Source organism: Hydrogenophaga sp. Root209 (genome assembly GCF_001428625.1).
In the GTDB taxonomy this organism is placed as follows: Bacteria; Pseudomonadota; Gammaproteobacteria; order Burkholderiales; family Burkholderiaceae_C; genus Hydrogenophaga.
Genome location: NZ_LMIE01000029.1, coordinates 601,333 through 658,162, shown reverse-complemented (window position 1 = coordinate 658,162; position 56,830 = coordinate 601,333). Strand labels below are relative to the sequence as shown.

The window sequence follows — 56,830 nt, the reverse complement described above, 5'->3', positions numbered from 1 at the left end:
GCCGGGCAGACAGGTAGAGCGTGCCGAGCCGTTTGCCTGCGCGCTCGATGGGGTAGGCGACCTCAAGTATCGAACCCCGGAAACGGGGTTCGAACGTGGGTGCGTCGACCGTCCTTCTGGCGTTCAGCAAGGTATTTGCTGCCGCGTAGGACGCGAACAGGCGACCGTTCACATCGTACAGAGCGGCCGACAGGATGCGCGGCTGCGCTTTCAGCAGAAAGAGGCTCGCGCGCGCAGCTTCCTGGTCATCGAATTCGAGCGCGGTGGTCGAAGCGCCGGCGACGAGGTCGGCGTGTGTTCGCAGGTCGGCCACCCAGGCCTTGCGGTTGGAGACCAGCTCATACAGAAGCCAGGTCGCCGCGCCCAGCAGCACCACGACAAGGGTCGTGAGCATCGCGGCCCGCATGAGCTGTTCGCGCAGCGAGGATGATCTCCGTTGGCCTCTTCGCCTCGGAGGGAGGGCAGGCGTCTGCGGCTCGGTAGGGGTCGCCGGTCCTGGGTTGGTCGTGGGGTGCGATTTGTGTTGAGCGAGCATTTGATTTCAACTCATTGACTCGATTGCACGAATGGAGCTTGACGTCAAACGTCCCTGACCAGAAACGCGATAGTAGTGAGGTTTGGAGGCGATCCGCAAGAGCCGAACAGCATTGCTGGATGCGGTGAGACCTGACCATGTCCAGGACAAGGCAAGTGGAGCACGGGTGCCGTTGCTGGCCGCCCCCCGGATGCGCGATGCGCAGGCGACGGACGGAAGCTTGCGGGGGTGGGCGCGATAGGCCCGTATCGGGTGCGCCGGATATCTCGCCTGTGCTGTCGGCTAACGCGCCGGCTCGACCGCAGCCTTGAGCTTGCGTGCGGTCTGAAGGTGGTCGCGCACCGTGGGCAGGTGCCTGTCGGCGAAGGCCTTCACGTCAGGATCTCGAGCCTCGCGGGCCGCTTCTTCGAACAGTTGAACCGTCATCTCATTCGATGGGTGGGCACGCTGCATCGGGCAAGCAGCATTCCCGACCGAGGCCCGCGTGTCATTTCATGCGGTAGCGGTACACGCCGTCCTCACCCGTTTCGCGCACGGCTTCGCCGCGCACCAGCAGGTGGTTGAGGTGGGCCACGCCTTCGCCGGTGGCCATGCCCAGCAGCTCGCCGTTGGCGTCGATCGAACGGGCGAACAGGGCGCCGAACACGTCGACCGTGCGCTTGGGCGACTCGGCCAGGGTGCGCCGCAGGCGTTGCAGGCCGCGCTCGTGGCCATGGGCCAGGCGGTCCAGGCGCGCGTGCAGGCCGCGGAAGGGCTCACCGTGCGCCGGCAGCACCAGCAGGTGGTCGCCCAGCGTGGCGCGCAGGTGCTCGATGCTGGCGATCCAGTCGCCCAGCGGGTCGGCGTCGGGCTCGGTGGGGAAGACGCTCACGTTTGACGAGATGCGCGGCAGCACCTGGTCGCCCGAGACCAGCACGCCCAGGTCGTCGTTCAGCAGGCATGCGTGTTCGGGCGAATGGCCACGCCCGACGATCACGCGCCAGTCGTGCGCGCCGATGCGCACCGTCTCGCCGTCGGTGAGGCGGCGAAAGCTGTCGGGCAGCGCGTGCATGTACTTGCCGTAGCCGCCGAAGCGGGTGCGGTAGATGTCCAGTGACTCCTCGTTCCAGCCCATCTGGCGGTAGAAGCCGATGGCCTCCTCGGGCGCCTCGCGGCCGGTGTCGGCAACCAGGGTGCGGCAGGTGAGGTATTCGAGCCGTGTCATCCACAACCGGCACTGGAACTTGCGCGTGAGCCAGCCCGCCATGCCCACGTGGTCGGGGTGCATGTGGGTGCAGAAGATGCGCGTGATGCGCGCGCCCTGGGGCGTGGCGGCCAGCGGGCCGTCGGGTGAGATCAGCTGGCGCCAGGCGGCCAGCGCCTCGGGTGTCTTGGTGCCGGTGTCGATGACAGCCCAGCCCGGGCCCTGTTCGTCCTCGTCGGCCACGGCCCAGAGGTTGATGTGATTGAGCGCGAACGGCAGGGGCATGCGCAGCCACAGCACGCCGGGCGCGACTTCGCGCACCTCGCCCGGCGCGGGCGGTTCACCGCAGGGGTATTGCAGCGCGTAGGGCGTATCGGGTGCGGCGGCCGGATCGTCCGGTCGGCCGTCGGAAGTGGGGGTGTTGGTCATGCGGGGATTGTTCCAGATGGGTGTGCCGATCGGCTCACGCCTGTGCGACAGGGCGAACCCGGGCCAGTGGGAGCAGGGCGCACGTGCGATCATTGCGGGCATCACGATGTGTGATGGGAATGCCGGAGAGCGCCGCTTGGAACTTCGACAACTGCGTTATTTCGTTCGGGTGGTGGAGCTGGGCTCCATGGGACGGGCCGCGCTTGACCTGAACATGGTGCAGTCTGCGCTGAGCCAGCAGATCAGCCGGCTGGAGGGCGAGCTCTGCACCCGACTGCTGCAGCGCACGCCGCGCGGCGTGGTGCCCACCGAAGCCGGGGCCGCGTTTTTCCGCGAGGCCCAGCTCACGTTGCGCCACGCCGCGCAGGCGGTGCGCGCCGCACAGCAGGCCCGCCTCTCGGGCACGGTGAGCGTGGGCCTGGCGCCCACCACCGCAGCCATGCTGGGCCTGCCACTCATGCAGGCCATGCAAGCGCGATACCCGGACGTGCGACTGCACATGGTGGAGAGCATGTCGGGCCACCTCGCATCCTTGCTCAACGCACGCGAACTCGACCTTGCCGTGTTGTTCGACGCGCGCCTGCAGACCCATCCCGACGCACCCGGCAGCCGAATGTGGCAGGTGCAACCCTTGTTGTCGGAAGACCTGTTTCTGATTGGTCAGCGTCAGGACGCCCGGCCCCGCTCACCCGGCATGACGCTGGCCGAACTGGGTGACGAGCCGCTGATCTTGCCGACCGGGCCGCACGGCCTGCGCAGCACGCTGGACACCGCCTTCGCCCGCGCCGGCGTGGTGCCCAATGTGGCGCTCGAAGTGGATTCGCTGGCCATGCTGATGGCCGCGGTGGACGCCGGCCTGGGGGCCACCCTGCAACCGCGCGCCGCCGTGGGCCGCTTCCCCGACGCCGAGCAGCGCTTTGTGCTGGTGCACATCGACGACGCGCAGGTCAGCCGCGTCAACCTGCTGTGCAGCCTGTCGGAAGACGAGCTCTCGCCCGGGGCGCTGGCCACGCGGGTGGTGATCCGGGACACGGTGAAGCTGCTGGTGGACGGCGGGCACTGGCCCGGCACGCGGCTTTGGCATCACGAATCGTGATGGCCTCATGACCCAACCGGGGTTCACCCGCGGGGGTTGAATCTCTACAGTGCTCCCCACGGCCGGGCGTTTCCGGCGCGTGGCAAGGAGCGAATGTGGAACCCGATGTGTTGGTGATCGGCGGTGGCAATGCCGCCTTGTGCGCTGCCCTGATGGCGCGCGAGGCCGGCGCCAGCGTGCTGCTGCTCGAAGCCGCGCCGCGCGCCTGGCGCGGAGGCAACTCGGGCCACACGCGCAACCTGCGCTGCATGCACGACGCTCCGCAGGACGTGCTCATCGACGCCTACCCGGAAGAAGAGTTCTGGCAGGACCTGCTCAAGGTCACCGGCGGCAAGACCAATGAAGACCTGGCGCGCCTGACCATCCGCGCTTCGTCCAACTGCCGCGACTGGATGCGCAGCCACGGCGTGCACTTCCAGCCACCGCTCTCGGGCGCGCTGCATGTGGCACGCACCAACGCCTTCTTCATGGGCGGTGGCAAGGCCCTGGTGAACGCCTACTACCGCAGCGCCGAAAAACTGGGCGTGCAGATCCGCTACGAAACCCCGGTGGAGCGCATCGACATCGAGCACGGGCAATTCGTGGCGGCGCACACCCGGGCCGGTGAGCGCATCAGCGCGCGCACCTGCGTGCTGGCCGCCGGTGGTTTCGAGTCCGACCGCGCGTGGCTGCGCGAAGCCTGGGGTCAGAACGAGCGCGGTGAGTGGCCAGCCGACAACTTCCTGATCCGCGGCACCGCCTACAACCAGGGCGTGCTGCTGCGCCACCTGCTCGACGACCACGGCGCCGATCGCATCGGCGACCCGACCCAGGCCCACATGGTCGCCATCGATGCGCGCGCGCCGCTGTACGACGGCGGCATCTGCACGCGCATTGACTGCGTTTCGCTTGGCGTGGTGGTGAACCAGGAGGCCCGGCGCTTCTACGACGAAGGCGAAGACTTCTGGCCCAAGCGCTACGCCATCTGGGGCCGCCTCGTGGCGCAGCAGCCGCAGCAGATCGGCTATTCGATCATCGACGCCAAAGCCATCGGCCGCTTCATGCCGCCGGTGTTTCCCGGCGTGAAAGCCGACACCCTGCCCGAGCTCGCGCGCCAGCTCGGCCTGAACGAACACACCTTCATGCAGACCCTCAACGACTACAACGCCGCCTGCCGTGTCGGCACCTTCGACCACACCGCGCTCGACGACTGCCACACCGAGGGCCTGGCACCTGCCAAGACCCACTGGGCCCGGCCCATCGACACCGCGCCCTTCTACGGTTACGCGCTGCGCCCCGGCGTGACCTTCACCTACCTCGGCCTGCGCACCGACGACACCGCCGCCGTGCGTTTCAACGACCAGCCCAGCAGCAACCTGTTTGTGGCCGGCGAGATGATGGCCGGTAACGTGCTCGGCCAGGGCTACACCGCCGGCGTGGGCATGTCGATCGGCACCGCCTTCGGGCGCATCGCCGGCACCCAGGCGGCGCTGGCTGCCCGCGCCGTGCGCACCGCAGCCGAAGGAGCACAACATGCACGCGCTTGAAGCCCTCACGCGCGACGCGCGCGCGCTCGCCCACGGCGAGATCGTGCTCTCAGCGCCCGAAGCCGAGGTGGCGCGCCAGATGCAGATCTGCAACGCCTGCCGCTACTGCGAAGGCTTCTGCGCCGTGTTTCCGGCCATGACGCGCCGGCTCGAATTCGGCAAGGCCGACATCCACTTCCTGGCCAACCTGTGCCACAACTGCGGCGCCTGCCTGCACGCCTGCCAGTACGCGCCACCGCACGAGTTTGCGGTCAACGTGCCGCAGGCCATGGCCACCGTGCGGGGGCAGACCTACGCCGACTACGCCTGGCCACCCGCGCTGGGAAAGCTCTACCAACGCAACGGCCTCACGCTGTCGGTCGCGCTCGCCGCCGGCCTCGCGCTGTTCCTGCTGCTCGCGGTGGCCATGAAGGGCAGCCTGTGGCCCACCGACCTGGCCGGCAACTTCTACAACCTGTTCCCGCACAACCTGCTGGTGAGCATGTTCGCGCCGGTGTTCCTGTTCGTGGTGTTCGCGCTCGGCATGGGTGTGACCCGCTTCTGGCGCGACGTGACCCCCGCCACCAGCGGCGCACCGCTGAACCTGCCTGCCGCCACCGAAGCCACACACGACGCGCTGCGCCTGAAGTACCTCGACGGTGGCCATGGCGAGGGCTGCCACAACGAGGACGACGCCTACACACTCTCACGCCGCCGCTTCCACCACTTCACCTTCTACGGCTTCATGTTGTGCTTCGCCGCCACCAGCGTGGCCACGGTCTACCACTACGTCTTCGGCTGGGTCGCGCCCTACGAGCTGCCCAGTCTGCCCAAGCTGCTCGGCGTGGTGGGCGGCGTGAGTCTGCTCATCGGCACCGCCGGCCTGGGGTGGCTCAACCTGCGCCGCCATCCGCTGCACGGCAACGTGGCGCAAAAGCCCATGGACCTGGGTTTCATCGCGCTGCTGTTCCTCACGAGCGCCACGGGCCTGGCGCTGTGGCTGGGGCGCGGCACACCGACCCTCGCGGTGCTGCTGTGCCTGCACCTCGGCGCGGTCATGGCCCTCTTTGCCACGCTGCCCTACGGCAAGTTTGCGCACGGGGTGTTTCGCACGGCTTCGCTGCTGCGGCATGCGGTGGAAAAGCGCTTGCCCAATCCCATTGGATTGAGTGCTGACTGACCTTCGACAGAACAAATCATTGACCCAGAAAGAGAACCACGATGAACAAACGACAACTGCTGCGCGCCACCGTGCTCGCCACCTCCACCCTGATGCTCGCAGGCACCTTGCAGGCGCAAGACTTTCCGCCCAGGAAGCCGGTCACGCTGGTGGTGGGTTTCGCCGCTGGCGGCGCTGCGGATGCAGCGGCGCGCCTGATCGCAAAGAAGCTGGCGGCGAACATCGGCCAGTCGGTGGTGATTGACAACAGGGGCGGCGCGGGCGGCAACATCGCGCACCAGTTCGTCGCCAACGCGGCGGCCGACGGATCGGTTCTGTTGTTTGGCTCCATCGGACCCCTGACCATCGCCCCGCACATCATGAAAGTGCCCTACGACCCTTTCAAAGACCTGGCCGCCATCTCGGGGGGTGTGAACTTCCCCAATGTGCTGGTGGCGCACAAGGCGCTGGGGGTGAAGAACCTGGCCGAGTTCGTGGCGCTTGAAAAGAAGAAGCCCGGCAGCCTGGACTTTGCGTCCACGGGAGCCGGTTCGGCGTCCCATCTGGCCGGTGAACTTTTCAACCAGCGCGCGGGCATCGACATGGTGCATGTGCCCTACAAGGGCGGAGCGCCTGCGCTGCAGGATCTGCTCGGCGAGCGCATCGCTTCCTACTTCTCTGCGCCGCCGACCGCTCTGCCCCACATCGAAGCCGGCAAGCTCGTCCCGCTGGCCACCACCGGCCTGACCCGCCCGGCCTATCTGCCCAACATTCCCACCGTCGCCGAATCGGGGTATCCGGGTTTTGAAGCCCTGAACTGGTACGCCTTCGTGGCGCCGGGCAAGACGCCGGAACCGCTGCTTGAGCGCTGGAATCAGGAGATCGTCAAGGTGCTCAACAACGCCGAAGTGAAGGCCGCCCTCAACCAGCACGGCCTCACCCCCCAGCCCACGACACGCGCCGAGCTCAACACCTTCATGAAGAAGGAAGACGCCAAGTGGAGCGCCATCGTGCGCGAGCGGAAGATCACCGCGAACTGACCTACGCGTCACCGCCGCGAACCTTGCGGTCGACATCCGCAATAGGCCGTTCGCCGCGCTTCACAGGAGGACGTTTGCCTCCTTGCTTTTCTTGGGGTGGAGGCGAGTGTGTGGTTCGCGGTTTCTGGCCTTGCGAATCATCGCCTTCTCGTTTGACGGGTGCGTCTGCCATAGCGTTCTCCTGATGCCACAAATGGATCGAAGAGCGTTGCGGGCCCGCACCGACGAGCGTCCGAGCATTGATTTTTTGTACGCAGATGGTCAGTCAAAACAGCTTGGCAGGGGATGGCACATGAGCAGGGCGGAAAGAGGCCGGATCAAGGTCTTCATCGTTGATGACAACGAGGACGCGGCGAACCTGCTGGGCGAGGCAATGCAGTATTACGACCATCAAACCGTGGTGGCATTCGATAGCGCAGAGGCGCTCAACGCGATAGGCACGGTGTAGCCTGAGGTCGCGGTTCTCGATCTTGGAATGCCCGGAATGTCGGACGTCGAGCTGGCTCGACGTCTGCGCGAAACGCGTGCAAGCGGCGACTTGTTGTTGATCGCCCTCACTGGCTGGGGACAGCAAGAGGCCAGAGAAGCATCAAAGGCGGCCGGCTTTGATTTTCACTTCGTCAAACCGGCTGATCCGGGCACGCTGAATGCGTTGATCGATGAGGGAGCCTTTCGCCGTCGCGTGGCGGGGCGCTCTGACAACGACCAGCGATCTCCGGCGCGGGCAACGCGACTCACTCCTGTTTTGAGGCGGTTCGCGGCGCGATGCCGGGGTTTCGTCGCAGCGGGATGTCTCTTTGCGATCGCGCCGTGCACAGTGCGACCTCGGTCTTCCTCTTCAACCCATCTCCTTGCGCAAACCCCATGCTGCTGCAACTCGTTGCGAACCATCCCGATGCCTTGGTCCCGATCCTGCGCAACACACCGATATGGGTGTGGGGCCTGCTCGCTGCTCTGCTCGCGCTGGGCATCAGCCAGCTGCGCGAGCGCACAGCCAGTCTGGCACGTGTGTCGCTGCTGCCCTTGGTGATGACCATCCTCTCGGTGTCGGGCACATTCTCGGCCTTGGGCGCAACGCCTCACCGGGCCCTGTCCATGTCGGCTTGGCTGCTTGCCGCAGCCCTCGCCTTCGCCCTGTTCGCGCGCGGCCGCAACGCCGCGAAATACGACCCGACGCGGGGCTTGTATCGCCTGCCGGGGAGCTCCGTCCCCTGTTGCTGATCGTGGGGATATTTCTGGTGAAGTATGTGGTCGGGGTGGATCTCGCCATGGAGCCGCAACTGGTCCAGGAAACACCGTACGTGTTGTGCGTCGCTGCGCTGTACGGCGCATTCACCGGCGTCTTCGTTGGTCGCGCCTCACGCCTGTGGCGCCTTCCGCTGCGTCCTGCCGCGGCCAGCACCCAGGCTCCCGGCACCAACGGGATTTGAATCAACCCTCGCCCAAGCGCTCCATCTTGGCGCCCAGCGTCTTTTCAGAGAAACGCATGGCCTCGGCGCGAGTGCCGTTGAAACTCAAGTGGGGCTCAAACTGTGCCATCGTGTTGACTCCTTGTCGGTTTGAAGCGGTTGTATTCAGAGCAAACGGCGTGCCGCCTGGCCCCAGTGGCTGCGGCACTGGCGAATCGAGTCACGATACTGCACAGTCGCAGGGTGCGAAAGACTTCCACAGACCACATCGGCGCTCACGCTGTGCTGGCCGATGCCAGGGACACAGCCCAGGCAGTGCTCTCGCGTATCCGCGACGCGCAGAACACCACCTGGGAACTCGTGTGCGTGATCGACAGCAACGAACGCTTGCTCGGAACGCTGACGCCCGCCGAATTGCTGGCGCTGCCTGACACCACCGAGCTGGGCCGGGTGGCCCGACGCGAACGTGTCTGCGTACTGCCCGGCACTGACCAGGAAAAGATGGCGTCGATCGCCTTGCACCATGGTGTCGCCGCTTTGCCGGTGGTCGACGAGACAGGCCGCCTGATCGGCGTGGTCGGCCCGACGAGGCTGATGAACATCCTGCGGCGAGAACACGTCGAAGATCTGCACCGCCTGGCCGGTATCACGAGCGAGTCGGATCACGCTCGCGAGGCCATGGAGGAGCCGCCAATGCGCAGGCTTCGCCATCGGCTGCCCTGGCTCGTTGTGGGGTTGGGAGGCAGCATGGTCGCGACCGTCGTCGTCGCACACTTCGAATCGGCGCTCACGGCCAAGCCCGCGTTGGCGTTCTTTGTGCCGGGGCTGGTCTATCTGGCCGATGCCATCGGTACGCAGAGCGAGGCCGTGGCAGTGCGCGGCCTTTCGCTCAGTCATGTCAGCCTGGCAAGACTTCTGGGCGGGGAATTGCGAACCGGCGCGCTGATCGGCCTCGTTCTTGCGCTGCTCGCGTTCCCGATGGTATGGCTGGCTTTCGACGAGTTGCGCCTTGCCGCCGCCGTGGCACTGGCCCTGGCGGGCGCCAGCATGGTGGCATCGGTCCTGGGGTTGCTGCTGCCATGGCTGCTGGCCCGTGTCGGGACCGATCCCGCCTACGGCAGCGGACCGCTGGCCACCATCGTGCAGGACGTTCTCAGCTTGCTCATCTACTTCGCCTGCGTCTCGGCGCTCGTTCTGTGAGCGCGGCCTCCTCGAATGCTCCAAGGCTTGACCCAGGTCAACGCGCCATGGACCGCGCGGGCTCAGCATAAGGCCTCTTGCGTATCCACCGTCATGCGCCAACCGCTGTACAGGAGCCTCACATGAAGTACCACGCCTCATTGCGCCAGGGCTTGCTGGCTCTGCCGCTGGGCCTGGCCGTCCTGACCGCATGGGCCGGTGACGATTGCGATGCGCCGCTCAATCGCTGGCAGACGCGCGATGCTGTGCGGCAAATGGCCGCCGCACAGGGCTGGCAGATCCAGCGGCTGAAGATCGACGACGGCTGCTATGAGATTCGTGGCACGGATGTCCAAGGGCGCACCTTCAAAGCCAAGATCGACCCGGAAACCCTGAAGGTGCTGAAGGTGAAGCACGAGGACCACAAGCGTGCACGGGAACGCGATCGTGATGAGGAGGGTGTCGCGCCATCGTCTTCGTTGACCCCAGGCACGGCGCCGCTCGGACAGATCAAGTAATCCCCATTTCTACAGGAGCATCGCCATGTCCAAACCTCTTCTGACCCTGGTGGCCACCGCCTGTGCGCTGGCCCTTCCCGCCTTGGCGCACAGCCGCCCGCTCACGCTGACCGCACAGCTCAAGAGCTACGGCGGCGACGGCGCCTACCTGGCGGCGTACCTGACCGATGCCAAAGGCGCGTATGTGCGCACGCTGTGGGTGGCCGGCGGCAAGGCGAAGTACCACAAGCATTTGTCTGACTGGAGCCGCCTCTCCGCCGGTGACGCCAAGCGCCTGGACGGCGTCACCGGCGCCAGCGTGGGCGCGGGGCGCACCCTCAAGGTCACGGCCGATCTGGCGGATGCGTTGATTGACGCGGGATACGAAATCCGCATCGACGCTGCTGTGGAAGACATGCGCGACAGCCCGTCCGAGGTCCGCATCCCGCTGACCAAGGCCAACGTGGGTAAGCCGCAGACCGGCAAGCAGTACATCCAGTCGGCGACCTTCCAGCTCCAGTGATGGGGCTCGCATGAGCTGGAAAGCAGTCCACCGCTGGCTGGGCCTGACCGCGGGCACCCTGGCCGTGGTACTGGGCGTCACCGGCGCCATCCTGGCCATCGATCCGGTGCAGCAGGCGTGGCAGGCACCCGCCGCACCGGGCGATTTGCCCGTGGCCACGCTGGTGGAGCAGGTGTCGCGCACCGTGCCGGGTGTGGAGGAAATTCGCCACCTGCCCTCGGGTGCCATCGTCGTGTTCGGCTTTTCCGGCGACCAACCCCAGGCGTCTTACGTGGATCCGGCCGATGGCCGGGTGCTGGGTGCGTGGCAACCCTCGGCCATGCCGCGCTGGGTGAAGAACCTGCACCGCTCGCTGCTGTTGGGCGACGCCGGGCGCTGGGGTGCAGCGGGCATCGCGCTGGCCATGGGCGCGTTGTGCGTCTCTGCCCTGGTGTTGCTGCTGCAGCGCATGGGTGGCTGGCGGCGGCTGGTTGCGCGGGTGCGGGGATCGCTGGCGCAGCGCATCCACGTGGTCACGGGCCGTGTGGTGCTGGCTGTCCTGTGCCTGACATCGCTCACGGCGCTGACCATGAGCGCCTCGACACTGGGACTGGTGGCGCTGGACACCAGGACCGAGCCTGAGGTGATTTCGGAGGTCACAGGCAAGCCTGCCTTGCGCGGCGCCCAGCTTGCCGCGCTGCAGGGTCTTGCCATGCAGGATTTGCGCAAGCTGAACATACCCAGCAACACCGACCCGGAAGACACCTGGAAGGTCGTCACTGCCCAGGGTCAAGGCTGGATCGATCGGTACTCGGGCCAGATGCTGGCCTGGCAGGACACAACGTTTGCCCAGCGCGTCTACGACCTGGCCGTGGTGCTGCACACGGGCGAAGCGGCCTGGCCCTGGGCCGTGGTGCTCGGGCTCGTGGGCGCCAGTGTGCTGCTGTTCTGGCTGTCGGGCGTTGTCATCTGGTGGCAGGCACGCCGCCAGGCGCCCCACATCACGGGCAACGCCCCGTTGGCCCAGGCCGACGTGCTCATCTTCGTTGCCAGCGAAGGCGGCAGCACCTGGGGTTTCGCCCAGACACTGCAGGACGCGCTGAGCCAGGGCGGCCACCGCGTTCACAGCACGGCGCTGGAGAACTTTCGAACCACGGCCGCCACGCGGCAGGTGTTTGTGCTCGCGGCAACCTACGGCGACGGACAGGCACCGGCCCACGCCAGCCACGCCTTGCAGCACATCGGCAAGCTCCCCGTCAGCGCTGTGCCGGTGACGGTGGTGGGCTTTGGCGACCGGCAGTACCCCGCCTTCTGCGCCTTTGCAAAGGCACTGGATCAGACGCTGCGCACACAGGGCTGGCCCGCGCTGCTGCCGCTGGAGTGCATCCACCAACAATCGGGCCAGCAGTTCGCGGGCTGGGGCATTGCCCTGGCCAAGACGCTTGGCGAACCCCTCGTGCTGGAGCATGTGCCGCGCGTGCCCCAAACCGCAGCGCTCACGCTCACAGAGCGCCGGGACTATCCAGGTACCACCGGGCAAGCCACGGCGATCCTGCGCTTTGCGTGGCCCGTGCCAGGTCTGGGCGACCGCCTGCGCGGCCACGGCCTGGCGCGGTTTGAAGCGGGTGATCTCGTGGGCATCGTGCCGCCGGGCTCGGCCGTGCCGCGCTACTACTCGCTGGCCTCGGGCTGGGAAGACGGGTTTCTGGAAATCTGCGTGCGCCAGATGCCCGGCGGCCTGTGCTCCACGCACTTGTTGGGCTTGCAGATGGGCCACAGCATCACCGCCTTTGTCCGGCCCAACCCCGGCTTTGCACTGCCACGAACGCGGCGGCCGGTGCTGCTGATCGGCGCGGGCACAGGCGTGGCGCCGCTGGCCGGCTTCATCCGCCGCAATGACAGACGCAGCCCCATGCACCTGTACTTTGGTGGGCGTGACCCGGCCCGGGATTTCTACTTCGGTCCCGACATTCAGCGCTGGCTCATCGAGGGGCGCCTCTCGACTTTGCAGACCGTCTTCTCCCGCGTGCCCAACGGCGGCGGATACGTGCAGGACGCCCTGCGCCGCGACGCCCGGCAACTGCGCGAATGGGTGACGCAGGGCGCCATCGTGCGTGTCTGCGGAAGCCGCGCCATGGCGCAGGGCGTGGCCGAGACGCTGGACGAGGTGCTGGCGCCCCTGACGTTGAGCGTATCGACGCTGAAAGCAAAGGAGCGCTATGCCGAAGATGTCTTCTGAGCCCGCTGTGCCCTGCAAGCGCACCACGCTGCACGGCCCGACCATGGGCACGCGCTGGTCTGCCAGTGTCGACGCCGACAACACCCTGGACATGGCGGCCCTGCACCAGGACCTCGCCGCTGCGGTGGAGCAGGTAGACGAGCAGATGTCGCCCTGGAAACCGGACAGCGACCTCATGCGCCTGAACCGCGCGCCCGTGGACGACTGGCTGGAGCTGCCCGCTGAAATTCTGAAGGTGCTGGGCTGTGCGCTCGATGTCCACCGCCTGAGCGCAGGCACGTTCGATCCGTGTGTTGGGGCGCTGGTGAATGCCTGGGGGTTTGGCGCGGTGCGCGATGCGCCGGACGCGCAAGCGATCCGGGCCGCTCGCCAGTCCATGCCGCGCGCAGCACACGGGTGCCTGGAGCTGGATGGGCCCAAAGGGCGTGCCCGCAAGCGTGCGCCCTTGCAACTCGACCTGTGCGGCATTGCCAAGGGCTACGCGGTGGATCGCATGGAAACCGTGCTGCGACAGCACGGTGTGCGCCATGCGCTGGCTGCCCTGGATGGCGAGCTGCGCGCCGTGGGCGGCCAGGCCTGCGGCGTGCCCTGGGCTGTGGCGCTCGAACGCCCCGAGGATGGGCGCCGCGCGGTGTATGGGGTCATCGAACTGGAGGATCTGGCCGTGGCCACCTCGGGCGACTACCGGCGCTACGTCAAGGTAGGCGATGCACGCATCGCACACACCATGGACGCGCGCCGCGGTGCCCCGGTGAACAACGCCGTGGCATCGGTCACCGTGCTGGCGCCAACCTGCATGCAGGCGGACGCCTGGGCCACGGCCTTGCTGGTGGCAGGCTCCGATGAAGGTCTGGCCATGGCGCAGCGCATGGGGTTGGATGTGCTGTTCCTGCTTCGCCGTGCTGAAGGTTTGGTGGAGGTGGGGCTGGGTCGTTTCGGCAGGATCGCAGAGGGATCAAACCTTGCGTGCCACACGAGCTGAAACAGTGCCTGATCTTCGGCGGGCCCACTTGATGCCTTCGAACCACAGCACGCTCAGCAAGCCCAGAGCGCAGGCGGCGGCCAGCTCGTGGGCCGGCAGAGGCGCGAATCGCAGCACCCCGACAGCCCAGGGGACGTAGAGCGCAGCCAGCAACAGCGCGCTGGCCAGACCCAGCACCCCCCACAGCGTCCAGTTCGGCGTGCGCAGCGTTGCCCACAGCGAGCGGGTGGCCGAACGGTTGGAGAGGATCAGGGTCAGGTTGCCCACGACCAGGGTGGCAAACGCAAAGGCCCGGGCCTCGGGCTCGGGGATGCGCGCACTGGCCCATGCGAATGCGGCCATGACGACGGCCAGCACGCCCAGACCCTGAACCAGCGCCAGGCCCAGGGTGGCGCCGCCAAACAGGTGCGCGGCGGCGTCACGCGGGGGGCGCTGCATCACGTCGCTTTCCGCAGGCTCGTTCTCGAAAGCGATCGAGCACGCCGGGTCGATGATGAGTTCGAGCAAGGCGATGTGCATCGGGAACAGCAAGGCCGGCCAACCCAACATCACCGGCAGCATCGCCATGCCGGCGATGGGAACGTGAACCGCGAGGATGTATGACATGGCCTTGCGCAGGTTGTCGAAGATCCTGCGACCCAGACGCACCGCGGCGACGATGGCTGCGAAGTTGTCGTCGATCAGCACCAGCGAAGCCGACTCGCGGGCCACGTCGGTGCCGCGCCTGCCCATGGCCACACCCACGTGCGCCGCGCGCAGAGCCGGGGCGTCGTTCACGCCGTCACCCGTCATCGCCACGATCTCGCCCCGGGCCTTCAGCGCCTGGACAATGCGCAGTTTCTGCTCGGGAGCGATTCGGGCACAGACGGTGACGGTGGCCATGCGTTCGCGCAGTTCTTCGTCGCCCAGCGCTGCGATCTCGTCGCCGGTCAATACATCACCGTCGCGCTCGGCAAGTCCGGCCTGATGGGCGATCGCTCGCGCCGTGGCCGGGTAGTCGCCCGTGATCATGACCACACGGATACCGGCGGCACGGCATTCGGCCACGGCGGCAGGCACTTCTGCGCGCACCGGGTCGGCCAGGCCGAGCAGCCCGACGAACTCGAAATCGAAACCGTGCTCGTCTGCCGGCCAGTCCTGCCCCGCGATCGATCCGCGCGCGACCGCCAGCACGCGCAGTCCCTGGGCCGCCAACTCCTCGACCGCGCTACCGACGCGGGACCTCTGCGCATCGTCGAGATGGCACAGGTCCATCACCGCCTCGGGCGCGCCCTTGGCCGCCACGGTCTGAACACCGTCAGCTGGCGCTGCCCACACATGCGACATCGCTCGCAGTGCGGGACTGAGCGCATAGGTATGCACCAGACGCCAGTCGTGGTGCAGGTGTTCGGTGTCGGCGAGGAAGCGCTCGCCGAGTTGGTGGAAGGCCTTCTCCATCGGGTCGAAGGGGTCGACCACGCTGGCCAGGATCACCAGCTCCACCAGGGCGTGAAAGGCCTCGGGCAACGGGCCTTCGGTCGACTTGTCTTTGGTCAGCGAATCCAGCGCGAGGCTCTCGGTGAGATCGACACCGCCGGCAACCAGGTGCGTCACCGTCATGCGGTTCTCGGTCAGCGTGCCCGTCTTGTCGCTGCACAGCACCGTGGTGGCGCCCAGCGTCTCGATGGCGTTGATGCGCCGGGTGAGCACGCCTTCCCTGGACAGTCGGCGAGCGCCGAGCGCCGGAAACACCGTCAGCACCACCGGGTATTCCTCGGGCAGCAGAGCCATGGCCAGGGCGATGCCAGCCAGCAGCGCCTGCAGCCAGTCGCCCTTGATCAGCCCGTGAACCAGCACCAGCAACAGGCTGAGCGCCAGCGCCAGCAAGGCCAGGTTGCGCACGAGCCGGGTGGTCTGCTTCTGCAGTGGAGAACGTTCGTTCTCCACTGTGCCCAACGAGGTACCGATGCGGCCGATCTCGCTTCGCGCGCCTGTGGCTGTCACACGCGCCAGCGCGTTGCCCTGCACGATCAGCGTGCCCGCGTAGACCACAGGCAGATCGTCGCCGCCAGGTACGACGCGCGCGGTGTTGGAAGGCTTCTGCGCGACAGCCAGTTCATCGGGCTGCGCCACCCGTTTGCCCACCGGAACAGCCTCGCCCGTCAGCAGCGATTCATCGGCCCGCACGCCGTCGGCAGAAACCAGCAGGGCATCGGCCGGCACACGGTCACCCTCGCTCAGCTTGAGCAGGTCGCCGCGCACCACATCGCGCCCGGCGATGCGTTGAGGTTGGCCGTCTCGGATGACCAGCGCGCGCGGACTCGTGAGGTCGCGCAGAGCTTCGATGGCGCGCTCTGTCTTGCCCTCCTGGTACAGGGTGAGCCCCAGGGTGACGACCACGAACCCGAAGAGCGTCAAAGCCTCCTGCAGGTCACCGAAGACGAGGTAGAGGGTTCCCGCCCCAAGCAGCAAAAGGAACATCGGCTCGCGCACGGTTGCCACGGCGATCGACAGCAAGGAGCGGCGCTGGCCGCCGGGCAGGGCGTTGGGGCCGTCTTCGGCCAGGCGGTGGGCGGCCTGGTCTGCTGAGAGACCCGATTCGGTGTCGGCCGCAGGGGCGGGCACCTCGGTTTCGGGTGCCGCACCGGGCTCGGCCAGATCAGCTTGGTTTGCAGGCATGTTGAGGCCAGATCGTCGGCCACCTCCTTGGCTGCAAGCTTACGAGTGTCCGCGGCCCCGCTCAGGCGGATTGCGCGTCCAGCTGCAGGCGCAGCGCAGCCACTTCTGCGCGCAGCGCGGTGTTGTCTGCCTGCAGCTCAGCCACCTTCAGGCGCAGGGCCGCGAGTTCATCGGAGGGTGAAGACGTGGGTGCTTCGTCGCCTGCTTCGGGTGGTTTGCGGCGCGATTCGCGCGCGCGTTTGGCCGCCAGCTTGAGTTCGTCCTTGCCGGCCAGGGCGGCGGCCTTCTGCTCGTCCACCGGCAGGCCGGCCACGGCGGCCGCGGCGTTGAGTGAAATGGTGCCGGCCTTGAGCGCCTCCACCAGCTCGGGCGTGGCCTGCTTCTGGATCTTCTCGATCTGCACCACCTGGCTGCTGCTCAACCGCGCGGCCTTGGCAATGTCTTCGCGGCTGTGCAGCGGCTTGGGCGCCGGCGCCACCGGGTTGTCCGGCGGCGGGAGTGGGCTTGTCTCATCGGCCGCCACGTCGTCGGGCGCCGGGGCCGAGGCCAGAAAGCGCGAGCGCCGCTCGGCCATGATTTCGCGCTTGCGCAAAGCCAGCACGCCGCGCTGGAAGTCCGAGACGCTGCGCCGCCCCAGGTGCTGGTCGATCATCCACAGGTGCACGTCTTCCATCGACTGGAAGTGGGTGTTCTGCACCGTCTGAAACGGCAGGCCGTGTTGCTGGCAGATGCCGTAGCGGTTGTGTCCGTCGATCAGCACGTCACCCCACAGCACCAGCGCGTCGCGGCAGCCCTCGCTCAGGATGCTGCGCTCCAGCGCCTCGAATTCGTCCGGCGTCAGGGGGTCTATGTAGGCTTTGAGGTCCGGGTTGACGGTGATGTGCATGGGTCGGGGTTCGGGGGAGGGAAGGGGGCGCGAATTGTAGATGGACCGCGATGGGCCACCGGGGGCGCAGCGCCATGGCGGGTGGGCGTGTGGAGCCGAACTGCTTTGCAAATGAGAATCGTTCGTATATGATCCGAGGTTCTCAGCCAGCCAGCATCCGGGCACAGCACCCGCGGTCGTGACGCCAGCCTTGTCCTCCAACCCTTGGATCCAGGTGCCGTCGTGACCCTCACCCGCTTTGCCGTTCCCCGCTTCGCCGTTCCCGTTTCTCCGTTTGCCTTCAGCCCGCTCGCCGTGGCCTGCGCCGTCCTCATGGCCGGGCCCGCACAGGCGCAAGGTGCGGCCGATGCCGTTACCACCACCGTCGCACAAGCCGGCCACACCAGCGCCTTGCGCGAGGTCGTGATCAGTGGCGCGCGCAGCGAGCGCGTGCTGGACGAAGTGCCCGCCGCCATCGACGTGCTCGATGGTGAAGACCTGGACCCGGCTCGGGTGCAGAACATCCGCGATCTGGTGCAGGAACTGCCCAACGTGAGTGTGAAGCGCGCACCGGTGCGTTTCGGCGGTGTCACCGGCAACGTCGGGCGCGACGGCAACGCGGGTTTCAACATCCGCGGGCTGGAGGGCAACCGCGTGCTGCTCACCATCGACGGCATCCGCGTGCCGCGCGAACTCAGCAGCGGCGTCTTCGGCCCGGCGGCCTTCGGTCGCGATTACTACGACCTCGGCCTGATCTCGCGCGTGGAAATCTTGCGCGGCGCGAGCTCGGCCCTGTATGGCTCAGATGGCCTGGCCGGCATGGTCGCGATGCTCACCACCGAGCCCAAGGATCTGCTCAAGCCGGGGCAGACGCTGGGCGGGCGCGTCGGTCTGAGCTACGACGGGCAGGACGACACGCGCCGCCTCGGGCTCACCCTGGCCGGTGTGGCCAGCGACAGCCTGCAGTGGCTGGGCAGCGTGCAGATGGGGCGCAGCGAGGCACTGGACAACCAGGGCAGCAACTTCGCGCTCAACAGCACCCGCACTGCGCCCAATCCGCAGAAGGACAAGAACACCTCGCTCATGGGCAAGCTGGTGTTCACGCCGGGCGGCGGCCAGCGCCACGTGTTCACCGCCGAGCACGTGGACAAGAGCAGCGAGGTCGAGGCCTACACCGGTCGCGCGCCCGTCGTCTCGGCGCCCACCCATGTGGGCGACCTGGACGGCACCTCCGACATGACGCGCACCCGGGTGAGCTGGGACGGCCGTTTCCCGGTGGTCTCGGCCTGGGCCGACGACATCCGCGCCATGGTGGGGCTGCAGTCCTCCGAATCCCGGGAGACCACGCACGAGTTCCGTCCGCTTCAGCCCGCGGCCACCCGCAACCGGGTGCGCGACGTGACCTACAGCGAGCGCATCGTGCAAGCCGTGTTGCAGGCCGAAAAACTGCGTCCGCTGGGGGGCGACTGGTCGCAAAAGCTGGTGTACGGCGTTGACCTCTCGCGCGCCAGCCTGGACAACCTGGTCACCGGCGTCAACGGCCCGGTGTATGAGTCCTACCCGCTGCAGCGCTTCCCCGAAACGGTGGAGACCACCTCGGCGCTGTTCGTGCAGAGCGAGTTCGCCAGCGGCCGCTGGAGCGTGATCCCGGCCTTGCGCTACGACCGCGTGTCGCTGGACGCGCGCACCAGCGCGCTCTATCCGCTGCAGCCGGCCTCGCTGTCCAGCGATGCGGTCACACCCAAGCTGGGCGTGATCTTTCGCGGCAGCGATCAATGGAGCCTGTTCGGCAACCTGGCCGCGGGCTTCAAGTCGCCCAACCCGCTGCAGCTGAACAACTTCTTCCAGAACCCGTTCGGCAACTACGAGACCATCCCCAACCCCAACCTGCGCCCGGAGAAGAGCCGCACGCTGGAGCTGGGCACGCGCGGCCTGGTGGGTGGTTTTGACTGGGAGGCGGTGGCCTTCACCGGGCGCTACAAGGACTTCATCGAAGACCTGGTGACGGTGCAGACCACGCCGAGGATTCAGTTCCAGTCGGTCAACCGCCAGGCGGTCACCCTGCGCGGTTTTGAACTCAAGGGCTCGGCCCGCCTCACCGCCAGCACCACGCTGCGCGCGGCCTACGGGCAGACCACGGGTACCGACACGGCGCGTGGGCTGCCGTTGAACTCGGTCAACCCCGCCAAGCTGGTGCTGGGCGTGGATCACCGCATGGGCGACTGGTCGGTGGGTGCTTCGCTGGCGCACAGCGCGAAGAAGGCGGCCAGCGACATCGACACCACGGGCACCGCCAACCAGTTCGCCACGCCGGCCCACACCACGCTGGATCTGCGCGCGAGCTGGCAGATCAGCCCGGCCACGCGCCTGAGCGCCGCGGTCCACAACCTGACCGACCGCAAGTACTGGGAGTGGACCAACGTACGCGGCATCGCCGCCAGCGACATCGCGCTCGACAGCTACACCGCACCCGGTCGCAGCTTGTCGGTGGCACTGGTCACGACCTTCTGACACCCCTTCCCCACCTCACGAGGACACCACCATGAGCATCCAGGACATCCGAACCGCATTTCAGACCGCACGCAGCAGGGGGTTGCGCGCCCGGGAGGCGGCCGAAGCCATCGGCGTGAGCGAGGGCGCTGCCATCGCCGCGCACCAGGGCGCTGTCAACGCGCCCCTGCACGCCGCCGCGCTCAAGCCCGACTGGCTGGGCCTCCTGCAGTCGCTCGAAGCGTGTGGGCCGCTGATGGCGCTCACGCGCAACGAGACCGTGGTGCACGAGAAGACCGGCGTGTACCAGAAGGTCTCGGCCAGTGGCCACGTGGGCCTGGCGCTGGGCGAACACATCGACCTGCGCCTGTTCTTCCACCAGTGGCATGCGGGCTTCGCGGTCACCGAGGCGCTGAAGTCTGGCCCGGGCACCGCACCGCCCAGCCTGCAGTTCTTCGATCGCCACGGCGTGGCGGTGCACAAGATCTTCGTGCGCGAGCAGACCGATCTGGCCGCCTGGCTGCAGGTCATTGCGCAGCACACCGGCACGCAGCCCGCGCGCGATTTCGTGCCGCGCACCGCGCCCGCCGTGGCCGCGCCCCAGCCGGCGCCCGATGCGGCCGCGTTCGCCGCCGCGTGGGGCGCGATGACCGACACGCATCAGTTCTTTCCGCTGCTCAAACAGTTCGGTATCGAGCGCCAGCAAGGTTTTCACCTGGTTGAAGGGCGCTACACGCACCGCGTGCAGACCGGCGCGGTGCGCGGCCTGCTCATGGAGGCCGCCTTCGACGGCACACCCATCATGGTGTTCGTCGGCAGCCCGGGCTGCATCCAGATCCACACCGGAGCGGTCCTGCGCATCGAGCCCATGGAAACGCAAGGCAAGACCTGGCTCAACGTGCTCGACCCCGGCTTCAACCTGCACCTGCGCGAAGACCTGATCCAGGACGTGTGGGTGGTCGAGAAGCCCACCAGCGACGGTGTGGTGACCTCGGTGGAAGCCTTCGATGCCCAGGGCGAACTCATGGCCATGTTTTTCGGTGCGCGCAAGCCCGGCCAGAGCGAACTCGCCGCGTGGCGCCACATCGTGAGCCACCTGCAGGCCACGGGCCAGCCGCACGATCCGGTGGCCGCATGACACCCGCCTCCACCAACCGCACCCGACACCATGAAACCCTTGCCGCCACTCTCTCCATCCGCGAACACCTCGCGCAGACGCGCGCTGCGCGCCTTCTCGAGCGCCGCGCTGGCTGGCTCGGCAGCGGCAACCGCTGGATGGCCGTCGCTGTTGATGGCTGCGCCTGCGGCTGCGAACCGCCCGGGCAGCACCGATCCCGTCGCTGAGCGCACAGCGCTGCCCCGCCTGGTCACCGTGGGTGGCGGCATCACCGAGGTGGTCTACGCGCTGGGCGCGCAAGACCAGCTGGTGGGCACCGACACCACCAGTCTCTACCCCGTTGCGGCGCAGGCCACGCCCAAGGTGGGCTACATGCGCCAGCTCTCGGCCGAAGGCCTGCTCGCGCTGCGGCCCGACGCGCTGATCGCCGGCACCGACGCTGGCCCGCCGGTGGTGATCGACCAACTGCGCAGCGCCGGCGTGCGCGTGGAGCTGGTGAACGCGGACCACAGCTGGGACGAGGTGCGGCGCAAGGTGCTGGCGGTGGGCCGCGCCTCGGGCCGCGAGGCGGCGGCACGCGAGTTGCAGGCGCGACTTGACGCGCGCTGGCAGGTGGTGACGGCGCGTGTGCAGGCCGCGAAGAGTCCCGGGCCACGCGTGTTGTTCGTGCTCTCGCACAGTGGCAGCCCGATGGTCGCTGGTGAGCAGACCGCTGCGGATGCGCTGATCCGTTTCATCGGTGCGCGCAACCCGCTCGCAGGTTTCAAGGGCTACCGGCCCATGACGGCCGAGGCCATGGCCCAGGCCGCGCCCGACATCATCCTGACCACCACACAAGGCATCGAGGCCATTGGCGGCGAGGCGAAGTTCTGGCAACGGCCCGAACTCGCGCTCACGCCCGCCCACGCCCGACGCGCGATGGTGCACCTGGACGCTCTGGAGCTGCTGGGCTTCGGCCCGCGACTGCCCGATGTGGTGGAGCGCCTGCACGAACGCATGGTGAGGGCATGAGCGCAGCGCCGGGCCGTTCCCAAGCAAGCTCGCACCGCAGTGCGCAGCACGGAGGTTTCCAATGAGCGCAGTCGTCAACCTGCGCACACCCGATCTGCAGCGCGCGTGGGCCGACTACACGCAGGTGCTGGGCTTCGAGGGCCAGCAGCATGTGCCGGGCGTGTTCGCGCGCCTGACCCACGGTTCTCTTTGCGTGCAGCTCTGGGCCTTTGGTGCAAGGCCCGGGCGCTGGGAGCACCCAACGCCCGGTGAAACCGCGTTTGCACCCGGACACCACCGGGTCGAGGTGGTCGGCCTTCATGACTTGCACGCCAGCCTGCGCAGCGCCTTGCTGCGGCCCTGCCGCACGCGCCTGGCCGGTCGCACGCTGCTGCACGCGCAGCGCCTGGGCTCCGACACTCCGCAATGGATGGACTGGTGTGCCTGGGAGAGCACCTTGCTCGACATCGACGGCCATGTGCTGCACCTGATCGACCGGGCACCGTGGCGCCCCGGCGCACCAGCCCGCCACCCGCCCGGCACGGAGGTGACCGAATGAACGCGTCAACGACCGCGGTGACCGCAGGGCGGCAGCGCACCCCGCGCTGCCTCAGTGGCCCGGGCCTGCTGGCCGTGCTCGGCCTGCTGCTGCTCGCCACCCTGCTGTGGGCCGCAGGGCAGGGCGCCTACAGCCTGCCACTGAGCGCCTTGCCCGGCGTGTTGTTCGGCGTTGACGGCGCAGAGCGCGGCGCCGAACTGGTGTTCTTCAACATCCGCCTGCCGCGCCTGGTGCTGGGCCTGGCCGCGGGCGCCGGGCTGGGTCTGGCCGGCGCGCTCATGCAGGGTCTGTTTCGCAACCCGCTGGCCGACCCCGGGCTCATCGGCGTGAGCAGCGGCGCGGCGCTGGCCGCTGGCGTGAGCATCGTCATGGGCAGTCTGTGGTTTCCCGATCTGCCGCGCGCACTGGGCAGCTGGACGCTGGTGCTCATGGCCTTTGCCGGTGGCCTGTCGGTCACGGTGCTGATCTACCTGCTCTCGCGCGGCGAGGGCGGCACGCGGGTGGGGCTGATGCTGCTGGCCGGCATCGCGGTCAACGCGCTGGCCGGCGCCGGCCTGGGGCTGCTCAGCTTCCTCGCGACGGACGAGCAATTGCGCAATCTACAGTTCTGGCTGCTCGGCAGCCTGGGCGGCGCGCGCTGGAGCGCTGTCGCGCTGGTGGGCGCCATCACGCTGATCGCCGGTGGCGCCGGTCTGGGACTGGCGCGCGCGCTCAATGCACTCGCGCTGGGCGAGGCGCAGGCGGTGCTGCTGGGCGTGCCGGTGGAGCGTGTGAAGCTGATCGCCATCATGGTCACGGCGCTGGTGGTGGGTGCCGTCACGGCCACCACCGGCATCATCGGTTTCGTGGGCCTGGTGGCGCCGCACATGGTGCGCCTGCTGGGTGGGCCCGACCACCGCTGGGTGCTGCCCGGATCGGCGCTGCTGGGCGCGGTGCTGGTGCTGTTGGCCGATGCGGTCGCGCGCACCGTGCTGCAGCCGGCCGAGCTGCCGCTGGGCGTGATCACGGCCATGGTCGGCGTGCCCTTTTTCCTGCTGTTGCTGCGCGGCGCGCACGGGAGGCGGCTGTGAACGCGCGCCTGCTCGACGCGGACTGGCGCAGCGCCTGCGACGGGCTGCCTGCCGGGGAACGCCCGCTGTGGCTGGACGACGACTCGCACGACACCCCCACCGGGCATGGCGGCACCGCGGGTCTGTGGGCCAGTGGCGTGGGCGTGCATGCGGACACGAGCATCCTGCTCGAAGGCGTGCACCTGCGGCTCGCGGCGGGTGAGGTGGGCGCGATTCTTGGCCCCAACGGCGCGGGCAAGTCGACCCTGTTGTCGGTGCTGGCTGGCTTGCGTGCGCCCGACGTGGGTGCGGTCTGGATCAACGGACAACTCGTGAATCCGGCCCAGGCGCACCGCATGGCGCGTCAGCGCGCCGTGCTGCCGCAGGAGAGCGCCGTGGCGTTCGACTTTCGCGTGCACGAGGTGGTGGCGCTGGGCCGTTATCCGCACCGCCAGCAGCCTTCGCGTGACGAGGCGGGGATTGTGGAGGGGGCAATGCAGAACACCGGCGTGGCGATGCTGGCCGAGCGCACTGTCGCCAGCCTCAGCGGTGGCGAGCGAGCGCGTGTGCAGCTCGCGCGTGTCATGGCGCAGATCTGGGACACGGATGCCGACGGCGCGCCGCGCTGGCTGATGCTGGACGAACCCACGGCAGCACTCGACCTGCACCACCAGCACGAAACGCTGCGCACCGTGCAGCGCTGGGCGCGCGAACGGGGCGTGGGCGTGGTGGCGGTGCTGCACGACCTCAACCTGGCGCTGCGCTACGCCGACCGCGTCTGGGTGCTGGATGGCGGCGTGCTGCAGGCCAGCGGGCACCCGGCACGTGTGCTGACGCCCGCGCTGGTGCGGCAGGTGTGGCGGGTGCGGGCGGCCACGGTGCGCGCGCCCGATGGACTGGCGCAACTGCTCATCTCGGGCAGCGACGCGCCCTGAAGCCGGCCGCGCTCGGGCGCGGCTTTTGCCGAGTCACCCAGGTTGCAACCCGGGCAGACTTTTGCGGATCCGTGAGCTGGGCGCTGTCCGCCGCCTGCCTGGAGGCGTACATTAGGGTGGCAACGTTCTCCACGGGCGCGTCGGATGTCGGATGCCCGAGGTTGCCGCCTGAGAATGGTCACCCAGCTATGCTGGACAACCAGTACCAGTTGACTCACACCAAAGAGCACGCATGCCCGAAGCTGCCTCAGACCCTGCCTCCAACGAGCTGGTCTTCCAACCGTCTGTCCCCGCCTGGGCAGGGGCTTCCTACCTCCCATTCGATGCCATCTTCATGGCCGCACCGCTGCCGGCGTCGGTGTCCCTCTGGCACGACGGCCGGCTGCTCGCGGTCAACGATGCCTGGCTGAAGATCACCGGCTTGTCGCGGGAAGAGGCCATCGGGCGCACGACGGTCGAGTTGGGGCACTGGCGGGACGCAGCCGAGCGCGACCGGTATCTGCACGACCTGCCCGGCCCGGACGAAGCGCAGGTGCTGCACCTCAAGGGGGGACTGGCGCACCGGGTGCGCATGCACGCCACCGCGCTGGAAGCCGGGTCCGACAAACTGTTGCTGGTCTATTTCACCGAAACCACGCGCGAGCAGGAGGCCGAGGCGGCCCTGGCCCAGTCGAACGAAGCCCTGAAACAGGCCAACGTGGAATTGCAGCAGCGAGTGGAATTGCACGTCGCCATCGAAAAGCTGGCCCGGGTGGGGCACTGGACGGATGCCGTGGACCATGGGCATGTGCAATGGTCGCCTGGCCTGTATGACATCACGGGTGTGCCTTACCAGCACCCGGTCCCCAAGGAAGTGGGGCGCGGTGGCATTCATCCTGACGACATGCCTGCCTGGCTCGAAGCCCGGGCCGCGCTGGACAGCCGCGAGGTTGCATTCCGCTGGCTGAGGTCCGATGGTCAGCAGCGCTGGTTTCGCTCCCGCATCAGCCAGACCACGGTGGCGGGCAGTCCCCAGATCGATTTTGGTGTGGTGCAGGACATCACGCCCGAGCGCGAGGCCACCGAGCGGCTCGGCGAACAGCTCAAGCTGCTGCAAGGTGTTGCCGCTCGCGTGCCCGGCATGATGTACCGCGCCCGCCTGACACCCCACGGCAAGAGCACGGTCTCGTATGTGAACGACGCGGTCCGCGACATGCTTGAGGTGGAACCCGAGGACTTGTTGCGCAATGCGCGCATCCTGTTTGATCGGGTGCACCCCGACGATCGACCCACCGTGGTGGCATCGTTGAATGCCGCGTCCCGCGATCTGGTCCTGTGGCGGCAGGGCTACCGGGTGGTGCTTCCCCGGCGCGGAACGCGCTGGTACAGCGTGGAGGCGGTGCCCCAGCGGGACTCCGATGGCTCGGTGGTCTGGCACGGCTTTACCACCGACGTGACCGAGGCGCGCCTGGCCGAGCAGCGCGTTGAGCGGCAACAGCGCATGCTGGAGGCGGTGCGACGAGCGCAGGCGGTGTTCATCCAAACCGAGGACAAACGCGACGCTTTCCAGGGCTTGCTGGATGCGTTCCTGCAGCTCACGGGCAGTGGCTACGGATTCGTGGGCGAAGTGCTGTACGACGTCAACGATCACCCCTACCTGAAGACCCATGCGATCACCGACATCTCGTGGGACGTCGAGTCCAGGCGGATGTACACCGAACAGCTCGATGCAGGCATGACGTTCAGCAACCTCAAATCCTTGTTCGGGCACGCCATGACGAGCGGGCAGCCGGTGATCGCCAACGATCCCCGCCACGATCCACGGGCCGTCGGCATGCCCTCGGGGCATCCACCCATGGATGCGTTCCTGGGCATCCCTCTGGCCGTTGGCGATCGTCTGGTGGCCATGGTCGGTCTGGCCAATCAGCCCGGTGGTTTCAGCGAAGCCGACATCGAGTTTCTGCAGCCCCTGCTGGGCGCCGTGCGGCAGCTGGTGCTGGCCTGGCGCAACTTTCAGGAGCGCAAGCGCACGCGCAACCAGCTTGAGGCCACCAGCGCCTTGTTGAGCGAGAAGAGCGCGGCGCTGCAAGCCACACTGGACAGCATCAGCCAGGGCCTGACCAAGGTGGACGCGCAAGGGCGCATCCTCTTCTACAACAAGCGCACGCTGGAACTCCTGGACCTGCCCGATGAATTGCTGGCCCGGCGACCCACACACGAGGAGGTGGTGAAGTTCCAGCGCGATCGCGGCGATTTCGGCGCCCAGCTTCAGTTGGTGGATCCTCTGGCCCGACGCTACCTGGGGGAGCCCGATCCGATCCACCTGCCCGATCACTACTGGCGCAAAACCAAGGACGGCCGCACGCTGGAAATCCGTTCGTGGGCCTTGCCCGATGGGGGTGTGGTGCGCACCTTCACCGATGTGACGTCTTACATCTCAACCCAGGAGGCCCTGCGGGAGGAGCGCCAGCGTCTGGCCTGGGTGCTCGACGCCACACGCCCGGGCATCTGGGAAACCAACCTCACCGAATCGACGCTGACCATCAACGAGCGCTGGGCCGAAATGCTGGGCTACACGTTGCAGGAGCTGGAGCCGGTCACCTATGAAACATGGCGCGGTCGGGTGCATCCCGAAGACCTCGTCAAGGCCAACAAGGCGCGCGAACGGCACCTGAGTGGCGAGCTGCCGTTCTACGACTGCGACCTCCGTCTCAAACACAAGGACGGTCATTGGGTATGGATCAACACCCGGGGCCGGGTGCATCAGCGCGACACCGACGACCAGGCGCTCTACATGTCGGGCACCCACCTGGACATCAGCGATCGCGTCGCCGCGCAAGAGGAGATCCACGCGCTCAATGCCAGCCTGGAGCAGCGCGTGCAGGCGCGCACGGCCGAGCTGGAACGATCGATGCGGGACATGGAGGCGATCTCGTATTCGATCGCCCACGACTTGCGCGCGCCGCTGCGTTCGGTCAATGGTTTCGCACAGGTGATCGCCGAAGAGGAGGCCGACGGGCTGAGCGAGAACGGGCGCCAGATGTTCGAGCGCATCGCGCGCTCATCACGCAACATGGGGCAGATGATCACCGACATGCTGGAGTTGCTGCGCGTGGTGCAAGTCGAGCTCGTGCCCCAACCAGTGCCCATGGCGGCGCTGGCCTGCACGGTGGCCGATGCGCTGGCACCGCAGGTGCCCAATGCCCGCATCGACGTGGGCCACCTGCCCGACGCTCTGGGCGACGCCACGCTGCTGCGGCAAGTGCTGAGCAACCTGCTGGACAACGCCTTGAAGTACTCGCGCCACCAGAACGGGCCGGTGGTGAGCGTGGGCTTTGATACCGGAACAGGGGCCTATTTCGTTCGCGACAACGGCATGGGCTTCGACATGGCCCGGGCCGACAAGTTGTTCGGATTGTTCCAGCGCCTGCACGCTGGCACGGACGTGCCTGGCATGGGCGTGGGGCTGGCGATCGTGGCGCGCATCATCGAGCGGCACAACGGCACCATCTGGGCCGAGTCGGCGCCCGGGCAGGGCGCCTGCTTCTGGTTTCGCGTGCCGCGGGCCTGAGTGTCAGAAAGGCGCGTCGCCCTGGGGGGCGGCATCGGACGACGAGGCCTCAGCCGCAGTTGCACCGGCAGTGGGTGCGCCCAATGTGCGGGCCTGGCGCACCGAGGCCTTGTCACCGGCGCTGGCGAACTTGCTGTACTTGCCGGTCACGCTGACCAACTGGCCGTAGATCTTGGGGTTGGCGGCCAGGCATTCCTTTTGTTCCAGGAAGTCGGCTTCGCCGGTGAAGTTGCCGATCAGGCCACCGGCTTCGGTCACCAGCAGCGCACCCGCGGCCACGTCCCAGGGAGAGAGGCCCATTTCAAAGAAGCCGTCGGTGAATCCGGCGGCCACGTAAGCCAGGTCGAGTGCGGCAGAGCCGGGGCGGCGCACGCCGGCCACGCGTGGCATCACGTCGCCCAGCATCTGCAGGTAGGTCTGGAAGGCGTCGCCCGGGCGGAACGGAAAACCGGTGGACATCAGGCACTCGCGCAGTGTGGTGCGCTTGGCCACGCGGATGCGGCGGTCGTTCATGTAGGCGCCGCGCCCGCGCGTGGCGCAGAAGAGATCGTTGCGGGTCGGGTCGTAGATCACGGCTTGTTCGAGCTTGTTGCCCACCATGAGCGCGATGCTCACACAGTAGACCGGGAAGCCGTGAATGAAGTTGGTGGTGCCGTCCAGCGGGTCGATGATCCAGACGTGGTCTGCGCCGCCGTGCCGTCCTTCGCGCTTGCCCGATTCCTCGGCCCAGATCGCGTGATCGGGGTAGGCGGTGAGCAAGGTGTCGATGATCGCGGCCTCGGCGGCCTGATCAACTTCGGTCACGAAATCGTTGGTCTGCTTGACCGAAACGCGGACCGATTCCACATCCAGGGCAGCGCGGTTGATGATGGTGCCGGCAAGGCGTGCGGCCTTGATGGCCACGTTGAGCATGGGGTGGAGCGTGGACGACATGAATTGTGAACCTCGGCGCGACACGGGAGCGGCGCGCGGCAGTGGAAGAGCAGACAGGAACGCCCCGGCGATGCGGGGCGGCGACAATACCCGTGATTTTACTGCCCCCTACCCACCCCAGCATGCGCACCCGTTTTGTCCTGATCCAGACCAGCCACGCCGGCAACGTCGGCGGCGTGGCCCGCGCCATGAAAGTGATGGGCTTTGACGACCTCGTGCTGGTGCAGCCGCGCTGGGCCAACGTGCTGAAGCGCGAGGAGACCATCCAGCGCGCCAGCGGTGCCAACGACGTGCTGGCCAGGACTCGCGTGGTCGACACGCTCGATGAGGCGCTGGACGGCATGACCCACCTGTGCGCCACCGCCATGACGCCGCGCGACTTCGGCCCACCCACGCTGGCGCCACGTGAGCATTTCAGCGCCTTGCTGGGCACGCCCGAGCCGCCCGAGGGCGTGGCCTTTCTGTTCGGCTCCGAGCGCTTCGGCATGCGCAACGAAGATGTGTACCGCTGCCACGCCGCGCTGAGCATCCCCACCGCGCCCGATTTCGGCTCGCTCAACCTGGCGGCTGCGGTGCAGCTCATTGCCTACGACTGGCGCCAGGCGCTCGGCGGCTTCGCCCCGCTGCCAAGCGCGCCACCGCGCCAGCAGGCCGACGCGCAGGCCATCGGCGGCATGTTGACCCACCTGGAACAGGCGCTGGTGGCGGTGGATTTTCTCGACCCGGCCGCGCCCAAGAAGCTGATGCCGCGCTTGAACCAGCTTTTCAACCGCGCCGCACCCAGCGAGGAAGAAATCCACATCCTGCGAGGTGTTGCCAAGGCCATGCTGCAGGTGGCCGACAAGGCCAGGCGCTAGACTGCCGCCATGTTTGCCCGCCTCCGCTCCGACATCCAGTGCGTTCTTGACCGCGATCCCGCTGCGCGCAGCGTCTGGGAGGTCGTCACCTGCTATCCCGGTCTGCACGCGGTCTGGCTGCACCGCCCCGCGCACTGGTGCTGGACGCACGGCCTCAAATGGCTGGGCCGTTTCATCTCGCACATCGCGCGCTTTTTCACCGGCATCGAGATCCATCCCGGTGCCAAGGTGGGTGAGCGGGTGTTCTTCGACCACGCCATGGGCGTGGTGGTGGGCGAGACGGCCGAGATCGGCGACGGCTGCACCATCTACCAGGGCGTGACGCTGGGGGGCACCTCGCTCTACAAGGGCACCAAACGCCACCCCACACTGGGCAAGGATGTGGTGGTGAGCGCGGGCGCCAAGGTGCTCGGCGGCTTCCTGGTGGGCGACGGCGCCAAGATCGGCAGCAACGCGGTGGTGATCAAGCCGGTGCCGGCGGGTGCCACGGCGGTCGGCATACCGGCCCGCATCATTCCGAGCAAGACCGGCGAGAGCGCCGACGTGACCGACCCCAAGTTCCAGGCCTACGGCATCACGCAGGAAGACGACCCGCTGTCGCAGGCCATGCGCGGCCTGATCGACTCCACCGCCGGTCAGGAACACCAGATCGCGCTGCTGTGGTGCGCGATCGAGAAGCTCTCGCAGTCATCCCGCGATGGTGATTGCGTGCCGAAGGACGCGGCGCGTGAAGAGTGTTTCGAGGCCGAGAAGCTCAATCAACTCATAGGGAAGTGAACTTCACGCGTTCGGGCTGAGCTTGTCGAAGCCCTCACGCGGTGCGTCGCACAAGCCCTTCGACAGGCTCAGGGCGAACGGAGGTCAGTGGTGATGTCCGTGCGCGCCGTGTGCGTGGCCGTGTGAAATCTCCTCGGCCGACGCCGCTTTCACGTCCACCACCTTCACCGCGAACTTCAGCGTCTGCCCTGCCATCGGATGGTTGCCGTCCAGGTGCACCGTGTCGCCTTTGATCTTCATCACGGTGAACACGTGCTGCTGGCCCTTGTCGTCGCTGCCCTCGAGCTGGCCGCCGACCTTCACGCCCGGCGGAAAGTCGCGCTTGGGCATGGTGGTCACCAGGCTTTCGTCACGCACACCAAACGCGTCTTCGGGCGGCAGCACCAGCGTGGCCGCGAAGCCGGGTTCCTGGCCTTCCAGCGCCTTTTCGATGCCGGGCAAGGTGTTGCCGTAGCCGCCGTGCAGGTACGCGCGCGGCTCCTTGCCGTCTTCAAGCACCTTGCCCTGGGCATCGGTGGCGCGGAAGGTGAGTGTGACGATGGTGTCTTTGGTGATCTTCATGGTGTGTTTCCTGGAGATGTCAGCGCGCGGGGCGCACGGCGGATTTGGGGCGGAAGGCCTTGCAGACCTCGTCGTTCGTTTCAAGGTAAGGCCCGCCGATCAGATCGATGCAGTAGGGCACGGCGGCAAAGATGCCGTTGACCTTCTGCGTGCCGTCGGCGTTCTTCAGGCCTTCGAGCGTCTCGGCGATTGCCTTGGGCTGGCCTGGCAGGTTCAGAATCAGGCTCTGGTCGCGGATCACGGCCACCTGCCGCGAGAGGATGGCGGTGGGCACAAACGTCAGGCTGATCTGGCGCATCTGCTCGCCAAAGCCCGGCATCTCCTTGTGCGCCACGGCCAGCGTGGCCTCGGGTGTTACGTCGCGCAACGCCGGGCCGGTGCCGCCGGTGGTGAGCACCAGCGAGCAGCCGGCGTCGACCAGCTCGATCAGCGTCGCGCTGATGCGCTCGACCTCGTCGGGGATCAGCCGCGGCTCGAAGCTGATCGGGTTCTTGAGCGCGCGCGTGAGCCACTCCTGCAGCGCGGGCAGGCCCTTGTCTTCGTAGACGCCGGTACTCGCACGGTCGCTGATGGACACGATGCCGATGCGCACCGGGTCTTCGGGTGGGCGGGTGGTTTCGTTCATGCCGGGTCTTCTTCCACAGGCGCATCGGGTTCGTCCGAGCCCTCGTTCAGCGCAGCCTTGACCAGCTGGAAGATCTCGCGGTAGGCCTTGCCGTGGCGCACGGCCTCACCTGCTCGTTCCAGGGCCTCGTTGGCCTGCGCGTCCTTGCGGGCCTGGCGGATGAGCGCTCGCAGTTGCTGCACATCGGTGTCCGGTGCTTGTTCCAGCCAGCGCGTGAGCGCGTCGTCGTTGGCAATGAGTTGGTCGCGCCACTGCTCGGCCAGGTGCAACGACAAGGTGCCTTTGGCAGAACCCTTGTTCTGCTCATCGAGCACGGCTTCCACCTCGGCCAACGTGGCTTCGCTCACGCCGCGCATGAGCTTGCCGATGTACTGCATCTGGCGGCGGCGGCCTTCAAAGTTGGTGATCTTCTTGCAGTCGTTGACCGCGTCCACCAGTTTTTCCGACAGGTCAAGCCGTTTCATCAGATCGGCGCGCAGTGTGAGCAGGCTTTCGCCGAGCTGTTGAAGCCGGTCGCTGTACTTCTTCAGGTCGGTCTTGCTCATGTCGTCCGAACCCTTGAGCTCGCGCTTGAGTTCCAGGTCCAGCTCGCTGCCCAGGGCGACGAACTGGCCGCGGACGAAATAGCCTTTGGTGGGTTTGCGGGACATGTGGGGTCTCAAAAGGGGAGGGCTGCACGCTGGGCAGCATGGGCATCTGCGCGCGATGCAGCGCCCGGGTAGGGCGGCCAGTATCATAGCCGTCGATATGAAAAATGCCCCCCACACCCCGGCCCAGCCCACCCCTTCGGTCTCGGCCAACGCCCCGCTCCCCGGTTTCCAGTACGCCCGCAGCCAGTTTGAAGAGCTCGTCGATCTGGCGCTTTCCCATGCGAAACAGCTCGGCGCGGCCGATGCAGCGGCCGAGGTGTCCGAGGGCGCTGGTCTCAGCGTGTCGGTGCGCAAGGGTGAGCTGGAGAACGTGGAACGCAACCGCGACAAGTCGCTCGGCGTGACGGTGTACCTGGGCCAGAAGCGCGGCAACGCCTCCACCTCCGATTTCTCCGCCGCCGCCGTGCGCCAGACGGTGCAGGCCGCTTACGACATTGCTCGCTTCACCGCCGAGGACCCCATGGCCGGCCTGCCCGACGCGGCTGACGTGGCAGACAACTACCTTGATCTCGACCTGTTCCACCCCTGGGTGCTGAACTCCGAAGAGGCCATGCGCATCGCTCTGGAATGCGAAGCCGCGGCCTTTGCCACCAGCAAGAAGATCAACAACAGCGAAGGCGCCGGTGTGTCGGCCCAGCAGTCGCATTTTTTCACCGCCCACATGCGCGACGGTGCGCGATCGGGCGCAGGCATCTTCAGCGGCGGCTACGCCAGTTCGCGCCACAGCCTGTCGGTGGCGCCCATTGCCGGCCGGGGTGCCAACATGCAGCGCGACTACTGGTACAGCTCGCAGCGCTCGCCGCAAGACCTGGCCACACCGCAAGCCGTGGGCCGCTACGCCGCCGAACGGACACTCGCACGCCTGAACGGTCGCAAGATCGCCACCACCGAATGCCCGGTGTTGTTCGAGTCGCCCATGGCCGCCGGCCTGCTGGGTGCCTACGTGCAGGCCACCAGCGGCGGTGCGCTCTACCGCAACACCACCTTCCTGCCCAACAGCCTGGGCAAGCGCGTGCTGGCCAAACACATCGACATTCTGGAAGACCCGCACGTGCGCAACGGCAAGGGCAGCTCACCGTTCGACGACGAAGGCGTGCGCACCGCCAAGCGCAAGGTGGTCTCGGCCGGCAAGGTGCTGGGCTATTTCCTGTCCACCTACTCGGCGCGCAAGCTGGGCATGCGCACCACCGGCAACGCCGGCGGCTCGCACAACCTCACGCTCACCAGCCGCCTCACCCAACCCGGCGACGACCTGCGCGCCATGCTCAAGAAGCTTGGCCGCGGCCTGATGGTCACCGAGCTCATGGGCCAGGGCGTGAACTACGTGACCGGCGACTACTCGCGCGGCGCCTCGGGCTACTGGGTGGAAAACGGCGAGATCGCCTACCCGGTGCACGAAATCACCATTGCCGGCAACCTCAAGGACATGTTCCAGGGGGTCGAGGCGGTGGGTGCGGATGCATACAACTTCGGTGCCAAGACCGTGGGTTCCATCTTGATCAACCGGATGAAGATCGCAGGCAGCTGATGGCCCCCACGCTCCACCGCTGCGCGGGTCGCTGCCCCCCAGGGGGGCTGGCCTTGCTCGGGGCGGCCCTTCGCTGCGGCCGCTGAGCTTCATGCGCCCGGAAGTGCTCGCGCTGCTCGCCGCAGCCTGCTGGGCGGTCTCCAGTCTTTTCTCGGCAGGTCCGGCGCAGCGCCTGGGCGCATTCGCCTTCAGCCGCTGGCGCATGCTGTTTGCCAGCCTGCTGCTGTGGGCGCTGGCTTTGCTGGGCGGCGGCTGGCGCAGCCTGGACGCATCGGCTTTTGGCCTGCTGGCCCTCTCGGGCGTGATCGGCATTTTCATCGGTGACACCGCGCTCTTCGCCTGCATGAACCGCCTGGGGCCCCGCCGCTCGGGCGTGCTGTTTGCATGTCATGCGCTGTTTTCGGCGGTGCTCGCCTGGGCCTTTCTGGGCGAGGTGCTCTGGGGCTGGGCGCTGCTGGGCAGCGGGTTGCTGGTCGGCGGCGTGATGCTGGCCATCGTCTGGGGCCGGCGCAGCGACGAACTGCACGGCTGGGAGCAGACACATGGCCCGCTGATCATCGGCGTGGGTCTGGGGCTGGCCGCCGCGCTGTGCCAGTCGGTGGCCACGCTCATGCTCAAGCCCCTCATGACCACTGGCGTGGATGCGGTGGCGGCCAGTGCGGCGCGCATGAGCATGGCGCTGGCTGCACACACCCTCTTGCTGGCGAGCGGATGGGCAGGTGCACGCGCCAAGCTGCCCATGGACTGGAAGGACGCGGGTCTCACCTTCATGAGCGCCGCCGTGGCGATGGCCCTGGGCATGACCTTGATCCTGGCCGCCATGCGGCTCGGTCAGGCCGGTCTGGTGGCCGTGCTGTCCTCGGTCTCGCCGATCCTGATCCTGCCCCTGCTGTGGCTGGTTTATCGGCGCCGGCCGGCGGCAGGCGCCTGGCTGGGTGCGGTTTTGGCGGTGCTGGGCACCGCACTCATCCTGAACTGATCCGCAGAAGAGGTGACGATCCGCCGCCGGGCCGCCCCAAGGCGGATCAGCCCCCTCGGGGGGGACAGCGACCCGCGCAGCGGCGGAGCGTGGGGGTTTAGCCCGCCAGTGCAGCCTTCACCGCAGCCGACACCATGCCCATGTCGGCCTTGCCGACCAGGCGGGTTTTCACCGCGCCCATGACCTTGCCCATGTCACCAGGGCCTGTGGCGCCCAGCTCGGCCACGATGGCCTTGACCTCGGCGGCCACTTCATCGGCCGACAGGCGTGCGGGCAGGTAGGCCTGCAACACCTTCATCTCGGCACTCTCCTTGTCGGCCAAATCCATGCGTGCGGCCTTGGTGAAGGCCTCGATGCTGTCCTTGCGCTGCTTGATGAGCTTGTCGACGATGGCCACCACCATGGCGTCGTCGAGCTCCACGCGGTCGTCCACTTCCTTCTGCTTCATGGCCGCGGTCAGCAGGCGGATGGTGCCCAGGCGCTCGCTGTCCTTGGCGCGCATGGCGGCTTTCATGTCTTCGATGATCTGTTCCTTGAGGCTCATGGGGGCTCCTGTGGGCGATGAAACGGGGTGTTCAGACAACAAAAAAGCCCGCCTGAACGTCTTCCAGCGGGCTTTTGGGCAACCGGGCGAACCCGGCGGCACAGGCTCAGTACAGCTTCTTGGGCAGCTGCATCGAGCGCACACGCTTGTAGTGGCGCTTGACGGCGGCAGCCTTCTTGCGCTTGCGCTCGGCGGTGGGCTTTTCGTAGAACTCACGGGCGCGCAGGTCGGTCAGCAAACCGAGCTTTTCGATGGTGCGCTTGAAACGGCGCAGGGCGACGTCAAAGGGTTCGTTGTCTTTTACACGGATGGTCGTCATGGGCGAGAGATGTCCAGAATGCGCGGAAAGAGGATGTTCGGGAAGATCGGGCCCAAGCGTCGTTTCCGCAAAATGTCCCGTCGTTAACTAGTATTGGCAGACGGGTATTTGCCAGCAAAGCCTTGGATTATAGCCACTTCGGTACCTCGGGCAAGCCAGCGGCCCCGGTGTGAAAGGCTCGGGCGTCGGCCGGGGCCTGCTCGCGGGCGTTCAGGCCGTAGTCGCGCTGCACCAGGGCCACGCGCAACCGGTAGTCCGAGAACACACCCGCACGGCCGGCGGCCTGGGCCTGGCGATGGGATGGGAGGGTGCGCCAGCGCGCAACGGCAGCCTCGTCGCGCCAGTAAGAGAGAGAAAGCAGCTTGCCGGGCTGGCTCAGGCTTTCGAAACGCTCGACCGAGACAAAGCCGTCAATGACCTCCAGCTCGGCGCGCAGCACGGCGGCCATGTCCAGGTAGGTCTGCCGGCCCGCTTCGCTGGGGATGACCTCGAAGATCACGGCGATCATGACGCTGCCTGGCGGTCGAAAGTGCCCGCCACCAGCTCGGTGAACGTGCGTTCTTCGCGCAGGATGAAGCGCAGCCGGCGCGCCATCTCGAAGTTCGCGCGTCCCTCGTCGTCGGCGCGCAGGCGTGCGCGGTAGGCCTCGTAGGCGGCCAGGCTGTCGAAGCCGATCAGTCCCCAGGCCTCGTCGTTGGTGCCTTCGCTGGGCAGGAAATAGCCCACCAGGTGACCGCCGCAACGCGGGATGATGCGGCCCCAGTTCTCGGCGTAGGTGCGAAAGGCCTCGACCTGGAAGGGGTCGAGCTGGTAGCGGATGAAGCAGGTGATGGTCATGCGAGGTCTTTGATTGGTGCGGAAGCCGCCATGCTGCCGCGCTTGTGCTCATGCATGCTTCGCTGCGGAGCGAAGCATGGAGGCCCGCGCTTGCAGCACACTCGGGCCATGAACACCAACCGCATCGCGCACGTCGCCGCCCTGGTCGGCGAACCCGCCCGCACGGCCATGTTGATGGCGCTGATGGATGGGCGCGCACTGACCGCGCGCGAACTGGCCGATGCGGCCCACATCACGCCCGCCACCGCCAGCCGCCACCTGGGCCTGCTGGTGGACGCCCTGTTGCTGCGCGTGGAGCGCCAGGGGCGGCACCGTTACCACCGCCTGGCTTCGCCCGAGGTGGCGCGTGTGCTCGAAGGCCTGATGCAACTGGCGGTATCGCCCCAGGCGCCGCTGGCGCCGCGCCGTCTGGTCGTGGGCCCGCGCGATGCCGCTCTGCGCGCCGCTCGCACGTGTTACGACCACCTGGCGGGCCGCCTCGGTGTGGCGATCGCGGATCATCTGCTGGAGTCGGGGGCGGTGGTGTTTGACGACGAGGCCGGCGCGGGACATGCGACCGACCGCGTCGCGGATGCCTTGCGGTGCCTGGGGCTGGATGCGGATGCCGCGGTGGCCGGTCGCGCGGGCGGGCGTGCGCACTGCCGCCCGTGCCTGGACTGGAGCGAGCGGCGCATGCACCTTGCAGGCCGGCTTGGCGCGCTGATCTGCCACCGCTGCCTGGAGCGGGGCTGGCTCCTGCGGGGCCAGGGCACGCGCGCCCTCACCATCACGCCGCCGGGTGCCCTGGCCCTGCGCGACTGGTTGGGCACCACACGCTGGCGCGACGTCGTGGGCGACTAAGGGCCTGGCAGAGCCTGCGCACACGCATGCGCGCTGGCCCAGGCCCACTGGAAGTTGTAGCCGCCCAGCCAACCGGTCACGTCCACCACTTCGCCGATGAAGTACAGCCCGTGCTGCTTCGATTCCAGGGTCTGGGACGACAGGTCGCGCGTGTCTACGCCCCCCAGTGTCACTTCGGCCTTCTTGTAGCCCTCGGTGCCGGTCGGCGTGATCTCCCAGCGCGACAGGCGTTCGGCCAGCCGCGCCAGCGCCTTGTCGGAAGCCTCGGCCACGGGGCGCTGCCAGTCGGCGTCCTGCTGAACCCATGCGTCGGCCAGGCGGCTGGGCACCAGGCTGGCGAGTTCGTTGGCGATCAGCTTGCGCGACGTGGCCTTGGCGCACGCCAGCGCGGCGGGCAGGTTGGTTTCCGGCGCCAGGTTCAGGCGTATCGGCATACCCTCCTGCCAGTAGCTGGAGATCTGCAGCACCGCTGGGCCGGAGAGGCCGCGGTGGGTGAACAACAGGTCCTCAAGAAAGGCCATCTGCGTTTTTTTCTGTCCGGTCTCGATGCGCACCGGCAGGGCCAGCCCGGACAGTCCTGCATAGGGCAGCCAACCATCGCCGTCGAAGGTCAGCGGCACCAGTCCCGGTCGCGGCTCGACCAGGCGCAGGCCGAACTGCCTGGCCACGCGGTAGCCGAAATCGGTGGCACCGATCTTCGGGATGGACAGGCCGCCGGTGGCCACCACCACCGCAGGGCTGCGCACCGGGCCGCGGTCGGTGTCGAGTTCGTAGACGCCGTCCCCGTCCACCCGGATGGCCTTCACGCTGCACGGCTGCCAGCGCTGCACGCCACCGGCGTCGCACTCGCGCAGCAGCATCTGGATCAGGTCTTCGGCCGACCGGTCACAGAACAGCTGACCTTTGTGTTTTTCATGAAAGGCGATGCCGTGGCGCTGCAGGAGTTCGATGAAGTCGCTCGGGGTGTAGCGCGAAAGCGCGGAGCGGCAGAAATGGGGATTGCCGCTGATGAAGTGCTTGTGTGGCGCCTGCACATCGATGTCGCGGTTGGTGAAGTTGGCGCGGCCGCCACCCGAAATGCGGATTTTCTCGGCCACCTTCTCGCTGTGGTCGAGCACCAGCACCCGCAGGCCGCGTTGGCCGGCGATGCCGGCGCAGAAGAGGCCGGCGGCGCCAGCGCCGATGACGATGGCGTCGAAGTTTTGCATGGCGCGCAGTGTAGGCGCACCGCCGTTCAGCCGTTGCTTCTGCTTCGCTCGGCGAGCACGGCGGCCTTTCTGGTGAGCCTGTCGATTTCGCCGGTGATGTCCGACAGGACATTGGCGACCACCGCGAATTCACGGCCGTGTTGGCCGGCCCGCGCGGCGATCACCTGCGCGTTGAAGCTCACCACCTTGGCTTCCTTGGCCACGCTCTGGATGTCGTCGACGATGCCTGCCAGCTCTTTCATCATGGTGTCGGAGCGCAGCCTGGCGACTTCGTCGAACGCGGTGGCGGCGGTGTTGAGCGCTTCGAGGATGCGGTCGGTGTGGTCGACCAGCTCGGCCGTGGTGGAAGACAGGCGGGGGCTGGCGGCCTCGATCTGGTCGAGCGCGCTGCGCACGAGCTGCATGAAGGCCTGCACCACGGGGCCGACCCCACGCGCGCCCTGGTAGGTTTCGGTGATCTTGCGTGCGCTGGCGGGCTCCAGCTGCGCGGCGGTGGTCAGCAGGTGCTGCTGACTTTCGGTGAACATCTGCAGGCTGCGCTGCGCGGCCTGCACACGCCCCGTGTCGCCGTGGGCGGCCAGCACGGTCTGCAGGATCATGCGCTGCGAGAGCATGCGCTGGCGCGCCGCAAGATTGACCAGAGAGAGGCCGGCGATGTGGGCCGGCGTGTCATTTCGCTTGAAGGTGGTGGAGGCGGTGGTGTAAGCGGTGAGTGATGTCATGCCTAACACCAAGCAATCGCCGGGCCACGGCTGTGCATGCTCCGCTCGCGCGGTGTGCACCAGCGTGGCGCGCTCAGCCCTTCCAGGTGAAGGGGAACGCGATCTGCTTCAGAAAGCCCTTGGGCACGTAGTCGCCCAGCACGCCATAGCGCTCGGGCCACAGCTTGGGGCTGTTGACGGCTGTGCCGAACAGGTGGTCCAGAAAGGCATAGTGCGCGGCGTAGTTCTTGTCCAGCGCATCCGCATCCTGGCTGTGGTGCCAGTGGTGGAAGTTGGGCGTGACGATGAGGTAGCGCAGCGGGCCCAGGCGCACGCTCACGTTGGCGTGGTTGAACACGGCCTGGAAACCCACCACGATGATGTAGGCGTCGATCACTTCCTTGGAAAAGCCCAGCAGGTAGATGGGCCCGAGCACCAGGGTGCGCGTGATGATGGTTTCCAGGATGTGCTGGCGCGAGCCGGCCATCCAGTCCATGTGCTTGGTGCTGTGGTGCACCGCGTGCAGGCGCCAGAGCAGCGGCACCTCGTGGTAGGCGCGGTGCGTCCAGTACTGGGCGAGGTCGGCCACCAGGATGATGAGCGGCAGCGCGGCCCAGAAGGGCAGCGCCGCGATCCAGCCACGCACGCCCTCCACCGGCACCCAGCCGAAAATGTTGTGCACCAGCAGGTTGGTGGCCAGCAGCATGAAGCCGATGACCATGTGGTTGACGATGAAGTGGTGGAAGTCGGTCTGCCACTCGGGGCGAAACACCGGCTGGTCCTTGCGCAGGGCAAAGAGTTTCTCGATGAAGATGAAGATCAGCGCCGAGCCCAGCAAGTCCAGGATGAACCAGTCCATGCCGATGTAGGGCGTGTTGTCGGGAAAGTTCGGGTCGACCTCGACCTGGTGCCCACCCAGCAGCGCGCTGAGCGTGACCAGCGCGAAGGCAAAGGCCGAGAGCCAGCGTGCGCGGTTGAACAGCACGTTCACCAGGCTCAGGCCTCCCGCCACCACCATCGCGCCGAACAGCAGTTGGCGCATGAGCGCCACGTCGTACTGCTGGCGCAGCTGGGGTGTGGTGAGGTACTGCGGGAAATGAAAGGCCATCACGCCCAGGAAGCACAAGATGGCCAGCGACAGGGCGATCACGCCGGTGACCAGGCCGCGGCCTGGGCGCAAGGCGCCGTGGCTTTCGGTGAATTCGTTGAGTTTCTTGAGCATGCGCCTCCCTGCCTGAAGCGCGCCACAGAGCGCGCCCGAGCGGGAGTGTAGCGGCGCTCAGGCGCTGCGTGCGAGCGCGTGCGGAACCTGCATCGCGGCAATGCCGCTCACCACATCACCCACCACGATCACGGCCGGGCTGCCCAGTCCCTCGCGCTCGATGGTGGCGCGCAGTTGCCCCAGCGTGGTGACGGCGTGCCGTTGTTGGGGCAGGCTGGCGTGCTGGATCACGGCCACCGGCGTGTGGGCCGGCAGACCGGTGAGCAGCTCGGTCTGAATCTGCTCCGAGCCGCTCACGCCCATGTAGATCACCAGCGTGAGCTTGGCGTCGCGCGCGGTGGCGGCCAGGGCTGGCCAGTCGGTGCCGCTGTCGCCGGGTTTGGCATGGCCGGTGACGAACACCACGCCGTGGGCGTGTTCGCGGTGCGTGAGTGGCACACCCAATGAGGTGAGACCGGCCAGTCCCGCGGTGATGCCGTTGATGACCTGCACCTCGATGCCGGCAGCTCGCAGGTGCTCCACCTCTTCGCCACCGCGTCCAAAGATGAATGGGTCGCCACCCTTCAGGCGCACCACCACTTCGCCTTCACTCGCGGCCATGACCATGAGCTTTTCGATGAAGGCCTGCGGCGTGCTCTTGCAGCCACCGCGCTTGCCCACGTGCACGATGCGCGCACTGGGGCGGGCGTGGGCCAGCACCGCATCGCTCACCAGATCGTCGACCAGCAGCACGGTGGCCGCGCTGATCGCCTTGACGGCTTTGAGCGTGAGCAACTCCGGGTCGCCCGGGCCCGCGCCCACGAGTGCGACGGTGCCGGGCAGGAACTCAGATGGCGTGTGCATGGGCTGGGGAATCATGGTGTTGAACCGCTCGCAAGATGTGTTCCACCTGCAGTGCGATCGGGGTGGGAATTGGTAACGAGCCGTTGAGCACGGCGCGGATGTAATGCGCTGTGTTCGATGCGTCCACCGAGGGCAGCGAAGGCAGTTTCGCCAGCGGGCCGTCTTGTTGCGGCTGTACCTCGGTGCGTTCGCCATCCTGAAAGATTTCCATGCGCGGCGTGCGGCGTGCGTCGGCCACCGGTTCACCTTCGGTGCCACGCAACAGCAACGCGTGCGCGCCGGTGAGGGCCCAGGTGGCGGCCATGGAGCTGGCGTATTCGGGGTGGGTGTAGCTGCCGACGATGAAGGCTTTGCCTTCGCACGGATTCATGAGCTTGACCAGACTGTGCGCCGGGTTGCGCAGCCCAACCGCACGGCGCACATCGAGCAGGCGCTTGAGGCCTGGGGACAGCACCTCGGTGGGCACGAAGGCCACTTCGCCAGCCGCGAGTGCGGTCATGCGGGTGGCGGGCAACACGCCGAGCTCGGCGAACACGCTGGCGGCGAACACGCGCTTGTCTTCGGTGGCCGTGCCGTGCACCAGCACCGCCGCGCCGCGGCGCGCCAGCAACAGCGCGAGCAAGGGGGTGAGCACCGGCAGCTTGCGTGCACCGTTGTAGCTGGGCAGCACCACGGTGGTGAGGTCGTTGTCGGGCAGCTTGTGCAGACGTGCATGTGCCGCATCCAGGAAGCCGGCCATCTCGTCCGCGGTTTCGCCCTTGATGCGCATGGCCAGGCAGAAACCACCCACCTCCAGGTCCGTCACCGTGCCGTCGAGCACCTGGCCCAGCAGGTCGGTGGCCTGGGCGCGCGTGAGCGAACGCGCGCCGTCCTTGCCGCGGCCGATTTCCTTGATGTATTGGCTGATCCCCATGGCGCGCGATTGTCCGGCAAGTTTGATGACTCGGCGTTATATGGTCAAAGCGATGGTTCAGGCGGCCTGCAGCGCCGGGGTGGCGCGCACGAGGCGTTTGAGTTCGGGCACGCAGGAGCCGCAATTGGTCCCGCAACGCAGGCTGGTCTGCAGCGTGGCCAGGCGCTCGTCATCGCTGCCCTCGCAGGTGGCGAGCCGCCCGGTGATGGCCAGGTCGGTCACATTGAAGCAGGTGCAGATCTGCCGGCCTTTGGCCTCGATGGCCACCGGCGGCTTGGCGCCTGGCATCAGCAGGCGCCGGCCATAGGCGTCTGCGGCCAGCTCGTCCTGCAGCAGGGGCTTGAGCCAGGCCTCGGCGCGCGTGTCGCCAGCGAGCATGAAACCGTCGAGCTGTGTGACCTCGCCCACCCGCACCAGCCGCGCGGCGCGGCGCTGGCCCAGGCGCTTGTCGGCGTAGCGCAGGGCGTCCGGCGTGTTCAGGCCCAGCAGGTGCTCGATGCGCTCCATGAGGGCGGTGTCGGGCGCATCGTGCGCGGCCGCGCGGAACAGCACACCGGTGCGTTCCCGGCCGAACGGCACACACGAGGCGAACGGGAACCGCGCCATGAGTTCGCGCAATCCTTGCAGGGCGCCCAGCGCACCGGCCTCGGGCAGCCAGGCCATGGCCAGCAGCATCCAGGGGAGCTCGGCCTTGAGGACCTTCACCGCCGCGTGCTTGAGTTCGGGCTGCTTGGACGAGGGGCAGTAGGCCGAGGTGGTGAGCGCGTTCACACCAGCCAGCGCCGTGCCGGTGCTGCTGAGGCCGCTGAGGTATTCGGCGCCCCAGTGCATGGCGATGAAGGCCTGCGACAGGCCGATGTCGGTCGAGCCTTGCAACGGCACCAGGATGGAACCGCGCTTGCTGGTCACGTGCACCAGATCGCCTTCTTTCAGGCCGCGGCGCACCATGTCTTGCGGGTTGAGTTGCACCGCCGGCTCGGCCACGTGGCCGAACAGTCGGCCCAGCGTGCCGGTGCGCGTCATGCCGTGCCACTGGTCACGCAGGCGGCCGGTGGTGAGCGAGAACGGGTAGCGCGATTCGCGCGGCTCGGCCAGCGGCACGAAGGGCAGGGCGGCAAAGCGGGCGCGTCCGTCGGGCGTGGGGAAGATGCCGTCTTCGTACAGGCGTTCCTGGCCCACGGTCTCGCCGGTGCGCATCGGCCACTGTTGCGGGCCTTGTTGTTCCAGCATCGCGTAGCTCAGGCCGGTGATGTCGAGGTCGCGCCCGCGGGTGGATTCGCGGTGTTCGTTCCAGATGGGCTCGGGTGACGGGTAGGGGAACAGCGTGGCTTCGTTGGGCCGCAAGCGGGCTTCGAGCCGCTGCGCGAAGTCGACCACGATGCGCCAGTCGTGGCGGGACTCACCTGGTGCGGTCACGGCCGGGCGCACGCGGCTGATACGCCGCTCGCTGTTGGTGACGGTGCCGTCCTTCTCGCCCCAGGTGGTGGCGGGCAGCAGCAGGTCGGCGAAGTCGCAGGTGGCGGCTGTGGCATAGGCCTCCTGCACCACCACGAACTCGGCGCGCTGCAGCGCGCGGCGCACGGTGGCCTGGTCGGGCATGGACTGGGCCGGGTTGGTGCAGGCGATCCACAACGCCTTGATCTCACCATCGGCTGCCGCCTGGAACATTTCCACCGCGCTCTTGCCCGGCTTCTCGGGCACGCTCGGCAATCCCCAGAGCGCGGCCACTTCGGCGCGGTGCTGCGGATTGGCCAGGTCGCGGTGGGCGCTCAGCAGGTTGGCCAGGCCACCGACCTCGCGCCCACCCATGGCATTGGGCTGGCCGGTCAGGCTGAAGGGGCCGGCGCCGGGCTTGCCGATCTGGCCGGTGGCCAGGTGCAGGTTGATCAGGGTGGCGTTCTTCGCGGTGCCGCTGCTGCTCTGGTTCAAGCCCTGGCAGTAGAGACTGAGCGTGGCGGGCGACTGTGCAAACCACTGCGCGGCGGTGTACAGGTCTTCCTTCGGCACGCCGCAGGCCTGCGCCACGCGCTCGGGCGTGTACTCGCGCGCCAGCGCCTTGAGTGCATCAAACCCGGTGGTGTGCGCGGCGATGTAGGCGGCATCCAGCCAGCCTTCCCACAGCATGATGTGCAGCAGGCCGTGGAACAGCATCACGTCGCTGCCGGGTTGCAGCGGCAGGTAGAGATCGGAGAAGCCGGCGGTGTCGGTGCGGCGTGGGTCGGCCACGATCACCTTCATGGCGGGGTTGGCCTTCTTCGCTTCTTCGATGCGGCGAAACAGCACCGGGTGGGCAAAGGCCGCGTTGCTGCCGACGATGAACAGGCAACTGGCGTGGTTCACGTCGTCGTAGCAGGCGGGCGGCGCGTCGGCGCCCAGCGTGAGCTTGTAGCCGGCCACCGCACTGCTCATGCACAGGCGCGAGTTGGTGTCGACGTTGTTGGTGCCGATCAGGCCTTTGGCCAGTTTGTTGAAGACGTAGTAGTCCTCGGTGAGCAACTGGCCGCTGATGTAGAAGCCCACCGCATCGGGGCCATGGCTTTCGATGACCGACGCGAAGCGATCGGTGGCGAGGTCGAGCGCGGCGTCCCAGGCCAGGGGCTGCGCGCTCGCACCGCGTTGCAGGCGCTGCATGGGTTGCAGCAGCCGCGTCTGCAGCGCGATCGCGGGCGAGGCGGTGAGGTGCAGCGTCTGGCCCTTGGTGCAGAGCTTGCCAAAGTTGGCCGGGTGCTGCGGGTCGCCGCGCACGTCGGTGATCTGGCTGCCCACACTGTCGATCAGCACCCCGCAGCCCACGCCGCAGTAGGGGCAGGTTGAGCGGGTGGTGGTCGGGTTCATGCGGTGGTGGTCTTGCGCTGGGGGCCGGCGATCGGACGGGTGAGGTCGGTTGCGTGGCTGGCGAGTTCGTGCGCGTCCAGGTGCACCACGCCTTCTTCCACCTTCACCGCGAAGCGCGGCGTGCAGCCCTCGTCGGGTGCCCTCGCGCAGCCGCTGTCCAAGCCGATGGTCCAGTTGTGCAGCGGGCAGGCCACGCTGGTGCCGAAGACGATGCCCTGGCTCAGCGGGCCGCCCTTGTGCGGGCAACGGTCGAGCAGGGCGAAAACCTCGTCCTGGGCGTTGCGGAATACCGCGACGTCCAGGCCGTGTTCGCGCTGGACACAGCGCGAACCGAGCACGGGAATGTCGTCGACGCGGGCGATCGGAATCCAGCTGTTCATGCCGTGCTCCCTTCCATGGCAGCCGCCTTGATCGGAATGAACTGCCGCGTGTCCACAGCGGCCTTCTGGTGTTCAAACCACGGATCGGGTTCACCGTCGAGCGCGAACTGCAGCTCGGCCCACAGCGCCCTGCGGCCTTCGTGGTCATCAAGGATCTTTTTCTTCACGTAGTCCAGGCCCACGCGGTTCACGTAGTGCACCGTCCGCTCCAGGTACCAGCCTTCCAGGCGGTAGAGCTGCATGAAGGCGCCGGTGTACTCGAGCACTTCTTCGGCGGTCTTGAGCTTGGTGAAGAAGTGCGCCACCTCGGTCTTGATGCCTCCGTTGCCGGCCACGTACATCTCCCAGCCCGAGTCCACGCCGATGATCCCCACGTCCTTGATGCCTGCCTCGGCGCAGTTGCGCGGGCAGCCCGAGACGGCGAACTTGACCTTGTGCGGCGCGTACATGCGCCACATCGCGCGTTCCAGGTCCTTGCCCATTTGCGTGCTGTCCTGCGTGCCCATGCGGCACCACTCGCTGCCTACGCAGGTCTTCACCGTGCGCAGCGCCTTGGCGTAAGCGTGGCCGCTGGGCATGCCGATGTCGTTCCACACGGCCTGCAAGTCTTCCTTCTTCACACCCAGCAGGTCAATGCGCTGGCCGCCAGTGACCTTCACGGTGGGGATCTTGTACTTGTCCACCGCGTCGGCGATGCGGCGCAATTCGTCGGCCGTGGTCTCGCCGCCCCACATGCGCGGGATCACGCTGTAGGTGCCGTCCTTCTGGATGTTGGCGTGCATGCGCTCGTTGATGAAGCGGCTCTGCGGATCGTCCTTGGCCTCCTTGGGCCAGGTGCTGATCAGGTAGTAGTTGACGGCCGGGCGGCAACTGGCACAGCCGTTGGGCGTGCGCCAGCCCATGCCGGAGAACACAGCGCCAGTGTTGGTGTATTTGCTCTGCCGAATGGCGTCGCGCACCGCCTGGTGCCCGTGGTCGGTGCAGGCGCACATGGCCTTGAGCTTGGGCGTGGCCGAGTAGTCGCCGCCGGCGGTGAACATCAGGATCTGTTCGACCAGTCCGGTGCACGAACCGCAGGAGGCACTGGCCTTGGTCTGCTTGCGCACCTCTTCCAGCGTGAACAGGCCCTTGTCCTTGATGGCCTTGCAGATGGCACCTTTGGTCACACCGTTGCAGCCGCAGACCTCATCGGAATCGGCCATGGCCGAGGCCTTGCTCTGGCCCTGGTGGCCCACGTCGCCGATGTTGGATTCGCCGAACATGAGCTTGTCGCGGATGTCGGCCACGCTTCGGCCATCGCGCAGCAGCTTGAAGTACCAGGAGCCGTCGACCGTGTCGCCGTACAGGCAGGCGCCCACCAGCTTGTCGTCCTGGATCACCAGCTTCTTGTAGACACCGCCTGAAGGGTCGCTCATCACGATCTCTTCGGTGTGGGCGCCACCGGTGAAGTTGCCGGCGGAGAACAGGTCGATGCCGGTGACCTTGAGCTTGGTCGAGGTGAGCGAGCCGGTGTAGCGGCCGATGCCGAACTCGGCCAGGTGCGTGGCCAAGACCTTGCCCTGCTCGAACAGCGGCGCCACCAGGCCGTAGGCGATGCCGCGGTGTGCCGCGCACTCGCCCACCGCGTAGATGCGCGGATCGGTCACGGTCTGCAGCGTGTCGCTCACCACGATGCCCTTGTTCACGTGCAGGCGCATGCTCTCGGCCAGCGCCGTGTTGGGGCGGATGCCCACCGCCATGACCACCAGGTCGGCCGGAAGCTCGGTGCCGTCCTTGAAGCGGATCGCCCGGACCCGGCCTTTGGACGGGGCCCCTTCCCCATCCTCGCGGCCTTCGTCGTTGCCGACGAGCTCCTGCGTCTGCGCACCGATCAGGAACTTCATGCCGCGCGTCTCCAGCGACTGCTGCAACAGCTTGCCCGCCGCGTCGTCGAGCTGGCGCTCCATGAGCCAGGGCGCCACGTGCACCACGCTCACCGTCATGCCGCGCTTCATCAGGCCGTTGGCCGCTTCCAGGCCGAGCAGGCCACCGCCGATGACGACCGCGTGCTTGTATTTCGTGGCCGCGTCGATCATGGCCTGCGTGTCGGCGATGTCGCGGTAGGCCAGCACGCCTGCCAGGTCCTTGCCGGGCAGCGGCAGCATGAAGGGGTTGGAGCCGGTGGCCATGATCAGGCGGTCGTAGGGCGCCTCGATCACGTTGCCGTCCGCATCCGTGGCGCGCACCACGCGCTTGATGCGGTCCACCTCGGTCACGGTCTTGCCCGCGTGCAGGGTCACGCCGTTCTCGGTGTACCAGGCCCAGTCGTTGAGGACGATCTCGTCCAGCGTCTGCTCACCGGCGAGCACCGGCGAGAGCAGGATGCGGTTGTAGTTGGGGTGGGGCTCGGCGCCGAACACCGTGATGTCGTAGAGGTCGGGGGCGATCTTGAGCAGTTCTTCGAGCGTGCGCACACCGGCCATGCCGTTGCCCACCATCACCAGTTTTGATTTTTTCATCGCGGCTACTCCAGTTGTGATTCGCTTGGCGTCAGGTGCATACCCCCTCCCAGTGACCGGTGCGCGAACGCGCGCCGTGAGCCAGGTCACCAGAAAAGACAGGGATATTCGGTTGTTCCGGCCGAGAAGCCGGGCTGAGGCGCGCCACATGGCGGGCCCCGCTTTCTCGCTGCGCACGTCGTTGTGCACAGTCCCGCGACACTGCGGTCGGGGTCAGACGCTTCGTCACGTCCGAGGTGAACCATGCAAAACGTGTGCCATATCATTCGAGACCCGTTCCCTGGTGTGCGCGGTGCGCGCCGCAGACCCGTCATGCGGGATGCCGCAGCCCATGGGGGTCGGCCCGGTTTTCACCCATAAGCTTTTGATTCATATGACATCTGCGCTGGTTTTTCGGAGCGGTCCCCACACCACGCTGCCGCTCGCGCTGGACCTGCAAGCCATGGGCATCGAAGTCCTCGCTCAGGAGGATGGGTGCAGCAAACTGGTGCAGGGCGTCGTGCGCCATGCACCAGATCTGGTGATTGGCGAGGTGTCGGCGAGCGCCGATGCACTGTTCAAGGCCACCCAGGCGCTGGCCGACACCGCACCGTGTCCGGTGATCGTGTTCACCACCGACAGCGATGCCGGCCACATCGAACGGGCCATGGCCGCTGGTATCCACGCTTATGTGGTCAACGGGTATGGAGCACAACGCCTGCGCCCGCTCATCCACCTCGCGCAGGCGCGCTTCCGGCGCGAGCAGGCGTTGCAGGAGCAGTTGCGCGATGTGTCCCAGCGCTTCGAGGACCGCAAGGCGGTGGAGCGGGCCAAGGGCATCCTGATGCGCGCGCGGCAGGTCTCCGACGACGACGCCTTCCAGATCCTGCGCACCGCCTCGATGCACAGCAATCAGCGGCTGGGCCAGGTGTCGCAGCACATCATCCAGTCGGCCCACTTCGCCGAAGGGGTGAACCGGGCCGGGCAGCTGCGCATGCTCTCGCAGCGCCTGGTCAAGCTGTACCTGCTGCGCCTGGCCGAGGTGCAGACGCGCCAGCAGCAGGCGCTGCTGGACGACTCGATCCTGCGCATCGACGCCAACATCGCGCTGCTGGGCAAGACGCTCTCGGCGCCCACCTTCGGCGACCTGTTGGCCCAGGTGGAAGGCACCTGGCAGCGCCTCAAGCCCTCGCTCAAAGGGAAGCCCGCGGCCGCGCAGGTGCTGCCGGTGGACGAACTCGCCGAACGCCTGCTGCACGATGCCGATCGCCTGACCGCGAGTCTGGAGAGCGCGGGCTCGGCCCCACCACTGAAGCTGCTCAACATCGCCGGGCGCCAGCGCATGTTGTCCCAGCGGTTTGCCAAGTGCGCGCTGATGGAGCTGCTGGAGTCCGGTGCGCGCGCGCGGGGCAGTGACGCTGTCATGGTCGGGGCGCAGCGGGAATTCGAGTCAGGCCTGGCCTTGCTCAACAGCCTGCCCCTGTCCACCCCGGAGATTCGCCGCACGCTCGACACCGCGGCGCTGGAGTGGGACAAGGTGCTCGCCGGTGCCGCCCACATCCAGCGTCCGGCAGGGCGCGATCGGCTGCTGCGGCTCGAGGGCCTGGCGGCGGCCAGTGAAAGCCTGCTCGAAGCCTTCGAGCAGCTCTCGGCCGAGTACGAACGCAGCATGCAGATGCTGATGGGGTGATGCCGCATGGCCTTTGACATCGACATCGGCTTTGTCTGCCTGGCGGGCCGCAAGGAGGGCAACGAAGACTTCTGCGCCGCCATGTTGCCGCCAGCGGGACAGGAGGACATGGGCTCCATCGTGGCCATTGCCGATGGGGTGAGCACCGGTGGCATGGGGCGGGAAGCGGCCCAGACCACGGTCACCAGCCTGGTGCGCGACTACCACGGAACGCCCGAGACCTGGGACACCACGGTGGCGCTGGACCGCATCATCGGCGCGCAGAACGCCTGGCTGGCCGGCGTCAACCGCAGCCGCCAGTGACCACGCTCACCGCGCTGGTGCTGCGCGGCCAGTCGTACACGCTGGCCCACGTGGGCGATTCGCGTTGTTATTTGCTGCGCGAGGGCCAGACGCTGTGCCTCACGCACGACCATGTGGTCAACCACCCCGACCTGCGGCACCAACTCCTGCGCGCGGTGGGCCTGGAAGACCACCTTGTGGTCGACTATGTGCAGGGCGACCTGCAGGTGGGCGACACCTTCGTGCTGCTCACCGACGGCGTGCACGGCAAGCTCTCCGAGCGCCAGCTCGCCGAGTGCGTGGCCCAGGCCGCAGGCGCCCAGCCCGCCGCCGAGCGTCTGGTGGCCCAGGCATTGGCCGTCGGCAGCGACGACAACGTGACCGCCATGGTGGTGCGTGTGCTCGATCTGCAAGGCCCCAACCTGCAGGACGCCAGCCGCGCCGCCCAGAGCCTGCCCGTGCCAGCCAAGCTCAAGGTGGGCGAGAGCATCGACGGCTTTACCGTCACAGCCACCGTGGCCGACAACGGCATCAACCTGCTCTACCAGGTGCGCGACCCCAGGAGCCAGACGCTCTACGCCTTGAAAACGCTGCACCCCGCGCGCGCCCACGACCAGGACGAACGCGCCATGCTCGCGCACGAAGCCTGGCTCGCCAAACGCATGATGTCTTCGCGCGCGGCCGGCCACCTCGTCGCCGTCCACGATCCCCTGCCCAACCACCAGCCGCGCAGCGCCTGCTACCTGCTGTACGACTGGCACAGTGGCGAAACCCTGCAACAACTGCTGGACCGCCAGCAAAAGCTCGGGCCGGTGCAGGCGGTCAGCGCCGCCATGCAGACCCTGCGCGTGCTCGGCCTGCTGCACCGCCAGGGCGTGATCCACCGCGACATCAAGCCCGCCAACCTGCACCAGGGCGAAGACGGTGTGCTGCGCGTGCTCGACCTCGGTGTGGCCCTGAGTGGGCGTGAGCCCGAGAGCATGCGACGGCTGCATGCCGGCACACCGAGTTTCGTGAACCCCGAGCAGTGGGGCCACAACACGCGGCAGTCATCCGGCGCCTCGGATGCCGAGACGCACGAACTGCCCGATGCCCGAAGCGACCTGTTCGCGCTGGGCGTGACCCTCTATCAGTTGCTCACCGCCCGGCTGCCCTACGGCGAAGTGCTGCCCTACCAGGTTGGGCGCTACTACCGCGACCCGACGCCACCCAGCCGCCACAACCCCGAGGTGCCGATCTGGCTGGACCACGTGGTGCAGAAGGCCGTGGCGCGCGAGCAGTCGCTGCGCTTCGAGACCGCGGAAGAGTTTTTGCTGGCGCTGGAGCGCGGCGCGTCCCGGCCGTTGACCATGCCGCCGGCATCGGCGCTGCTGCAGCGCGATCCGACGATGCTGTGGAAGCTGCTGCTGGGTCTCAGCGCCTTGTTCAATGTGTTGTTGATCTACTGGCTGCTGTTTCTGCCGACGTAGTGGCCCCCGTGCGCGATCCCTGTGCATTTCCGACGCGGATGCACCGGGCTTGGGCCGACCATGCACCATCAGCGGTGTGTTGGAGGTATTTGCCGGCGCTTTGAGCCCGGATATGACGCCATTTGAGCCCCCTCAGGCCTGTTTGGGGTTGGCATGCGATTTGCTCATCATGACTTGTCATAACAAGTTCCCACGAAACGAGCAAAACCATGGCCTCCAACGGTTTACGCGCAGTCGTCACGAGTCTCCCTTTGCCCCGCCCGGCGGACCAGATCGAGCCGTTGTCGCCCAAGCCTCTGTACGAACAGATCAAGGAGATCTTGCGTGCTCGCGTGCTCGATGGCACCTACAAGCCGCACGAGCAAATGCCTTCCGAGAGCGAAATGATGGCGGCCTTCAATGTCAGCCGCATCACGGTGCGCCAGGCCTTGAGCGACCTGCAGAACGAAGGCCTGGTGTTTCGCATCCATGGCAAGGGGACCTTCGTGGCCAAGCCCAAGGCGTTTCAGGACCTGGGCAAGCTGCAGGGGTTTGGTGAGGCCATGCGGCAGATGGGCTACGAGACGTTTGCGCGTGTCGTGTCCATGCGCACGGTGGTGCCGTCGGCCCAGGTGCAGGAGCGCCTGCAACTCGCCAAGCGGGCGCGCGTCACCGAGCTGCAGCGCCTGCGCTTCCTGAATCGCGAACCGATCTCGCTGGACATCACCTACCTGCCGGTGGCCATCGGTTCGCGCCTGGCCAAGGAAGACCTCGCGAGTCGCGATGTGTTCGTGATTCTGGAAAACGACTACGGCATGTCGCTGGGCCATGCCGACCTGCAGATCGGCTCCACGCTGGCCGACGAGCGCCTGGCTGGGCAACTGCAGGTGGAAGAGGGCTCGCCGGTGCTGGTCATCGAGCGAACCACCCACACCAGTGACGGCACCCCGATCGATTACGAACACCTCTATTACCGAGGCGACGCCTTTCAGTACAAGGTGCGCGTCGATCGCGTCCCGCTCTGACTCCTCAACCCCCTCCCCGTGAAGAACCCGAAAGGTCTGTATGAAAACCATTGAACTTGAGTACGACATTGTGGTGATCGGTGGCGGCACCGGTGGCCCCATGGCCGCGGTGAAAGCCAAGGAAAAGAATCCCAAGCTGCGCGTCCTGCTGCTGGACAAGGCCAACGTCAAGCGCAGCGGCGCCATCTCCATGGGCATGGATGGTTTGAACAATGCGGTGATACCGGGTCACGCCACGCCAGAGCAGTACACCAAGGAGATCACGGTGGCCAACGACGGCATCGTGGACCAGAAGGGTGTCTACGCCTACGCCGCCAACAGCTTCGCCATGATCGAGGAACTCGACCGGTGGGGCATCAAGTTCGAGAAGGACGAGACCGGCGACTACGCCGTGCGCAAGGTGCACCACATCGGCAGCTACGTGTTGCCCATGCCCGAAGGCCACCACATGAAGCGCGTGCTGTACCGCCAGCTGAAGAAGGCGCGCGTGGAAATCACCAACCGTGTGGTGGCCACCCGGCTGCTCACCGGCGCCGGCGGCGAGATCACCGGGGTGATGGGCTTTGACTGCCGCACCGCCGACTTCTACGTCATCAAGGCCAAGGCCGTGGTGATCTGCACCGGCGCCGCCGGCCGCCTGGGGCTGCCGGCTTCCGGCTACATGTTCGGCACCTACGAGAACCCGACCAACACCGGCGAAGGTCATGTGATGGCCTACCACGCGGGCGCCGAGCTCACCAACCTCGAGTGCTTCCAGATCAACCCGCTGATCAAGGACTACAACGGCCCGGCCTGTGCCTACGTGACCGGTCCGTTCGGGGGCTACACCTCGAACAACGCGGGGGAGCGTTTCATCGAATGCGACTACTGGAGCGGCCAGATGATGATGGAGTTCTTCAACGAACTCGAAGGCGGCAAGGGCCCGGTGTTTCTGAAGCTCGACCACCTGGCCGAGGAAACCATCTCGGAGATCGAGCACATCCTGCACACCAACGAGCGTCCCAGCCGTGGCCGCTTCCACGAAGGGCGCGGCACGGATTACCGCAAGGCCATGATCGAGATGCACATCTCCGAGATCGGCTTCTGCAGCGGACACAGCGCTTCCGGCATCTGGACCAACGAGCGTGGCGAATGCTCCATTCCCGGTCTGTACGCGGCCGGTGACTGCGCCAGCATTCCACACAACTACATGCTGGGCGCTTTCGTCTACGGCAAGTTCTGCGGCGAGAACGCCGCCGACTACGTGGCCGGTGCCAGCGATCCGCGCGTCGACCAGGACCGTGTGCAGGTGGAGCGCGAGCGCATTGCGGCACCGCTGTCGCGCAGCGAAGGGCCCACGCCGTTCCAGGTCGAATACAAGACCCGCCGCGTGGTCAACGATTACCTGCAGCCGCCCAAGGTCACCCGCAAGATGGAGATCGGACTGCAGCGCTTCGACGAGATCCGCGAAGACCTGGACCACATGGTGGCCGCGGACCCGCACGAGCTCATGCGGGCCATGGAAGCCCACACCATCCGCGACTGCGCCGAACTCGCCGCGCGCTCGTCGCTGTTCCGCACCGAAAGCCGCTGGGGCCTGTACCACCTGTGCGTGGACCACCCCGAAAAAGACGACGAAAACTGGTTCTGCCACACCAACGTCACCAGTGACGGCGATGGCAACGCCAGGTTCCGCAAGCGCGAAGTGGAGCCCTACGTGGTCGAACTCAACGACCAGGAGAAGGTGGCTTACCAGCGCCTGCGTGTGGCCAGTCCGGCCACCGCCAAAGCCGCCTGAATCGAATCACCCAACGAAAGGCCACCCCCATGACCATCACCACCACACGAACCCAGGCACCTGTTGTCGTTGACGACGACAAGTGCATTGCCGACAAGGGCTGCACCGTCTGCGTCGACGTCTGTCCACTCGATGTTCTGGCCATCGACCTGGTGAAGAACAAGGCGTTCATGAAGTTCGATGAATGCTGGTACTGCATGCCGTGCGAGAAGGACTGCCCCACCGGCGCGGTGCACGTGAACATTCCGTACCTGGTGAGGTGATCATGACGCCCGCACTTCACTCAAGCATTCGCCAGCGCCTGCAGGACAGCGACCCGGGCGTGCGCCGTGTCGCCGTGATTGACCTGCCCTACACGGACGAAGAAGACGACACCACCCCACTGCTCATCGAAGCGCTGGCCGACAGCAGCCCCCCGGTGCGGCTGGAAGCCGCCAAGGCGCTCGAAGGTATCGAAGACCTGGAGGCGCTCAATGCCCTGGTGCCCTTGCTCAAGGACAGCGACGCCGATGTGCGGGTCGCTGTGGCCTACACGCTGGCGGAGCTGAAGGAGCAGGCATCGGCCGCTCCCATCCTGCCGTATCTGCTGGACGCCGACCCCGGCGTGAAAGCCGCTGCTCTCCATGCCGTGCGTGCGTTGCGCGTTGAAGCGGCTTTCGAGCCCGCCATGCAGGCGCTGACCGATGCGGACACGGCGGTGCGGCGCGAGGCGGTGGGCGTGCTGGGCTACCTGAAACGGCCACAGGCCATCGCCGCCCTCACACAGGTGGCCGCGCACGATGTTGAGTCCGAGGTGCGGCGGGTGGCGGTGGGGGCATTGGGCTATGCCGGCGAGTCCACGGCCGTGAGTGTGCACCCGGCGCTCAGCCGCGCCCTGGTCGACACCGCCTGGCAGGTTCGAGAAGAGGCCGCGACCACCTTTGCCAAAACCCGTTCAGCGCTGGGCGTGCCGGATCTCATCCGTGCGATGGCCGATGAGTACTGGCAGGTGCGCGTGAAGGCCGCGCGCAGCTTGGGCAAGCTCAAGGCCGCCGCGGCGGTTCAGGTGCTGGCGGAAGCCACGGCTCACGCCGTGAGCAACCTGCGCAAGGAGGCGGTGATTGCGCTGGGGGAGATCGGTGATACCCGAGGCATTGCCCCGCTGGAGCGCGCGCTCAAGGACAGCGACCCCGATGTGCGCAAGCTGGCCAAGCTCGCGCTGACGTCCATCCAGATGCAGGGAAACCCGGGAGGTGTGGCATGACACACGTCGTCACGGAAGCCTGCATAGGCTGCAAATACACCGACTGTGTGGCGGTGTGCCCGGTGGACTGTTTTCACGAGGGCCCGAACTTCCTCGTGATCGACCCCGACGTGTGCATCGATTGCGGGGTCTGCATTCCGGAGTGCCCGGTGGAGGCGATTCTGGAAGAGAAAGACCTGAGTCCCGACCAGCGGGAGTACGTGGCGCTGAACGCCGCGCTCTCTCCCAAGTGGCCCGTGATCACCACCACACAAGAGCCCCTGCCCGACGCGGCGCAATGGGCCGAGCGCAAAGACAAGCGCAGTCTGCTGAGCGAGACCGCCTGAGCCCCACGCTCACGGCCACGCCCGGATCCCGATTGATTGTTCAACTCTCCTGGAGGTTCTCATGACTGCTATCACCCGCTCCCCACGTCCCGCCTGGTTCGGCCACCTCTTGCACCCCGTGGTGTGGATGTCGCTGGCGCTGTTGCCCTCGGTCCTGCTGGCGCAGGACAAGAAGGTAGTCACGATCGGCATTGGCACGCAGAACACGACCACCAACACCGTCACCGGTGGCATCGTGCTCAAGGAACTCAAGCTGCTGGAAAAGCACCTGCCCAAGACCGGCAAATACCAGAACATCACCTGGAAGCTCGACTGGCAGAACTTCACCTCCGGCCCGCCGGTCACCAATGGCATGGTGGCCAACAAGCTGCAGATCGGGATGATGGGCGACTACCCGCTGCTGGTGAACGGTGCCACCGGCCAGCAGAACCGGGGCAACGAAACCCAGCTGGTCGCCATCATTGCGTACAACGCCTTCGGTTCGGGCAACGGCGTGGTCGTGCACAAGGACAGCCCCTACTACGAGTTGGCCGACCTCAAGGGCAAGACGGTCTCCGTGCCTTTCGGTTCGGCCGCCCACGGGATGATGCTGCAGGCCATGCAGGAGCGCGGCTGGCCCAACGACTACTGGAACCTGGTGAGCCAGAGCCCCGAGGTGGGCACCACCAACCTGCAGGAACAGAAGATCGACGCTCACGGTGACTTCGTTCCCTTCGCCGACCTGCTGCCCTACCGCGGTTTCGCCCGCAAGATCTTTGACGGCGCCCAGACGAAAGTGCCCACCTTTCATGGTGTGGTGGTTCGCAAGGATTTCGCCGACGCCTACCCCGAGGCGGTGGTGGCCTACATCAAGGCCTTGATGGAGGCCAACGACTGGGTGCGCAAGAACCCGAGCCTGGCGATGCAGAAGGTGGAGGAGTGGACCAAGATCGAGAAGGAAGTGGGCTACATGTTCCTCGGCCCGAACGGCATCCACACGCTGGACCCCACCATCAAGCCACGCTGGCTCGACACCATCAAGCTCGCTCACGGCGTGCTGTCC

Annotated in this window: 50 protein-coding genes and 2 pseudogenes (2 of these 52 running past the window's edge); 31 read left to right on the top strand and 21 right to left on the bottom strand. The window is 67.1% G+C overall.

Annotated features, from left to right (window positions below):
• The 3 genes from ASE11_RS16615 to ASE11_RS16610 form a co-directional block, all read right to left on the bottom strand.
• Nucleotides 1–394: the 5' end (the start) of an ATP-binding protein gene (locus tag ASE11_RS16615; protein ID WP_162258056.1), read on the bottom strand. It extends 1,451 nt beyond the left edge of the window; only the first 394 of its 1,845 coding nucleotides appear in the window; its start codon is at nt 392–394; its stop codon lies off the left edge, out of view.
• 423 nt (nt 395–817) lie between these two features.
• On the bottom strand, nt 818–961 hold the full coding sequence (locus ASE11_RS25460) for a DUF4142 domain-containing protein (protein WP_162258055.1): 144 nt from the start codon (nt 959–961) through the stop codon (nt 818–820).
• A gap of 61 nt (nt 962–1,022) precedes the next feature.
• Nucleotides 1,023–2,147, bottom strand: a complete 1,125-nt coding sequence (locus tag ASE11_RS16610) for an MBL fold metallo-hydrolase (protein ID WP_056273979.1) — start codon at nt 2,145–2,147, stop codon at nt 1,023–1,025.
• A 136-nt stretch (nt 2,148–2,283) separates the two neighbouring features.
• Here ASE11_RS16610 and ASE11_RS16605 point away from each other — a divergent pair, with 136 nt between their 5' ends.
• From ASE11_RS16605 to ASE11_RS16550, 11 genes and pseudogenes are all read left to right on the top strand, one after another.
• Nucleotides 2,284–3,243, top strand: a complete 960-nt coding sequence (locus ASE11_RS16605) for a LysR substrate-binding domain-containing protein (protein WP_056274337.1) — start codon at nt 2,284–2,286, stop codon at nt 3,241–3,243.
• Between the two features lie 95 nt (nt 3,244–3,338).
• Nucleotides 3,339–4,769 carry an FAD-dependent tricarballylate dehydrogenase TcuA gene (gene tcuA / locus ASE11_RS16600; RefSeq protein WP_056273975.1) on the top strand — a complete coding sequence of 477 codons (1,431 nt, stop codon included), beginning with the start codon at nt 3,339–3,341 and terminating at the stop codon, nt 4,767–4,769.
• On the top strand, nt 4,756–5,928 hold the full coding sequence (gene tcuB, locus ASE11_RS16595) for a tricarballylate utilization 4Fe-4S protein TcuB (protein WP_056273971.1): 1,173 nt from the start codon (nt 4,756–4,758) through the stop codon (nt 5,926–5,928). The genes tcuA and tcuB overlap by 14 nt, the downstream gene beginning before the upstream one ends.
• A 41-nt stretch (nt 5,929–5,969) precedes the next feature.
• Nucleotides 5,970–6,947, top strand: a complete 978-nt coding sequence (locus ASE11_RS16590) for a Bug family tripartite tricarboxylate transporter substrate binding protein (protein ID WP_056273966.1) — start codon at nt 5,970–5,972, stop codon at nt 6,945–6,947.
• 130 nt (nt 6,948–7,077) lie between these two features.
• On the top strand, nt 7,078–7,395 hold the full coding sequence (locus ASE11_RS16585; RefSeq protein WP_056273962.1) for a response regulator: 318 nt from the start codon (nt 7,078–7,080) through the stop codon (nt 7,393–7,395).
• 317 nt (nt 7,396–7,712) lie between these two features.
• Nucleotides 7,713–8,377 (top strand): annotated as a pseudogene (locus ASE11_RS27135) (DUF6622 family protein).
• Between the two features lie 222 nt (nt 8,378–8,599).
• A complete protein-coding gene (locus ASE11_RS16570; protein ID WP_164474146.1) occupies nt 8,600–9,556 on the top strand; it encodes a magnesium transporter in 957 nt (318 codons plus the stop codon).
• A 122-nt stretch (nt 9,557–9,678) separates the two neighbouring features.
• The gene (locus ASE11_RS16565) at nt 9,679–10,053 is read left to right on the top strand and encodes a PepSY domain-containing protein (protein WP_056273951.1); all 375 of its coding nucleotides are present in this window, start codon (nt 9,679–9,681) and stop codon (nt 10,051–10,053) included.
• A 25-nt stretch (nt 10,054–10,078) separates the two neighbouring features.
• Nucleotides 10,079–10,555 (top strand): DUF2271 domain-containing protein, encoded by a 477-nt coding sequence (locus tag ASE11_RS16560; RefSeq protein WP_056273946.1) that lies wholly within the window; start codon nt 10,079–10,081, stop codon nt 10,553–10,555.
• A 10-nt stretch (nt 10,556–10,565) separates the two neighbouring features.
• The gene (locus ASE11_RS16555; RefSeq protein ID WP_056273942.1) at nt 10,566–12,773 is read left to right on the top strand and encodes a PepSY domain-containing protein; all 2,208 of its coding nucleotides are present in this window, start codon (nt 10,566–10,568) and stop codon (nt 12,771–12,773) included.
• Nucleotides 12,754–13,755 carry an FAD:protein FMN transferase gene (locus ASE11_RS16550; RefSeq protein WP_056273937.1) on the top strand — a complete coding sequence of 334 codons (1,002 nt, stop codon included), beginning with the start codon at nt 12,754–12,756 and terminating at the stop codon, nt 13,753–13,755. The genes ASE11_RS16555 and ASE11_RS16550 overlap by 20 nt, the downstream gene beginning before the upstream one ends.
• On the opposite strand, the gene ASE11_RS16545 is transcribed toward ASE11_RS16550, so the two are convergent.
• Complete coding sequence (locus tag ASE11_RS16545) at nt 13,729–16,413, bottom strand: cation-translocating P-type ATPase (RefSeq protein ID WP_082585776.1); 2,685 nt, start codon at nt 16,411–16,413, stop codon at nt 13,729–13,731. The genes ASE11_RS16550 and ASE11_RS16545 overlap by 27 nt on opposite strands.
• A 61-nt stretch (nt 16,414–16,474) precedes the next feature.
• On the bottom strand, nt 16,475–17,299 hold the full coding sequence (locus ASE11_RS16540) for a hypothetical protein (protein WP_056273932.1): 825 nt from the start codon (nt 17,297–17,299) through the stop codon (nt 16,475–16,477).
• Nucleotides 17,300–17,521: 222 nt separating this feature from the next.
• Here ASE11_RS16540 and ASE11_RS16535 point away from each other — a divergent pair, with 222 nt between their 5' ends.
• The 7 genes from ASE11_RS16535 to ASE11_RS16505 all read left to right on the top strand — a co-directional run bounded on the left by ASE11_RS16535 (nt 17,522) and on the right by ASE11_RS16505 (nt 27,968).
• The gene (locus ASE11_RS16535) at nt 17,522–19,789 is read left to right on the top strand and encodes a TonB-dependent hemoglobin/transferrin/lactoferrin family receptor (RefSeq protein WP_156406379.1); all 2,268 of its coding nucleotides are present in this window, start codon (nt 17,522–17,524) and stop codon (nt 19,787–19,789) included.
• Between the two features lie 31 nt (nt 19,790–19,820).
• A complete protein-coding gene (locus tag ASE11_RS16530; protein ID WP_056273925.1) occupies nt 19,821–20,906 on the top strand; it encodes a hemin-degrading factor in 1,086 nt (361 codons plus the stop codon).
• A 153-nt stretch (nt 20,907–21,059) separates the two neighbouring features.
• On the top strand, nt 21,060–21,896 hold the full coding sequence (locus ASE11_RS16525) for a heme/hemin ABC transporter substrate-binding protein (protein WP_414842464.1): 837 nt from the start codon (nt 21,060–21,062) through the stop codon (nt 21,894–21,896).
• A gap of 61 nt (nt 21,897–21,957) precedes the next feature.
• Complete coding sequence (locus ASE11_RS16520; protein WP_056273918.1) at nt 21,958–22,434, top strand: hypothetical protein; 477 nt, start codon at nt 21,958–21,960, stop codon at nt 22,432–22,434.
• On the top strand, nt 22,431–23,504 hold the full coding sequence (locus tag ASE11_RS16515) for a FecCD family ABC transporter permease (RefSeq protein ID WP_056273914.1): 1,074 nt from the start codon (nt 22,431–22,433) through the stop codon (nt 23,502–23,504). Before ASE11_RS16520 ends, ASE11_RS16515 begins: the two co-directional genes overlap by 4 nt.
• A complete protein-coding gene (locus ASE11_RS16510; RefSeq protein WP_056273910.1) occupies nt 23,501–24,418 on the top strand; it encodes a heme ABC transporter ATP-binding protein in 918 nt (305 codons plus the stop codon). The genes ASE11_RS16515 and ASE11_RS16510 overlap by 4 nt, the downstream gene beginning before the upstream one ends.
• Nucleotides 24,419–24,650: 232 nt before the next feature.
• Complete coding sequence (locus ASE11_RS16505; protein ID WP_056273908.1) at nt 24,651–27,968, top strand: PAS domain-containing protein; 3,318 nt, start codon at nt 24,651–24,653, stop codon at nt 27,966–27,968.
• 3 nt (nt 27,969–27,971) lie between these two features.
• Here the strand turns inward: ASE11_RS16505 and ASE11_RS16500 are convergent, their stop codons facing one another.
• A complete protein-coding gene (locus ASE11_RS16500) occupies nt 27,972–28,901 on the bottom strand; it encodes an inositol monophosphatase family protein (RefSeq protein ID WP_056273903.1) in 930 nt (309 codons plus the stop codon).
• A gap of 122 nt (nt 28,902–29,023) precedes the next feature.
• Between ASE11_RS16500 and ASE11_RS16495 the strand changes: the two genes are divergently transcribed.
• Both ASE11_RS16495 and cysE read left to right on the top strand, forming a co-directional pair.
• Nucleotides 29,024–29,758: an RNA methyltransferase gene (locus ASE11_RS16495; RefSeq protein ID WP_056273899.1), complete on the top strand. Its 735-nt coding sequence runs from the start codon at nt 29,024–29,026 to the stop codon at nt 29,756–29,758.
• 9 nt (nt 29,759–29,767) lie between these two features.
• A complete protein-coding gene (gene cysE, locus ASE11_RS16490) occupies nt 29,768–30,535 on the top strand; it encodes a serine O-acetyltransferase (protein ID WP_056273895.1) in 768 nt (255 codons plus the stop codon).
• 84 nt (nt 30,536–30,619) lie between these two features.
• Here cysE and ASE11_RS16485 read toward each other — a convergent pair whose 3' ends face one another.
• Genes ASE11_RS16485 through yjgA form a run of 3 tightly spaced genes read right to left on the bottom strand, consistent with a single transcriptional unit; the run spans nt 30,620 to nt 32,371 of the window.
• Nucleotides 30,620–31,096, bottom strand: a complete 477-nt coding sequence (locus ASE11_RS16485) for an FKBP-type peptidyl-prolyl cis-trans isomerase (RefSeq protein WP_056273892.1) — start codon at nt 31,094–31,096, stop codon at nt 30,620–30,622.
• A 19-nt stretch (nt 31,097–31,115) separates the two neighbouring features.
• A complete protein-coding gene (gene mog, locus ASE11_RS16480; protein ID WP_056273888.1) occupies nt 31,116–31,721 on the bottom strand; it encodes a molybdopterin adenylyltransferase in 606 nt (201 codons plus the stop codon).
• Entirely contained in the window at nt 31,718–32,371 is a 654-nt protein-coding gene (gene yjgA, locus ASE11_RS16475; protein WP_056273883.1) for a ribosome biogenesis factor YjgA, read from the bottom strand. Before yjgA ends, mog begins: the two co-directional genes overlap by 4 nt.
• A 97-nt stretch (nt 32,372–32,468) precedes the next feature.
• Between yjgA and pmbA the strand changes: the two genes are divergently transcribed.
• Entirely contained in the window at nt 32,469–33,899 is a 1,431-nt protein-coding gene (pmbA, locus tag ASE11_RS16470; RefSeq protein ID WP_056273880.1) for a metalloprotease PmbA, read from the top strand.
• 91 nt (nt 33,900–33,990) lie between these two features.
• Complete coding sequence (locus tag ASE11_RS16465) at nt 33,991–34,878, top strand: DMT family transporter (RefSeq protein ID WP_056273876.1); 888 nt, start codon at nt 33,991–33,993, stop codon at nt 34,876–34,878.
• Nucleotides 34,879–34,975: 97 nt separating this feature from the next.
• On the opposite strand, the gene ASE11_RS16460 is transcribed toward ASE11_RS16465, so the two are convergent.
• The 4 genes from ASE11_RS16460 to ASE11_RS16445 form a co-directional block, all read right to left on the bottom strand.
• A complete protein-coding gene (locus ASE11_RS16460) occupies nt 34,976–35,422 on the bottom strand; it encodes a GatB/YqeY domain-containing protein (protein WP_056273873.1) in 447 nt (148 codons plus the stop codon).
• A 106-nt stretch (nt 35,423–35,528) separates the two neighbouring features.
• Nucleotides 35,529–35,741 (bottom strand): 30S ribosomal protein S21, encoded by a 213-nt coding sequence (rpsU, locus tag ASE11_RS16455; protein ID WP_056273869.1) that lies wholly within the window; start codon nt 35,739–35,741, stop codon nt 35,529–35,531.
• Between the two features lie 127 nt (nt 35,742–35,868).
• Nucleotides 35,869–36,249 (bottom strand): antibiotic biosynthesis monooxygenase family protein, encoded by a 381-nt coding sequence (locus tag ASE11_RS16450; protein WP_056273864.1) that lies wholly within the window; start codon nt 36,247–36,249, stop codon nt 35,869–35,871.
• Nucleotides 36,246–36,578, bottom strand: a complete 333-nt coding sequence (locus tag ASE11_RS16445) for an NIPSNAP family protein (RefSeq protein WP_056273860.1) — start codon at nt 36,576–36,578, stop codon at nt 36,246–36,248. Before ASE11_RS16445 ends, ASE11_RS16450 begins: the two co-directional genes overlap by 4 nt.
• Before the next feature lie 108 nt (nt 36,579–36,686).
• Between ASE11_RS16445 and ASE11_RS16440 the strand changes: the two genes are divergently transcribed.
• Complete coding sequence (locus tag ASE11_RS16440) at nt 36,687–37,418, top strand: ArsR/SmtB family transcription factor (protein WP_056273857.1); 732 nt, start codon at nt 36,687–36,689, stop codon at nt 37,416–37,418.
• Here the strand turns inward: ASE11_RS16440 and ASE11_RS16435 are convergent.
• The 8 genes from ASE11_RS16435 to nirB form a co-directional block, all read right to left on the bottom strand.
• The gene (locus ASE11_RS16435; protein ID WP_200959365.1) at nt 37,415–38,626 is read right to left on the bottom strand and encodes an NAD(P)/FAD-dependent oxidoreductase; all 1,212 of its coding nucleotides are present in this window, start codon (nt 38,624–38,626) and stop codon (nt 37,415–37,417) included. The two genes, ASE11_RS16440 and ASE11_RS16435, sit on opposite strands and share 4 nt — an antisense overlap.
• 26 nt (nt 38,627–38,652) lie before the next feature.
• A complete protein-coding gene (locus ASE11_RS16430) occupies nt 38,653–39,348 on the bottom strand; it encodes a type IV pili methyl-accepting chemotaxis transducer N-terminal domain-containing protein (protein WP_056273847.1) in 696 nt (231 codons plus the stop codon).
• 73 nt (nt 39,349–39,421) lie between these two features.
• Nucleotides 39,422–40,549 carry a sterol desaturase family protein gene (locus ASE11_RS16425; protein ID WP_056273845.1) on the bottom strand — a complete coding sequence of 376 codons (1,128 nt, stop codon included), beginning with the start codon at nt 40,547–40,549 and terminating at the stop codon, nt 39,422–39,424.
• Between the two features lie 57 nt (nt 40,550–40,606).
• Nucleotides 40,607–41,392 (bottom strand): uroporphyrinogen-III C-methyltransferase, encoded by a 786-nt coding sequence (gene cobA, locus ASE11_RS16420; RefSeq protein WP_056274328.1) that lies wholly within the window; start codon nt 41,390–41,392, stop codon nt 40,607–40,609.
• A complete protein-coding gene (gene ybiB, locus ASE11_RS16415; protein ID WP_056273841.1) occupies nt 41,376–42,305 on the bottom strand; it encodes a DNA-binding protein YbiB in 930 nt (309 codons plus the stop codon). Before ybiB ends, cobA begins: the two co-directional genes overlap by 17 nt.
• A 57-nt stretch (nt 42,306–42,362) precedes the next feature.
• A complete protein-coding gene (locus tag ASE11_RS16410; protein WP_056273837.1) occupies nt 42,363–45,140 on the bottom strand; it encodes a nitrate reductase in 2,778 nt (925 codons plus the stop codon).
• Nucleotides 45,137–45,520, bottom strand: coding sequence for a nitrite reductase small subunit NirD (gene nirD, locus ASE11_RS16405; RefSeq protein WP_056273835.1), 384 nt, complete (start codon nt 45,518–45,520; stop codon nt 45,137–45,139). Before nirD ends, ASE11_RS16410 begins: the two co-directional genes overlap by 4 nt.
• The gene (nirB, locus tag ASE11_RS16400) at nt 45,517–48,018 is read right to left on the bottom strand and encodes a nitrite reductase large subunit NirB (protein ID WP_056273832.1); all 2,502 of its coding nucleotides are present in this window, start codon (nt 48,016–48,018) and stop codon (nt 45,517–45,519) included. The genes nirD and nirB overlap by 4 nt, the downstream gene beginning before the upstream one ends.
• Nucleotides 48,019–48,391: 373 nt before the next feature.
• On the opposite strand from nirB, the gene ASE11_RS16395 reads away from it, so the two are divergent.
• The 8 genes and pseudogenes from ASE11_RS16395 to ASE11_RS16360 all read left to right on the top strand — a co-directional run.
• Nucleotides 48,392–49,687, top strand: coding sequence for a type IV pili methyl-accepting chemotaxis transducer N-terminal domain-containing protein (locus ASE11_RS16395; protein WP_056273830.1), 1,296 nt, complete (start codon nt 48,392–48,394; stop codon nt 49,685–49,687).
• Nucleotides 49,688–49,693: 6 nt separating this feature from the next.
• Nucleotides 49,694–51,438 (top strand): annotated as a pseudogene (locus tag ASE11_RS16390) (protein kinase domain-containing protein).
• A gap of 251 nt (nt 51,439–51,689) precedes the next feature.
• Complete coding sequence (locus ASE11_RS16385; protein WP_235501323.1) at nt 51,690–52,442, top strand: GntR family transcriptional regulator; 753 nt, start codon at nt 51,690–51,692, stop codon at nt 52,440–52,442.
• Between the two features lie 40 nt (nt 52,443–52,482).
• Nucleotides 52,483–54,219: a fumarate reductase/succinate dehydrogenase flavoprotein subunit gene (locus tag ASE11_RS16380; RefSeq protein ID WP_056273825.1), complete on the top strand. Its 1,737-nt coding sequence runs from the start codon at nt 52,483–52,485 to the stop codon at nt 54,217–54,219.
• 29 nt (nt 54,220–54,248) lie between these two features.
• Nucleotides 54,249–54,482, top strand: a complete 234-nt coding sequence (locus tag ASE11_RS16375; RefSeq protein WP_056273822.1) for a ferredoxin family protein — start codon at nt 54,249–54,251, stop codon at nt 54,480–54,482.
• 2 nt (nt 54,483–54,484) lie between these two features.
• On the top strand, nt 54,485–55,462 hold the full coding sequence (locus ASE11_RS16370) for a HEAT repeat domain-containing protein (RefSeq protein ID WP_056273819.1): 978 nt from the start codon (nt 54,485–54,487) through the stop codon (nt 55,460–55,462).
• Nucleotides 55,459–55,788 (top strand): ferredoxin FdxA, encoded by a 330-nt coding sequence (fdxA, locus tag ASE11_RS16365; protein WP_056273817.1) that lies wholly within the window; start codon nt 55,459–55,461, stop codon nt 55,786–55,788. Before ASE11_RS16370 ends, fdxA begins: the two co-directional genes overlap by 4 nt.
• A gap of 61 nt (nt 55,789–55,849) precedes the next feature.
• Nucleotides 55,850–56,830: the 5' portion of an ABC transporter substrate-binding protein gene (locus ASE11_RS16360; protein WP_200959364.1), read on the top strand. Its footprint extends 501 nt past the window's final position; only the first 981 of its 1,482 coding nucleotides appear in the window; it begins with the start codon at nt 55,850–55,852; the stop codon falls past the right edge of the window.

Coding starts and splice junctions, on each gene's coding strand:
- ASE11_RS16465 (WP_056273876.1), top strand. CDS start 33,991: ATGCGCCCGGAAGTGCTCGCGCTGCTCGCCGCAGCCTGCTGGGCGGTC.
- ASE11_RS16435 (WP_200959365.1), bottom strand. CDS start 38,626: ATGCAAAACTTCGACGCCATCGTCATCGGCGCTGGCGCCGCCGGCCTC.
- ASE11_RS16530 (WP_056273925.1), top strand. CDS start 19,821: ATGAGCATCCAGGACATCCGAACCGCATTTCAGACCGCACGCAGCAGG.
- ASE11_RS25460 (WP_162258055.1), bottom strand. CDS start 961: ATGACGGTTCAACTGTTCGAAGAAGCGGCCCGCGAGGCTCGAGATCCT.
- ASE11_RS16370 (WP_056273819.1), top strand. CDS start 54,485: ATGACGCCCGCACTTCACTCAAGCATTCGCCAGCGCCTGCAGGACAGC.
- ASE11_RS16550 (WP_056273937.1), top strand. CDS start 12,754: ATGCCGAAGATGTCTTCTGAGCCCGCTGTGCCCTGCAAGCGCACCACG.
- ASE11_RS16565 (WP_056273951.1), top strand. CDS start 9,679: ATGAAGTACCACGCCTCATTGCGCCAGGGCTTGCTGGCTCTGCCGCTG.
- yjgA (WP_056273883.1), bottom strand. CDS start 32,371: ATGTCCCGCAAACCCACCAAAGGCTATTTCGTCCGCGGCCAGTTCGTC.
- ASE11_RS16590 (WP_056273966.1), top strand. CDS start 5,970: ATGAACAAACGACAACTGCTGCGCGCCACCGTGCTCGCCACCTCCACC.
- ASE11_RS16485 (WP_056273892.1), bottom strand. CDS start 31,096: ATGAAGATCACCAAAGACACCATCGTCACACTCACCTTCCGCGCCACC.
- pmbA (WP_056273880.1), top strand. CDS start 32,469: ATGAAAAATGCCCCCCACACCCCGGCCCAGCCCACCCCTTCGGTCTCG.
- rpsU (WP_056273869.1), bottom strand. CDS start 35,741: ATGACGACCATCCGTGTAAAAGACAACGAACCCTTTGACGTCGCCCTG.
- ASE11_RS16440 (WP_056273857.1), top strand. CDS start 36,687: ATGAACACCAACCGCATCGCGCACGTCGCCGCCCTGGTCGGCGAACCC.
- ASE11_RS16425 (WP_056273845.1), bottom strand. CDS start 40,549: ATGCTCAAGAAACTCAACGAATTCACCGAAAGCCACGGCGCCTTGCGC.
- ASE11_RS16555 (WP_056273942.1), top strand. CDS start 10,566: ATGAGCTGGAAAGCAGTCCACCGCTGGCTGGGCCTGACCGCGGGCACC.
- ASE11_RS16515 (WP_056273914.1), top strand. CDS start 22,431: ATGAACGCGTCAACGACCGCGGTGACCGCAGGGCGGCAGCGCACCCCG.
- ASE11_RS16445 (WP_056273860.1), bottom strand. CDS start 36,578: ATGACCATCACCTGCTTCATCCGCTACCAGCTCGACCCCTTCCAGGTC.
- fdxA (WP_056273817.1), top strand. CDS start 55,459: ATGACACACGTCGTCACGGAAGCCTGCATAGGCTGCAAATACACCGAC.
- ASE11_RS16545 (WP_082585776.1), bottom strand. CDS start 16,413: ATGCCTGCAAACCAAGCTGATCTGGCCGAGCCCGGTGCGGCACCCGAA.
- cobA (WP_056274328.1), bottom strand. CDS start 41,392: ATGCACACGCCATCTGAGTTCCTGCCCGGCACCGTCGCACTCGTGGGC.
- ybiB (WP_056273841.1), bottom strand. CDS start 42,305: ATGGGGATCAGCCAATACATCAAGGAAATCGGCCGCGGCAAGGACGGC.
- ASE11_RS16540 (WP_056273932.1), bottom strand. CDS start 17,299: ATGCACATCACCGTCAACCCGGACCTCAAAGCCTACATAGACCCCCTG.
- mog (WP_056273888.1), bottom strand. CDS start 31,721: ATGAACGAAACCACCCGCCCACCCGAAGACCCGGTGCGCATCGGCATC.
- ASE11_RS16450 (WP_056273864.1), bottom strand. CDS start 36,249: ATGATCGCCGTGATCTTCGAGGTCATCCCCAGCGAAGCGGGCCGGCAG.
- nirD (WP_056273835.1), bottom strand. CDS start 45,520: ATGAACAGCTGGATTCCGATCGCCCGCGTCGACGACATTCCCGTGCTC.
- ASE11_RS16520 (WP_056273918.1), top strand. CDS start 21,958: ATGAGCGCAGTCGTCAACCTGCGCACACCCGATCTGCAGCGCGCGTGG.
- ASE11_RS16500 (WP_056273903.1), bottom strand. CDS start 28,901: ATGTCGTCCACGCTCCACCCCATGCTCAACGTGGCCATCAAGGCCGCA.
- ASE11_RS16525 (WP_414842464.1), top strand. CDS start 21,060: ATGGCTGCGCCTGCGGCTGCGAACCGCCCGGGCAGCACCGATCCCGTC.
- ASE11_RS16430 (WP_056273847.1), bottom strand. CDS start 39,348: ATGACATCACTCACCGCTTACACCACCGCCTCCACCACCTTCAAGCGA.
- ASE11_RS16375 (WP_056273822.1), top strand. CDS start 54,249: ATGACCATCACCACCACACGAACCCAGGCACCTGTTGTCGTTGACGAC.
- tcuB (WP_056273971.1), top strand. CDS start 4,756: ATGCACGCGCTTGAAGCCCTCACGCGCGACGCGCGCGCGCTCGCCCAC.
- ASE11_RS16395 (WP_056273830.1), top strand. CDS start 48,392: ATGACATCTGCGCTGGTTTTTCGGAGCGGTCCCCACACCACGCTGCCG.
- cysE (WP_056273895.1), top strand. CDS start 29,768: ATGTTTGCCCGCCTCCGCTCCGACATCCAGTGCGTTCTTGACCGCGAT.
- ASE11_RS16495 (WP_056273899.1), top strand. CDS start 29,024: ATGCGCACCCGTTTTGTCCTGATCCAGACCAGCCACGCCGGCAACGTC.
- ASE11_RS16380 (WP_056273825.1), top strand. CDS start 52,483: ATGAAAACCATTGAACTTGAGTACGACATTGTGGTGATCGGTGGCGGC.
- nirB (WP_056273832.1), bottom strand. CDS start 48,018: ATGAAAAAATCAAAACTGGTGATGGTGGGCAACGGCATGGCCGGTGTG.
- ASE11_RS16610 (WP_056273979.1), bottom strand. CDS start 2,147: ATGACCAACACCCCCACTTCCGACGGCCGACCGGACGATCCGGCCGCC.
- ASE11_RS16505 (WP_056273908.1), top strand. CDS start 24,651: ATGCCCGAAGCTGCCTCAGACCCTGCCTCCAACGAGCTGGTCTTCCAA.
- ASE11_RS16460 (WP_056273873.1), bottom strand. CDS start 35,422: ATGAGCCTCAAGGAACAGATCATCGAAGACATGAAAGCCGCCATGCGC.
- ASE11_RS16410 (WP_056273837.1), bottom strand. CDS start 45,140: ATGAACCCGACCACCACCCGCTCAACCTGCCCCTACTGCGGCGTGGGC.
- ASE11_RS16560 (WP_056273946.1), top strand. CDS start 10,079: ATGTCCAAACCTCTTCTGACCCTGGTGGCCACCGCCTGTGCGCTGGCC.